Origin of the sequence: Adhaeribacter aquaticus DSM 16391 (genome assembly GCF_000473365.1) — a bacterium.
Classification (GTDB): Bacteria; Bacteroidota; Bacteroidia; order Cytophagales; family Hymenobacteraceae; genus Adhaeribacter; species Adhaeribacter aquaticus.
The window spans coordinates 1-57,671 of the sequence record NZ_AXBK01000002.1; the positions used below are offsets into that span (position 1 = coordinate 1).

Sequence of the window (57,671 nt, forward strand, 5' to 3'; positions counted from 1 at the left end):
CGCCTCTTCCAGCTTAAATAAAACTGGTTTAAGCTACTATTCAAAAGTTCTTAAGGCTTTAAATAAAAGATTTAAGTTGTAAAAGCAGATTTACGGCCCTTGTTAATCAGCATCCAACCTATCAAGAGCATAATCACAGAACCACCCAAAAAACCAAAATTCCAACTGGAAGGACTGGTGCTTATCTCCCTGACATTGTGGAGCACCAGTAAATGGTGGTCGATAACGCCTTCTACTAAATTAAATATAGCCCAGCCAAATAAAAAACCTCCTATCAATATTTTGTTAGATAAATTAACAGACCGGTTTTTAACGGCATTCCATAACAGCACAATCCCAATCATAGTGACTACCCAAACGCCAGCATGAAACATGCCATCCCAGAACATATTGGTTTTTGCATTCAGCAAAGTATCCGGTGGCAACTTAGCAGAAACCATATTATGCCACTGCAAAATCTGGTGTAAAATAATGCCATCGACAAAGCCGCCCATACCTACCCCAATTAAAGTAGTAGCGGCAATGATTGGACCGGACCGACTAACCGGCTGTTGCTGGTATTCTGAAGTGGGAGCCATAAATCATTAATTTTAGATGAAAATTATTTGAGTTTATAGATTCTGAAAATAATAGCGCCAATTAGCAGGAAAGGCAAAATCATATAAAAAGAATTCTTCCAGAAATTAGCATCAAAAACTGAAACCTGTAAGGGACGGTTACAGGAAAGACATGCCCAGGCAGGGCCATGCACCCCAAAAAACAAAAAGACAAATAGCAGGGACTTAAATATTTTTTTAAACATAAGCCGAACAAATTTGTTTAACGCAGATTATACTTAATCTTACTTAGTTAAGTTTAATCAGAGATAAGGACTAATTATGATTTAACATCACTCGGGGCTATTTTTTTAATGAAAGGGTGTAATTGCTGTTCCTTAAAAGTATTCGGGTAATTCTCTACTTCTTCAAAACCCAACTCAATATCCCGACCATCTTCCGGCAGATAAGCGGTGCGGAAAATATAATCCCAAATACTTAAACTAATGCCATAATTAGCGCCGTACCGGTGCGGCATGTGTTTGGCATGGTGCCAGATATGCATTTGCGGGTTGTTAAAAAGATACCGGAACGGACCCAGCGGAAACCTGAAATTAGAATGGTTAAAGTGTCCGATAGCGGTGGCAAAAATATGCACCAGGAAAAAATCCTGAATGCCGAAACCAATCATGGCTAAGGGTATGTATTCTAAGGTCCGGTAAACTACTGTTTCCATCCAGTGAAACCGCAGGTGCGCCGCAAAACCCATCTGCTGCACGGAATGATGGACTTTATGGAATTCCCACAGAAATTCTACCCGGTGTAAAAGCCGGTGTACATTCCATTGAATAAAATCGCGGACTATAAATAAGGTAAGCAATTGCGCCCAGACTGGCCACGATTGAATTTCGAATGCTACAATATTCTTTAAGCCGAACAGGGACAGGAAATCATTAAAAGCCTGATCCCCAATATTGGAAATGGCATTAAACCCTACCAGCGAAAACAGGAAAAAATTAAAGAACATGTAAAAGCCATCGAGCCAGAAATCCTGCCGGATTTTGGCCTGATGCTGCCGCCAGGGCATAAAAATTTCCAGCAGCCAAAAGAAAAGCGACAGACCTATTAACCAGTAAAAATAATTGCCCCAGCTGGGCTGTAAAATTTCCCGGCCTAAATACCCCCCGTAATCAGTAAATGACCGGACGAATAGCTGCCAATACTTATCCATTGCTCATTTTGCTTTTAATATTTTATATAACTCCAGCCCTGTTCCTGCTTCATGATTATTTCGCCCACGCCCATCTGCACGGTAATAACACCTGGTAAAAGGTCGGTAACCGACACTTTGCGGAACCGCATGGTATTTTCACAAGCGGCAAATACCACGCCTTTCTGTTGCAGTTCTTTTATTGCACCGGTTTTATAAGACTTTTGAGCCAGCACCAAATCCAATCCTTTCCCATGCACCACTACTTCAACCTGGGACGTTGGCCATACGCGTTTCAGGTTGTTTAACTGCCGGATAAGGGCCGCCTGGGTGGTCGTATCGGCATTAGTAACATCATATACCACCCGGTGCACCTGCGGTTTGACAGTTTGCACTTTTGTACCCGGAGCTTTTTTTGCCTGGGCATCAACTGAGAAATTAATGGCCCAAACAGACAGAAATAATAGAAAGAAGAATCGCATATAGAAAATCTGGTTAAACTGATAAATTAATTATTCGGTAGGTATGCCCGCTGCTTTTAAAGCGTTAAATCCCTGGCTGGCATCGTAAATATGGTTAAAGCCTTTTTGCTTTAATATATTCGTTGCCTGTTGACTACGCCCCCCGACGGCACAATAAACCAAGTAGGTTTTAGCAGGGTCTAACCGGCTGATTTGACTGGTGAAATCCGGCGCATATAAATTAAACAAACGCGCTTTTTTCAAATGGCCGGCCGCATATTCCTGGGGTGTCCGTACATCCAAAATGATGGTTCCCGGCTGTTGCTCTAAAATCTTTTTTGCTTCCTGGCTATTGATTTCTTTTACAGGAGAGCCCGCCGTAATCTGACCGGCTGGCGTTTGTTCAGATGTAGTTTGTTCAGCCTTCGTCTGACAGCTTAAGCAAATAGTTAAAGGCGAAAACAAGATAAACGCGAGGAAAAATAAAGGCTTCTTTTTTGGCTTCATATTTTAAAATGAGATTGGTTAAATAGATAATCCGGTAGGGTGTGGCACCGGTAGAACGTCGGGCGTTTGTTGCATCCGAAACTGGATAACTAAAGCAGAAAACACGGTAAAACCAGCAATGGCGAATATCGTTGCTGACACCCCCGAATAAGCTAATAAAACACCGGTGAGTAAGGCTCCAATTGCGTATCCTAAATCGCGCCATAACCGAAAAACGCCCAGACTTTCAGGCCGCTGCGCCGGATTCGTATTTTCTGAAATGGCAATCATAAAAGTAGGATAAACCAGGGCCGTACCTAAACCCAGAAAGAATGAAATCATTATAAATTGATTTAAGGAAGTGGCCCAAACCAATAACATCAGGGAAATTCCTTGCAACAACATCCCCCAGAAAAGTAAACTTTTGCGTGAAACGAAGTCCGCTAGACGCCCGGTAAACAATTGTCCGATTCCCCAGACACCCGGATAAATGGCGGTTACTAGCCCTATTTCTGTCAGATGCAATCCCCGGTTGGCCAGTAAAACCGGCAATAATCCCCAGGCCATCCCATCATTTAAGTTATTGACTAAACCCGCCTGGGTTACGGCGCTCAGATTACGATTAAAGAGAGTCGTGTCCCAAAATACCCGGCGTAATTGCAAGTTATCTGCTACTTTAGCTGCCGCCACATGGAATTGGGTATCTTTAATAATAAAAAGGCTAACCAGTAAACCCAATACCGAAAAGACTACGCCTATCATAAATGGGTAGGGGCGCAGGCCGAAACGGGAGGCCAAATAAGCAGTGAGTAAGGCAACCAGTCCAACAGCCAGGTAGCCGGCAAATTCATTCAGCCCCATAGCCATTCCCCGGTTTTTCTCCCCAACTAAATCCATTTTCATAACCACCGTACTCGACCAGGTTAAGCCCTGGTTTAATCCCAACAAAATATTAGCCAGGACAACCAGGTTCCAAGAGTGGGTATACATCAGTATCCAGGGAATAGGCAAACCAATTACCCAGCCGATAATTAATAAGTTACGCCGACCCAGCTTATTGGCCAGTGCGCCGGTAAAGTAATTAGTAATGGCTTTGGTGATACCAAATGCTACGATAAACGATAAAACCGCCGAGGTAGAAGCAATATGGAAAACCGATTCCGCTAATTGGGGCAGTAAGGTACGCTCCATGCCTACCATACCGCCTACAAACCCGGTAACCAATACTAACCAGGCAAATTGTTGCCAATTCTCCCGCAATCCCAGTTTTATTGATTTAGTTTCCACCTTTTGCTTCAACTCGTTTTGAAGTTTTTTACTTTTCTTAAAGTAACTTAAATCGCTTTAGTGGCCAGGTTAATTAGGAAGTTCCTAAATTCCTCGGTGTCATACTCCGCCATACCATCCTTTTGTACAACCACCTGACCCTCCGGAGAGATAACATAAGTAGTTGGTATTACATTACCAGCACCAAACTGAGCCGGCATGTAACCTTCCGGGGTGTAAACCGGAAAAGTAAAACCCATGCGCTGAATAAATTTCTGCGCCTTGGCCGGGTCCTGGTCCAATGAAACCATGACAAAGGCAATTTTATTTGATTTTACTTTTTCGTACAAGTTCTGAATACTGGGCATTTCAGCAATGCAGGGCGGGCACCAGGTTGCCCACATGTTCATAAAAATTACTTTACCTTTCAACGATTCCATACTAACCGTTTCTCCGCTTAACGTTTTTACCGTAAAATCTAAGTCGGCTGCCGGATAAGTGGGACTTGCTGCCGGTTTGGGAACGCTTTCGGTATTTTTTAGAGCGGTTTCGGGTGATGGCCCAGGTAACTTGGGTTTTATAAGGCCGGTAACCAAAATGACGCGCTGCATCTGCCCGATAACCTGGGTATGCAAACCCTTAGCGTACAGAATACCAACAATGAGCAACGTATATATCCATCCTGGTACTTTATTTATGATTTGCTTTATATTATTCATATAAAATAAAGAAATGAACTTATTAGAAGGACATTTGATGTGAGATTTTAACAAATATTCTATCCTGAAAGATGAACCTAGTGCGGAATTTTATCTTTCAGCAATCCATAAAAATAGGTACCCATCAGCGCGCCAAATATTACTACAAGCATGGCCCAATAGCCGTAACCAACATTCACAAACATAGGCCCGGGACAAGCCCCGGTTAAGGCCCAGCCTAATCCGAAAATAGTGCCGCCAATGATATACCGGGGCCAGGTACGGTCCTTATCCTGAAAGGCAATGACATTGCCTTGAATATCTCTTATTTTAAATTTTTTAATCAGATAAACGGCTACAACTCCCAGCACTACGGCGGCCCCAATGATACCGTACATGTGGAAGGATTGGAAACGAAACATTTCCTGAATCCGGTACCAGGATATGGCTTCTGATTTGGCCATAATAATCCCAAACAACAATCCGGCTATAATAAATTTTAATCCTTTCATAGCTTAAAAAATTAAGGGTAATATAAAATGCGTCATGATTAAGCCCCCGATGAAAAAGCCCACTACGGCCACCAGAGAAGGTATTTGTAAGTTAGATAACCCACTAATGGCATGGCCGGAAGTACAACCACCGGCATACCGAGCCCCAAAACCAACTAAAATGCCTCCAATTAATAAAATCAGGAAACCCTTGGGAGAAGTAATAAAATCCGGTCCGAAAAGCTGAGAAGGGTTTAAGCCGCCATCGAATGCAATTCCTAACTCTTTTAAGTCGCTAATTGTGGCCGCTGATAGTTGCAAGGGTTCATCACTTTTAAGCAAAGTAGAAGCTACAACGCCACCTAAAATAGAACCTAACAGAAACAGGAGATTCCATTTTTGGGTTTTCCAGTCAAAATCAAAGAATTTAACCTTTTTACCCGCCCCGGCGATGGTACACAGGGTACGCAGGTTAGCCGATACGCCGAATGATTTGCCATACACCAATAATAAAATCATAATAAAAGCAATGGCCGCTCCGGAAATATACCAGGGCCAGGGCTGTTTCAATAATTCAAGCATAATTTATTTATAAATGATACGTAAGTACCGGTTTAGAACAATGGTTGATGAGCCGCTCGGCAATACTGCCGTGTAACAAATGGTTTAAACCTTTGCGCGCGTGCGTACCCAGGCAAACCAAATCCATTTGATGGTCTTTATTAAATTGATAAACACCTTGGTCCACTTTATGCTCCTGATGTAAATGCAATTCCATATTTTCCAATTGATTTTGTTTGGCAAAAACCTGCATCTTCTCTATAATGGATTCGGCTTGGGAGAACTCATGCGGTTTTAAAATATGTAATAAGTGTATGGTTCCGCCCGGTGCAACCAGTGCTTTTATCAAAGCTAAAGGCAGTACCGGCATTGCTTCTTCAAAATCACTGACCAATAGGATATGCTGGAACCTGGCCGGTAAGTAAGACCCTTGCACCGTTAAAACCGGCATCGATGAATTCCGGGCAACATGCTGGGCTTCGGAACCGGAAATAAATTCGAGTAAACCGTCGGCCCCTTTGGTACCCATGATAACCAGGTCGGCCCCAATTTCAATTGTAAACTGATTAATGGTTTCGGTTACCGGCCCTACTTTTACAAAGCTCTTAAAGTTGAATTTGGCGGGTAAGGCGGCAAACCATTTATGAGCAGCTTCTATTTGTTTATATACCGCCTTCCCGGCATCTTCTAAATCTTCTGCATTGCCGGTTGCCGGAACCACATGCAATAAGTAGAGTTCAACCGGACGGCTATTCCGAATCAATTCGGCCATGGCTGCGGCATATTGAAAAGTAGGGGAAAAATCTACCGGAATTAATATTTTAAGCGTTTCCATATCATTTGCTTTTAGTCATTAATTGTAATGGCCCCGGTTAATTCCGGGGCCAGGCACTTATACCGCCTTCTAAATTATAGGCTTTTAATCCCTGCTCCGTTAGCTGAGCCACGGCACTACCACTGCGGTTGCCGCTTCGGCAGAACATAAAGTAAATTTTCTGGGAGCTTAGTTTTTTTAACCTATTTTTAAAATCAGCAGACATGACATCCATATTTTCCGCGGCCGGTAGGGTACCACCGGCAAATTCACCGGGGGTACGCACATCTAACAGCACTGCATTTTTAGTAGAAGTAAACAGCACTTTAAATGCAGATCCGCTTAAATCACTTTCTTTCCGCCCAAACATATTTCCAAACATCTTTTTAATACTTTAATAAATTTCTCTAATCCGTTTCGATTACTTCATGGTGCTGGGGCACACGTAAGCACTTACCGGCACTTTTTCAGATTCTTTTATAGCTTTAAATCCGCCTTGTACATCAATCAGGTTATCATAGCCCCGGGCCCGCATAATGGAATTAAAAATCATGGAGCGGTAACCTCCGGCACAATGCACGTAATAGGTTTTGTTTTTATCAACCTGACTTAAATTTTCGTTTATATAATCCAGCGCAATATTTTCGGCCCCGATTACGTGTTCGGCATAATGCTCGGTATCCTTGCGCACATCCAGAATATTTACTTCACCGCCTTGGTTAATTCTGGTTGCCAATTCTTCCGCGGTTACAGATTCAATCTGGTCTACTTCTTTACCAGCTGCTTTCCAGGCAGCAATTCCGCCCTGTAAATACCCAATGGCATAATCGTAGCCCACGCGCGCCAAACGGGTAACCACTTCTTCTTCCCGCCCTTCCTCGGCGATGATTAATATTTGCTGCTGAATATCCGGAATTAAGGCACCTACCCACGGAGCAAAGCTGCCATCGATGCCAATATTTATGGAATTAGGTACAAAGCCCTGGGCAAACGTTTGCGGGTCACGGGTATCCAGAATCAGGGCTCCAGTTTCATTGGCCGCTGCTTCAAATGCTTCAGGTGTTAAGGCCTGGGTACCCTGGCTTAAAACATTATCAAAACTTTCGTAGCCTTCCCGGTTCATCTTTACGTTGAGCGGAAAATAGGCTGGCGGCTGCGTTAAGCCATCAGTAACCTCTTTAATAAATTCTTCCCGTGTCATATCCGCCCGTAAGGCATAGTTCGTCTTTTTCTGATTTCCCAGCGTATCGGTGGTTTCTTTACTCATGTTTTTGCCACAAGCAGAGCCCGCCCCATGAGCCGGATACACAATTACATCATCCGGCAAAGACATAATTTTATTCCGCAAAGAATCGAACAAGGTACTAGCTAGGTCTTCCTGGGTAATATTGCCTGCTTTCTGGGCTAAATCCGGCCGGCCAACATCCCCGATAAACAAGGTGTCGCCGGAGAATAAAGCGGTTTCTTTGCCCTGCTCATCCAATAATAAATAAGAAGTTGATTCCATGGTATGGCCGGGGGTATGCAATACTTTTATTTGAATGTCACCTACTTTAAATACCTCGCCATCCTGGGCAATATGCGCCTCAAAGGTGGGGTTTGCATTCGGACCGTAAATAATGGGTGCCCCGGATTGTTTTGATAAATCAACGTGGCCCGAAACAAAGTCCGCGTGAAAGTGCGTTTCGAACACATATTTAATTGTAGCACCGTTAGCGGTTGCTTTCTCCAGGTAAGGGCCTACTTCCCGTAAAGGGTCGATGATAGCGGCTTCGTTACCTGATTGGATGTAATAAGCACCCTGGGCTAAACATCCGGTATAAATCTGTTCTATTTTCATGATTGCTTTATTTTTATTTTAAATTTTATGCTTCCTTATTAATTACCATACAAAATTCGGCACTATCGCTTTCTCTGTCAGTGACATTAGTCACGCACCGTTTTTTTTAAAGAAAAAGTTCTTTGATTAAGATGTAAATACCCATGGCCAGCACAAACCAGCCAAATCCCCGTTTTAATTTTTCGCTGTCTACTTTATCGGCAAAGGCCGAACCGATGAAAATACCTATAATAGAAAGCCCGGAAAATAAGAGGAGAAATTCCCAATCCATTTGGTAATGAAAAACATCTCCCACAAAACCAATTAAAGAGTTCGCCGCAATAATAAAGAGGGATGTACCTACGGCCATTTTCATATCCAGGCGCAGGAAAATTACCAGGACCGGTATAATTAAGAAGCCGCCCCCGGCACCTACCATGCCCGATATTAGTCCAACAATTATGGCCTCAAGTGTAATTAATCCATAGTTAATATTCTCCCGCTGAATAATTTTCCAATCCTGACAACATTTTTTAGTAATCATGCTGTAAGAGGCCAAGATCATCAGCAAAGCAAACAGCACCATCAGCAGCAACTCCTTTGTAACGATTAATTGACCCACAGTGAAAATTTGGGCTGGAATAGCGGGAATTAAATAACTCCGGGTTAGGTAAACTGCTATTAAGGAAGGTAAGCCAAACAGCAATACCGTTTTAAAATTTACCAGCCCCTGGCGGTAAAACTTAGCACCTCCTACTAAACTGGTGGTACCCACCACAAATAAGGAGTAAGAGGTAGCCATAACCGGGCTAAAACCCATTAAATAAACCAGGATAGGAACAGTTAATATAGAACCGCCGCTACCGGTAAGGCCTAGAGATAAACCAATTAATAAGGCGGCCAGATATCCTAATATTTCCATTGTTGACAGTATCGTTCGTGCTAATTTTATGCAAATGTCGGTATTGGAGTATGCCGGTACAGTGACAAGTATCACATAAGGAAATAAATTAAGAAAAAACCATCGGAAGGCCTGGAATACTAAAACAAGAATATTCCAATTGGTATAGGTGGGGCTGAAACTAAAACTTTAAAAGTGGCACTAAGTATAAATTAAATGTAAGCTACTTAAAATAGAGATTCGCCGTAACTAAAAAGAAAGATAATGAGCTACCATAACAGTAAAATCTTAAGCACTTCATTTGATGAAGCCATTGAAAAAGTGACAGGTGCTTTGCAGGCCGAAGGTTTCGGCATTATAACCGAAATTAACCTGAAAGATAAATTTAAGGAAAAGTTAGGGGTAGATTTTCGCAATTATAAAATACTGGGGGCCTGCAACCCGAAACTGGCTTTTGAAGCTATTCAAAAAGAAGCCAACATTGGAGTAATGCTGCCTTGTAATATTTTGGTGCAGGAACATGAAACCGGGCGCGTAGAGGTTACTGCTATCAATCCTATGGAAACCATGGCTGCGGTAGAAAATGACCAACTGCAACCACTGGCGCAAGAAGTAAGTCAAAAATTGCAAAAGGTAATAAGCGCTCTGTAAGTAGCGCAAACAAGAGGCGCATTAGGCAAACCCTATTCTCGAAAGGCAGGGCTTTAACTAATCTTTATAAATCTGTTCCGCCAAGTCCCAAAACCCGCATAAGTTCTGCCTGGTAGCCAACTTCCCGGAGAGCATTTAAAATTGCTTGCGGATTAATATCCTGGCCGGAAATGCTCAATATATTTTCTGCAACGGTCGTATCTACCTTCCAGGAGCTAATATTTTCTAACCGCTGCAAAGCCGGAGTTATTGCCGCCAAGGCAGATTCAGTAGCAATATTGGTTTTAAATTTAAGGATTTCCATCGTTTTCAATTTTTAATAGCAGTAACCTGGAGACTTATTAGTGTAGATAGAGAAATGCTATATTAGAAGTTCTTTACGGTCTTTAAATCAAAATGAGTCAAAAATCATCCAGATTAAGCACTTCAATATAGTTTCGGTGCAGCACAATAGCCTGGTGTTGCTCCAGCTTTTTTAGAAGACGTGAGATTACTTCCCGAGAAGTGTTTAATTCATCGGCAATTTGTTGGTGGGAGAGACGCACTTCCTTACCCTGCACGTTAACATGTCGTTTCAGGTAAAATACCAGCCGCTCGTCCAGGCCTTTAAAAGCCACACTATCGAGGGTTTGCAATAGTTCATCAAATCGTTCGCGATAGGAGGCAATTACAAAATTATACCAGGTTTTATACTTGGCTAGCCATTGCTCGGATAAATGAGCCGGTAAAAGTAGAATTTCCGCATCGGTTACGGCTTTCGCCAATACTTTGCTTTGTTCATTTTTAGCGGTACACATCATAGATAGGGCGCAGGCGCTTCCTTCTTCCAGGTAGTACATTAAAAACTCATTACCTTCATCATCTTCCCGGTAAACTTTCACCAGCCCATTTAACACCAATACCGTCGAACGGATATATTGTCCCGTGCGTAGGGCTTCCTCACCCGGCCCAAGTTGTTTAATCGTACCCTCCTGACCCATTTCCTGGAGCAATAAGGGTTCCAACTGTGGGAAACGGGCATGAATGATTTCGAGGCTTTCTTTTTCCATAAGGCAGGATTTATACCGGCAAATATAAGTACATATCGATTACTCTAGGCAAATGGGATAACTGGGGAAGTACTAAAAATGAAATAGAACAAGTATTTATAAATCCTTATACCAAGATTAAATATACCTCCAATGTTTTAGTTTATCATTTATAATTGGTACTTTTGATCCGATAGTAAGCTCCTCTTACTACTTTATCTGATCGAGGCTTTGCTTCAGCCTACAGATAAAGAAAACAGGTCAAAATCCTCAAATGTAAATTTAACCTGAATCAACAGTTGATTTATTTAGATTTTGAGAAAGCAGCGAGGTTAAAATCTTCCATATATGAGCTCATCAATTTATATAAAGGCTTATTTTAATGAATTATTGGTGGTTGAAACAAAATCCAATTCGTTTAAGAAGAATTAGATTGTCTGGATACTGCATACGATTATTGGCCTTCCGCGTCAAAAGCTAAAATAATGATTTACAATATTTCCGGATTAAATTAAGGTTAGAATAATTTTTAAATATTAGCTAAGGGGAAGGAAATATAAAAAGCAGTGCCTTTATTTTCTTCACTTTCTACCTGAATGTTACCTCCTTGTATCTCTACTAAATCTTTAATAATGGACAGACCGATGCCATTCGATTCTTCTCCATTTAAGCCCCGTCGTGAAGCCCTGTTATCATGCTTTTGAAACAGATAAGGCTGTAACTCCTGAGGAATACCAATTCCGGAATCGGCATGCTTTAGTAGTAAATTAGTCCCTTGCGTACTCAAAGTGATGGTTATCGTTCCTTCTGATGGCGTGAACTTAATAGAATTAGTAAGCAGGTTATTGAGAATTTGCGTAAACTTTATTTCATCTAGTTCAACCATGATTTTTTCTTCCGGACTATGAATATGTATGGCGGCTTTTACCACTTTAGACCGTACAAACGTTTCGGCAGTTTGTTTTACTTTTTCCAAAGCATCAAACCGTACCCTTTTTACAGGCGTTGAAACAGATTTGATATGTTCGTCCAGGAGGACTTCCTTAATGAGCTTCGTACAGTCAGTATAAGCCGTGTTAATTATATCCGTATAAGTAGAAAGTTCTCTATAATTGCTTATAGCATGGTCCATCTCCAGCAAATTAACTGCACTCTTCATAATAGATAACGGACCTTGTAAATCATGAGCCACAATTAATAGGACATTATCTTTCTTACGAGTAAATTCCAGGAGAAATTCCCGATATTTGGTTTGATCCGTAACATCTTCGGCCTGGCCCATGATTTGAGTAAAAGCACCGTTAGCATCTAAAAGCGGATGAGCATCTACTTTCACCTGCTTAAGGAGATTATCAGGAAACCGGAGGTTAAATTCAATTTTAGCAACTGCCCCGTGACGCACTTGCTTAAATCGTTGCATAATGGCTTCTTTATCTTGTTCCTCAATTCGAGTAAGGAGCCATTCAGGAGTCTGTAAAACTTGTTCTGATTCAATTTCCCACAGATATTTGATAGATGGGCTCAGATAATCAAACTGCCGGGTCAATATATTATAAAGGAAGAATACTTTTTTACTGGATTGACTATATTGATCTAATAGAGCAGATAACATCATAGATTATTAAGATAAATGTATTTACCATCCAAAAAAATTTATTTTATTCCAGTGTACCGGATTTGCTCTAACAAATGAAATTCAATATATATTAGTTCCAGGTTCTTTCTAATTCCCCGTTTATTTTATGTTCTCCCAACAGGATTATTAATAAAAACAATTCACAGAATTTATATTTAATCGTAAAACAATTATTAAACCAATAGAATCTGTTTTTGCAACTTTTAAAAATCAGACAGAAAGCAAATAACTTGTATAAAAGGTTTGTCAATTAATTGAAATGATTGATAATTAAAACTTATAGTGGATGTTTAATTTATTTCGAAAGAAGAAGCCCGAATTCGACGAACTTCAGTATGAAACTATAAAACGGTTAGTAGCTGAATTACCCAAACATTCTGGTTGGGCTGCCACTTATGAGAAAAAACTTTCCCAGGCTACCATTTATAAGTTGCAAGAAGAAGGCTATCGGGTGATAGCTAAGACTCATAATGGAGATAACTATTATTATAAAATTTCATTCACAAAGCATTAAGATTTTAACCGTTGTTAGACAATAATTTTAATAACCTTCATTTGTACATGGGAAATTATAAAGGCAGGGAAGCTGCAATTGAAGGAGGATAAACTGAATAAAACGGCTTATTAATTTATGTAAAACGAATTTTAATTATTTGACAACTTTTTAAATTTAAAATCTTCCGTAATTAGTGAATTAGAAAAAGCATGAAAGGATTTAAAGCTTTATATGAAGATCAGTTTACTCAGGTCTCGGCTGACCTAATGCCTTTAGTTTTAGATAAAACAGAAAAGCTAGCCGATATGAAGACCCGGCTTGCTTCCATTATATGAATTACCTAAACAATACCTCAAAGGTATATCTCTTATTAATTCTTTCTCGTCTGATTAAATCAGCAATGCCACCTTGCTAATGTTTAGGAAGGTCATATTGAGCTAAACTCGATTCTATCAAGTTTATATAACCTATATATTTTTTAATCCAATTGCTTCTTTTTTCTCTTAATAATAAATACCTAAGGTATAGAAGATTTTCTTCCAGTTTGGCTTTATCAAATGATAAGATTTCTTCCTCAGATAATTCCAATTCTGTCAATTAAGAGGCAATTAATAAAATAATAAAAATATAATTATACCATATACCTTTTTAATGAAAACTTTGTTATCACTTATATCAGGATATATTAGACAGACTTGCTGAAATCTACAAAGGCGTTGTCACTAATTATATTAGCGTTTGGGTTTGATGAGTATATACTTGTTATACTAAATCTATTATTTATTGCATCCTAAATATATTTAGTATATATGTAGTATGCTTATCCTACTTATATAATAATGATTTTGAATTAGTTTCATGCTAAATTATAACTATTGGTTATAATTTTTGTTCTTATTATATTTGGTTAAAGAATATAGTAGCATAAATAGGTAATAAATAGTTATTGAGCTAAACATATTATCTTCAGCAAGTACATAGCATTAAATATAGACAGAAAATAAAATAGGTCATAACATTAATGAAGCAGATAGAAAGAGTATTACTGGTAGATGATGACGAAATCACTAATCGTGCTAATAAAAGAAATATTCTGACATCTAATTGTTGCCTGGAAGTAGATGTTGTTTCAAATGGGCAAGAAGCCATAGAATACTTTAAGCGGATTCAAGAAAATAAACTAAAAGTTGACCTTATGCTTTTAGATTTGAAGATGCCGGTCATGGATGGATTTGATTTCTTGGAAAAATATAAAGATTTACCAACCGATCTGAAAGCGAGTAAGGTGTTTGGCCTAACATCATCGGCTAGTTTTTATGACCTGGAGAAATTAAAAGCCTACGTTGATATTACTGGCCATATCTATAAACCTTTTGCAACAACTGATTTTATCAACCTGTTAGATAAGCATTTTTAATTTTTATTTGAAATGGGTTGAACTTAAGTGCATCATTTTGAAAACAAATATCTAGACTCTGTAGTTAACTTTTAATTTTAAAGAAAACATTAGCCAAGTGATAAAGTTTTCAAGGGTTTTATACCTTTTTACAGGGGATTTTAAGTGCAATTATATCATAAACTTACGTTTCATATTCGGTTTTTAATCAACTTCGGGTAACAGCAATTTTGCGAGCCATGTATAATATTCCCTTTTCTAATATTACCCTTAACCATATTAATGGCGATTGGCTAGTAGAGTCTCGTCAGTTGAGTACTTCCGATCCAACAGCATCTATTGCCCACGCTATAAAGTTTATTTTTGCTGCTGATGATTATTTGGAGTTACTACCGGAAGGAGAGGGCAGTTGGGCCTTGAAAACAGAAGAGACCATGAATCGGCCTTACCTGCTGATTGAAGTATTTAATGAAAGCTGGAAGGCTTTAATAACCCGTTTATTTATAAACACCGATACCAGGTATACGTATTTAAATCTTTACTTTGATACAGGCATGGAATTAACTCTGGTAAAATTTAATAATAAATATACTGATTTTGGTTTAAACTAAATAAAACTAGAAATGAATGTAAATACACCTGTTGATCACGCTTTGCTTTCATTATTGGTACAACGCTCAAATGATTTTATTGGTGCCGCTAACACAAACGGAGAAGTATATTTTTTAAACCCGGCGGCTTTACACATGGTTGGCCTGCCTGATTTAGAAAAAGCCCAAGGACTGCAGGTAAAAGATTTCTTTATGCCGGCTTATCACGAGAAATTGGAAAATGAGGTTTTCCCGACGGTTCAAAAGCAAGGTTATTGGATTGGAGAATTAGCTTTCCGGCATTTCGAAACCGGCCAACCGATACCGGTTATGTACCAAATTTTTACCTTAAATGATCCTGTTACAAGTGAAATCACGGGCTATGCTACTGCTTCGCATAATTTAACCGCTTACAAACAATCAGAAGAAAAATACCGCTTTGTTACGGACGCTATGCCTCAATTAGTATGGACTACCGACGAAAAAGGGTATCATGATTTTTTTAATCAACAGTGGGTAGATTTTACCGGTTACACGGTGGCCGATAGCTTAGGTACGGAAATGTGGAATAATTTACTGCATCCCGATGACCAGGACCGGGCAGCCCAGGTATGGCAACATTCTTTAGCTACAGGAGAACCTTATGAAATTGAATACCGTTTTAAACGGGTCAGCGATGGTATGTGGCGTTGGTTTTTAGCAAGGGCTTTGCCCATGCGCGATGATCTGGGCCGTATTTACCGGTGGTTTGGCACCTGCACCGATATTAATGAATTATACAGTATGCGGGAGCAACTCAAAACGTCTTACGCTGATTTGGAGGCAAAAGTGCAGTTCCGGACACTTGCATTGGAAAAGGAGGTTAATGTCTTGAAAGAAAAGTTGGCTAATAAATAAGTATTACGTTCAATTTATACAAATAATAATGCCCTTGATTTGATTTTTACAATAACTTTTTATAAATGGTTTATACCAAATAGTTATCTCTTGAATCAAATCCTACAGATAGAAATTATCTGCAATATAGGAAGTTGATTCCGGCTTTATACGTATCAATTTATGTTTTTTACATTTACCATTTTACGTATTATTTTTTTGCTAAAGTCCGTATTCACTAGTTTAAAAGTTGCAATAATGATAACTAAGAAAGAATTTAAAAAAGCTTCTTTGCGATTAGAAGAAGTTAAAGATGCGATGCCGGGCACTAAAGAAGCCAAAGAATTAAGGTCAGTGACGTCCTTGATTGCCGAATATTATAAGCAAAGTACCGATCATAGGAATACCCATTCTAGTATTAGCACAATTAATAATGTAGAATCAAAAGTAGAGTAAAAAGTAAAAAAGGTCTATCATCACAATTCACTTTAAATGGTATTTTAATTATTGATTCTTATAAAAGAATCGGGTTAGTGGCAATTAATTTTATTAATAAGCTAAAATTCTATTTAACATAATGAAAGTTATAAGCCTTTTAAAAACCTACAAATTTAACTCATTTTAGCATATTTTTCAGATTTTAAGTTTTGTTATTTAACATAATATTTTAAAAATTTAAATTACATATATTAGCTAAAATTTGAAATTTTAATTTCATAACAAAATAGAAAGCTTTAACCAATACTATAAAGACACTATTAGCGTACTTCTATTTGAATCGGGAGGTTTGATAATAAATACCTGTACATGAAGATAAATGAGTATAAAAAATACTTCTTTCTATTCTATATCTTATTAACTTCTAACGGCTTTTGGTCCTGCCAAAGTAATTCAGATAATCACTTTAGAAGAGACCAGAAAGTAGGTAAGGAAAACAATTATTCAGGAAATAAATCTGATAAAAACTCCAATTATACAAGGTTAGATACTGCCATTACCGCTAACCACCCCGACCATGATTTTGTGCATTTTATGATTTCTCAACACAATATGGCTATCAATTTAGCCAATGAAGAAATAAAAAATGGTCAGAATAAGGCCTTAAAAGAAGTAGCTAATCATATTATCAATCACCATTCAGAAGAAAAAACGTTTTTAGATAAAGCGGCTGCCCGGATTGATAAGGAAAAAGAAGATGAGCGGGTAGCCTCTGTTTTGCATCAAAAGTTAAAAATGGGCATTGATGCCATGAGCAAGCAATTAAAGGCGGTAGAGCAAATAGAAAGTCTGGATGCAAAGTTTAAAGCCCAAATTATCATTAATCACCAAACCTCCATTGATGTTGCCGAAGCGTACCTGCGTTTTGGATTGGACCCTGAATTGAAAAACTACGCCGGAAGGTTAATAAAAGACCATTCGGCGGAAATTATGCAATTACAAAAGTAAACTGATTCAAATAATATGCTTTCCTAAATTTAAAACGGAATGATAACCTTAACACTCATATTCCGCCCCATATTATAAATACCTAAGCGGCCATTCGGCGAATGCTGATAATATTCAAAATATCGTAGCCGGTTTAAATGCGATTGATAGGCTTTATCAAAAACATTATTTACCTGAAAAAAAAGTTGTGCCAACGTTCTGCCCGATGATTGTTTAATATTGCTGCCAAAGCCTACGTTTATTAAGTTGTATGCTTTAGAAGGCTTTTCGGTATTGTCTACCGCGTAAATATTTTCTTGTTTGGAGTAAGCATTTAATTCCGCACGGGCATATAAGCCAGTGAAGGAACCAAGGGTTTTGCGTAAAGTGGCTCTGACTTCGGACCGGACCTGTAAAGGCAAAATAAAGGGCAAATACCTGGCGGCATCACCATATTGCTCAATTAATTTATCATTCTTATTTAACCCTTTCACGTAGGAAATACTATTGTTAAAAGTAAGCCATTTTATTACTTCCGGATGTAGGTTTACTGTTGCTTCCCCGCCATATAGCTGGGCTTTAGATTGCTGATATTTATAAAATAAGTTACCTTCACTATCTAACACCGGCTGCCCTTGCTCATTTGTTTCGCGGGCTTGAAAAATATAATTGGTAATCCTGTTATCGAATAACTCCAGACTAACATCCATATTTTTCAGATAACCCAGGAAGCTGATATCCTTCTGGAAATTGAATTCAGGCACGAAATCCCGGTTTCCCTGGTAGCGAATGTGTGCGCCGGGGTCCAGGCCGTTGGCTCCTACTTCATTTATATTCGGCGACCGGTAACCACGGGCAAAATTTGCCTTTACTAATACCCGTTCGCTCAGGCTATAAGTTCCCCCAATACTCCCGGAAATGCCGTGGTACCGATGGCTAAATTCCGCAAACTGGTTGTAAGCGCCTGGGGTAGCTGCTTCTACCCTACGACCTAAATTACTGGAATTAGTACTGGTGAAAAAATCATTCCAGGCTAACTTCCGGGTATCGTAACGGATTCCACCGGAAATATCAACTTTTCCAAAATTCTTCTTTGTAAAAATAAAGGCTCCCACATCAAACAGGTTGTAGTCCGGAATAGGAAAGTTGAGTGCATCTTTATTTTTATTCTCTTGGTACATACCGTTAACGCCCACTGATGTTTCAAAGGCATTCCAGGCTGGTAAATTGTACCGGAAATCGTAGTTCACAGTATTTAACACCAGGAACAAAGCGGCCTGCCCGGTGTTAACCGGCGATAAAAATTCCCGGCGGTTACTTTGCTGAAAACCTAACGTAGCATTAATATTTCCTTCCCCGATAATATACTGGTTATGGGAATAAAACCGGTAATGCTTGATAGATTGATGTAAATCATCGATTTGATAAGATTTTAACCGGCTTTCCGGTACTATTGGCCGGTTTTTAATATCATCGCGGGCATCATCAAAAATGGGGTAAGTAAACTTGCGGCTTAACGAATCGCGGCTGCCGTCCGGAATCTCCTGTTGGTTGTTGTAATAAGTAGTAGACAGTTGCGAAAAACCCCAAGACTTATCTACCCGAACCGTACCGGATAAATTGTATTCGCGGAAACCAGAGCCATACACATACCCATCTATTTTATTCCGGTAATCGTGGGCTCTTTTCTGCGAACCCCGGACGGAATACCGCCAGCCATTTTTAGAATAAGAGGTACCCAGAGAACTAGCAAACAGCCCGTTATTACTTTGATAATCCAGTAGTAAATCACCTTTAGGCACGCCATCAACGCCTTTGGGTACTGCCGGAATCATATTGATAACGCCGGCTAATGCATCGGAGCCATAAGTTAAACTAGCAGGCCCCTTTACTACTTCTGCCTTTTCAATTCCGTACTGGTCAACTTCAGTGCCGTGTTCATCTCCCCATTGCTGCCCCTCCTGCCGAACACCGTCGTACATATTTAAAACCCGGTTATAGCCTAAACCCCGGATAAAGGGTTTTGAAATATTGGGTCCAGTACTGGTAGCACTTACGCCGGGTACCCCTTTCACAATGGCATCAATTATATTGCTGTTAATATTAATATCTATTTCTTTCTTGGAAATAGTAGCAATGGGAATAGGACTTCTTTTTACTTCGGTCGCGCGTGTTACCCCGGTTACTACCACTTCATTCAGTTTAGAAGTAGTTTCGGAAAGCGTAATATTTAAGGTAACAGTTGCCCCGGCAGAAATGGTAACGGGAATTTTTAAATTCTGAAAACCTACACTGGAGGCTCCTAATTCATAGGTGCCCGGAGGAACATTCTTAATTTCAAATAAACCTATATCGCTGGAAGTACCCCCCAGTTGAGTACCGATAATTCCAATGGAGGCATAAGGCAGCGGTTCGCCATTAGCAGAAATCTTCCCTTTTACAGAGCCGCTTTGAGCAAAACACGAAAACAAAGGAAATATAAGTAAGGATAAAGTAAATATTTTATTCATACACAGGAGGTTAAACCACCTCTTTTAATTATTAAGCAAACCTAAACAATTTAAACATATTACTTGAAATTATTTTTTAGGTTACTCTAAATTTGTAATAATATTAATTTGTTTAACCCATTTTTAAACAAAAAAGCCCTTCACAATATGTAAAAGGCTTTATTATTAAATTAAAATAAACTGATTAAAATTTCATGCGCTGAATTCGGACCGCATTTAATATCGCTAAAAACGCTACTCCTACATCGGCAAAAACAGCCTCCCACATAGAAGCAACTCCAAAAGCTCCGAAAGCCAGCACTAACGCTTTTACTCCGAAAGCCAAGCCAATATTCTGCCATACTACCCGATTCGTACTTTTACCGATGTTAATGGCCGTAGCAATTTTAGAAGGCTGGTCGTTTTGAATCACCACATCGGCAGTTTCAATAGCGGCATCCGAACCCAAGCCTCCCATGGCAATGCCTACGTCAGCCAGCGCAATAACCGGGGCATCATTGATACCATCGCCCACGAAAGCAATATTTTTACCTACCTTTTTCAAGGCTTCTACCTTGCTTACTTTATCTTCCGGAAGTAACCCGCCAAAAGCCTGGTCGATGTTTAAGGATTGGGCCACCTTCTGCACAATAGAATCTTTATCCCCGGAAAGCATAACAATGGTCTTAATACCCAAAGACCGTAATTGCTCGATGGAGGCTTTAGCATCTTCTTTAATTTTATCGGCAATGGTGATGTAACCGGTATATTGGTTATTGATGGCCACGAGCACAATACTTTCCACAATGGCATCTATTTCAGCCGGATAGGCTACGTTGAATTTCTTTAATAATTTCCCGTTGCCGACTAACAGCATTTTATCATCTACTTTACCTTTTAAGCCGTGGCCGGATATTTCTTCTACCTCCGAAATGTTTTTCTTTTGGTAGCTGTTACCAGCATGCGCTACAACCGCTAAGGCAATCGGGTGGGTAGATTTACTTTCCAGGGCTGCGGTAAGATTCAGGAACTCGGTTTTATCTAAGCCATTAACCTGAACTTCCTGCACTTGGAAAACGCCTTCGGTTAGGGTGCCTGTTTTATCCATTACCACAGTATCTATCTTAGTCATTAAATCCAGGTAATTGGAGCCTTTAAACAAGATGCCGTTTTTAGATGCAGCGCCAATTCCGCCAAAATATCCCAACGGAATCGAGATTACCAAGGCGCAGGGGCAGGAAATTACCAGGAAGATTAAGGCCCGGTAAAGCCAGTCATTAAAAACATAATCAGAAACAAAGAAATAAGGTATAATAGTGAGACCAATGGCCAGAAATACTACCACCGGGGTATAAACTTTAGCAAAGCGGGTAATAAATTGCTGGGTTTTAGCTTTTTGGCTACTGGCTTTTTCTACTAACTCCAAAATCTTGGATAGAGCGCTGTTCTCGTAAGTTGAGGTAACTTTTAACTGAATTACCTGGTCCAGGTTAATCATCCCGGCCAAAACTTTTTCACCTTTACTTTTAGTATCTGGTTTTGATTCGCCGGTGAGCGCTGCGGTGTTAAACGAGGACTGTTCGGTAAGTAATTCGCCGTCTAAGGCAACTTTCTCGCCGGGTTTAATTTCAATGATATCGTCTAGTTTTACTTCTTTCGGATTTACCGGCGTAACTTGACCTCCCTGCACCAAGCCGACAATTTCCGGCCGGTTATCAATCAAGGCTTTTATTGATTTACGCGACCGGGCGACCGCTGCTTCCTGGAAATGCTCGCCAATTACATAAAACAACATCACCGCTACTCCCTCGGCATATTCGCCAATATAAAACGCGCCGATGGTGGCCAAACCCATTAAAAAGAACTCATTAAAGATTTCGCCCTTCGCTATGTTTTTAACCGCATGGAGTAATACTTTGCCCCCTACTAATAAATATGCTACGCCAAAAACAGCTATCCTGATATACCCGGTAAACCAGTCAACTTTAAAATAGTCCAATCCAATGCCCGTAAGCAGCAAAACCAGACTTATAATAGTCGGAATATAAGAGCTGCTGCCGTGGTCTTCGTGTTCCGGCTCCGGTGAAAGGGAAATGGCTTTGGTAGGCCCTGGCTGCTCCGCCGTCCGGGGAGAAGTTATTTCCATGGGTTGTAAAGGCGCACTTGGCGTTTTATCGTTAGTTGGGGTCATTATTTTTAATTTAATTACTAGAAGCTTGTCTGATTATTTGTTGCAAATCATTCGGGATTGGCATGGGTTTCCAAGGCCTTACATTGGCTCCACCGGTGTTCCCGACAGGTATGGTTCCGGCCCAGGATTTTACGCCTCCAACGAGCAACCGGGGTATTTGCCCGAATATTTCTTTTATATTCCGGGTTTTAATACCAAATAGAAGCATTTCAAAATGGACTGCAGAATGTTCCCTAGGATAGGGCTGGCCTAAAATATGAGCCCGCTCCAAATACGGCCAGGCCTGCATAAAATCACCTTTTAATAAATTTTCCTGGTATTTACTCAATTCATGCTGGTAGAAGGGTACCAACTTTTCCGGCATTTCCCAATTGAATTTCATAGTATCTATTTTATTCTAAGACAAAGATAAATCCGGATAACCTGCAACTGCATTGCATATTACCTGGTGCATTTACTGCAAATCCCTTTCACCATCAGATTGACTTCCTCTGTTTTAAAGTTTTCCGGTAAAGCAATTTCCGGAATGTGGGACTTGGGAAGGCAAAAGGTTTCGCGGCACTGGTTACAAAAGAAATGGACGTGTAAATCGTGGTGTTCTTCAGTTGAACAATCATCCGGACACAGGGCATATTTTACCGAACCACTGCCGTCATCTATACTATGAACTAATCCTTTTTCCTCAAAGGTTTTCAAAGTCCGGTAAAGTGTAATCCGGTCCGAACGCATAAAATAGGTTTCCAGATTATTCAGTGAAACGGCAGCGGTTTGGTTAAGTAAATAATCCAATACCAATAACCGCATGGCCGTGGGCCGGATATTTTTCTGGGTTAGGGTTGTATCTAAATCTGGTCGCATTTTTATATAATTAATGACCGTGGCCCTCACCTTCTTCTTCGGTATTCTTCATCTTGGCCAGTAAGGAATAAGCACCTTTCACCGCAATTTGCTCCTGAATATTAGCCGGTTCAATTATTTCCGTGTAACCGCTTTCGGTTACCCCTTTGCGTACCTCCATCATTTCAAAATCGCGCATTTTTTCGCCGGCTTCGGTACGCTCTCCTTTGTAAACAAAGATGTAATCCTTCCCCTCGGATTGTACGATTGCTTCCTGCGGTAAAGCCGGTACTGTATTCAGATTCAGCTCAATAAATGCCTTCACGTACATACCAGGGATTAGCTGTTCTTCTTCCCGGTCTAAATGGGCATGAACCCGCACGGTACGCTCGGCACTAATTTCCCGACCGATTAAATGCAGCGTGGCCATCCGCTCCCGGCCAGATTCATTGGGCAAGGTGAAGCGCACTTTCTGGCCAACTTTTAACTTGGTTATATCTTTTTCAAATACCGTCAGCTCCACGTGTAAGTGGTCCGTATCGACTATTTTAAACATCACATCCGTGGGCGTTACATAACTACCCCGGTTGGTATTTACTTCGGTTACATACCCATTTATAGGCGAATACACCGGCAACGTCCGGGTTATTCTATTCGCCTGCACCCGGCTAGGTGAAAGCCCAATATGCGCCAGTTGTTGTTTCAGGCCATTTACCCGGCTTTGCATCGCTTTGTATTGCGCCGTTACCTGCTGTAAGTTTTTGAGCGGCCCTACCTGCTCCCTGGCTAATTCCTTCTGGCGTTCATATTCCAACGCCAGAAACTCTAACTGGCTTTTGCTTTCCAGGTAGTCCTGCTGAATGGATATAAATTCCGGGTTTTCAACCATAGCGACCAATTGACCCTTTTTAACCCGCATCCCCTGGAGTAAATCCGTGCTTTTCACAAACCCGCCTAAAGGGGCACTCACCGATACCAGGTTTTGCGGCGGTACATCGAGTAAGCCATTTACTGCAATAACACTGCTTAGATTTTTAGAAGTAATATTACCCAGCTCCACTTTGCCAATGACAAATTGCTCCGAAGTCAGTTCTACCGCGGTTTCGCTTTCTTCGTGTGCTTCTTCCTGGCCTTCTTTATGTTCACCTTCTTTTTCAGAATGCTCCCCGGCTTCCGGTTTTTCTTTTTTACTTTCTGTGTTTTTATCGTTGCAGGCAACCGCTAGAAAAACACTAATAAGTAGGATATATATTTTAGATTTCATTTTCTTAATGATTGATGTATAAACTTATTGACCGGAAATAAACTCCAGGTTAATGGCCGCTTCATTGTATTGCTGCAACGCTTCTAAATGATTTTCTTTAATGGCCAATGCCCGGTTCAGGCTTTGTACATATTCCTGGTAATCAATCACCCCGTTTTTAAAGCCTTTCTCGGCGTGGTCAATAATTAAATTGGCCAGAGGCAAACCGGTTTGTTCGTAATAAGCCAAGTTCAATTCCTGTTTATTTAACCGTTGTGCTGCTAATTTTAGCTGCGTACTAAACTGCGTTTGCTGAAACCGGTAATTGGCATCTGCTAATTTCTCCTGGTATTGCGCGGCCTTGATGCGGGCCGAACTGGCCTTATACCAAATGGGAATAGCAACTCCCACCTGCACCCCGGTAAAGCGGTCGCCGCCGGTAAAATTCTGCTCCACACCGTTTACATTCTGCAAGCCAATAATAGACTGGTTAAAATAGCCCAGGTTAAAATCCGGGAGCAACCTGGATTTTTCTAACCTGGTTTGCCATTGTGCTACTTCTTTTTGTTGCTGAAAAATAGCTAGCTGCGGCTGGCCGGCCAGTACCGCAGTATCCGGCACATTTACTGGCATCCGGTATAATGGGGTATTTGCAATTGTAACCGGCGTTGTGCTTTGTAAAAGGCTTTGCAATTGGGTCGTATAAATTTGCCTCTCGGCCTGGGTTTGCGCGATGGCGTTTCTTACTTCCACCTGCTGCGCCTGCGCGGTGGCTTTTTCCAGTAAACCGGTTTCCCCGGTGCGTAACCGGATAGTGCTGGCTCGAAGGAAACTGCTGTATAAGCTATCCTGGTACTGCAAAAGCCGCAATTTTGCCTGGAGGTAAATTAATTCCTGGTAAGCATTTTTCACTTCCCGAACTAACTCACGCTGCCGGATGGATAAATTTAATTCACTTCCCCGGATAGTTGCTTTTGCTAACCGGGCCTGGTTCGTATAAACCGAAGGGAAAGCAAATGACTGGCTGATTGTAAAATTATTATCCCGGTTTACCGAGTTAATTTGCCCGTAGACAAGCTCAATATTGGTTTTACTTAAATCAAGAGCTGCGCCCTGCAAACTTTTATTCGCAGAAATCTGGTAATTGGCCGCCTGGATGCTGCTGTTTTGATTTAAAGCTTGCTCGATGGCCTGCGGCAACGTCAGCGGAGATCCGGAGGATTGCGCTTTAACTTTATCCGGCACTAATAATCCTATTCCGATTAATAAGCATATAACAGAAGCTGCTCCCAGACCAGAAATATTATCAGGATGGTTATTAGCCTTTTTTTCTAAAAATCGCTCTAATAAAATATACAGAATGGGCAAAACCACTAAGGTTAATAAGGTAGCGGAAACCAGTCCTCCGATTACTACGGTGGCTAATGGCTTTTGAACCTCTGCCCCCGCGGTATTGGAAAGAGCCATTGGTAAAAATCCTAAAGAAGCTACCAACGCCGTCATAATTACCGGGCGCAAACGAACTTCGGTACCCACCAGCACCCGCTGTTTTAAATCTGTCATACCTTCGCTTTTAAGTTGATTAAAATAACTAATGAGTACAATGCCGTTTAACACGGCTACACCAAATAAGGCAATAAATCCTACTCCAGCCGAGATACTAAACGGCATCCCGCGTAGCCACAAAGCCAGAATGCCACCAATTGCAGAAAGCGGAATGGCCGTAAAAATCAGAATACTCTGGGCTATGGATTTGAAGGTAAAAAACAGCAATAAAAAGATAAGCAGTAACGCCACCGGTACTGCAACCGAAAGGCGCTCTTTTGCTTTTTGTAAATTTTCAAATTGGCCACCGTACGTTACATAGTAGCCAGTAGGCAACTTTATCTTACCTTCTACTTTTTCCTGCAGTTCCGCTACAATGCTTTCTACATCCCGGCCCCTAACGTTAAAACCTATAGTAATTCGGCGTTTGGCATCGTCTCTTTGAATTTGGCTCGGACCGGTTTTAAAGGCTACCTGAGCTACTTGCTCTAACGGCACCTGGTCGCCGTGGGGCGTGGTTACGTATAAACCTTGCACATCTTCCAGGCTTTGGCGGTTCGCAGATGCCAGGCGTACTACTACCTCAAATCGGCGCTCGCCTTCGTAAATTACCCCAGCCGATTGCCCGGCAAAACCGGTTTGAATAGCCCGGTTTACGTCTTCAATGTTTAAACCAAACTGGGCAATTTTATCCCGGTCAAACGTGATAACGATTTGCGGCAAGCCGGTAATCTGCTCTACATACAAATCCGCAGCTCCTTCCACTGTTGAAACTATTTTACCAATTTTACCCGCCTGTTCGCTTAAAATATCTAAATCTTCGCCGTATATTTTTAAAACCACATCCTGCCGGGCGCCGCTCATTAATTCGTTAAAGCGCATCTGAATAGGTTGCTGAAAACCAAAAGTAACGCCCGGAATTGCTTCCAAAGCTTCCGCCATTTTATCCGCTAGTTCTTCGGAATCATCAGCTTTTGTCCATTCGTCTTTATCTGTTAGAATAATCATTAAGTCGCAGGCTTCCACCGGCATGGGGTCGGTAGGTATTTCCCCCGAACCGATTTTGGCCACTACCTGGCTTACTTCATCCGGAAATTTCCTTAAGAGAATTTCGGAGGCCTGACCGGCAGCTTCGATGGTTTGCGTAATCGAACTACCGCTCATTACCCTGGTTTCCACCGCAAAATCACCTTCGGATAGAGAAGGTATAAATTCGCCGCCCATACGCGTAAAAAGTAACAGGCTGCCTAAAAACAACAATAAGGAAGAAATTAAAACCACTGCTTTACGCCGGATGGCAAACGCAATCATCGGTACATATACCCGGTGAAAGAATCCCATTATCCGGTCGGCAATGGTTTTCCGATGGTCTATTTTTTTACTAAGAAAGAGTGCCGAAACCATGGGTACATAGGTAAGGGAAAGAATGAATGCCCCCAGAATTGCAAAGGCTACTGTTTGCGCCATGGGCCGGAACATTTTACCTTCCACCCCTACTAAAGCTAGTATCGGTAAGTACACTATCAGAATAATGATTTCTCCAAAAGCAGCTGAACTCCGGATTTTAGAAGCCGATTCATACACTTCTTCGTTCATTTCGGCCTGGGTAAGTGGCCGTAACAGTTTCCGCGCTCCTAAATGGTGCAAGGTTGCTTCCACAATAATTACAGCACCGTCTACTATCAGTCCGAAGTCAATAGCTCCTAAACTCATAAGGTTGCCCGATACGCCGAACAAATTCATCAGGGAAATGGCGAACAACATCGCCAGGGGAATTACTGAGGCTACAATTAAGCCGGCTCGCCAGTTACCTAAAAGTAAAACCAGTACAAAAATAACAATGAGCGCTCCTTCGGCCAGGTTTTTGGTTACCGTACCGATGGCGTTATTTACCAGTTTGGACCGGTCCAGAAACGGCTCTATTACTACACCTTCCGGCAAGGTCTTTTCTATCGTAGTTACTTTTGCTTTTACGGCTTTAATTACCTGGGAAGCATTAGCTCCTTTCAGCATTAATACCAGGCCCCCTACCACCTCGCCTTCGGTATTACGGGTCATAGCTCCGTACCGGACGGCGCTGCCAAACTGTACCGTAGCTACATCTCGGATAAGTACCGGCACCCCGTCTTCGTGGGATTTAACGACAATCTTCTGGATATCTTCAATGCTCCCGGCTAAGCCTTCACTGCGGATAAAATAAGCATTAGGTTTGCGGTCGATGTAAGCGCCACCGGTATTCTGGTTGTTTTTCTCCAGGGCGGTAAAAATATCGCTGATACTTATATTCAGGCTGCGTAGCTTTTCCGGTTCAATGGCAATTTCGTACTGCTTCACGTGACCGCCGAAACTGCTGACATCGGCTACACCAGGAGTTCCCAACAATTGCCGGCGTACAATCCAATCCTGGAGGGTGCGCAATTCCATATCGGAATATTTCTTGGCTGCTCCTTCTTTGGAATGGAGTACATATTGATAAATCTCCCCTAGCCCGGTAGAAACCGGCGCTAATTCCGGAGAGCCCACCCCTTCTGGTATTTGGCCTTCTGCTTCTTTTAATCGTTCGGATACCTGCTGCCGGGCCCAGTAAATATCTACCTCGTCTTTAAATACAATAGTTACTACCGATAAACCAAAGCGCGAAAAAGAGCGGATTTCTTCAATATCCGGAATGGTAGACATCGTTACTTCCACCGGGAAAGAAATAAGGCGCTCTACTTCCTGGGCTGCTAAAGATGGGCTTTGCGTGATTACCTGTACCTGGTTATTGGTAATATCCGGTACGGCATCAATCGTTAATTGCGTTACCGAATAACCTCCCCAGATAATCAGGGCCAGGGTAAACAGCCCCACAATTAATTTATTGTGAATAGAAAAATGAATAATGCGGTCAAGCATATGGATTTACTTTAAATCAAACTTTTAAGAAATATCCTGCCTTAAAACCAATAGGTATAGCCAGCCGGTTAGCTGAAAATAAGAATAGCCATAAGTGCAAAGATTCCTTTCGGGAACTTCACATAGCAGGTAGAAAAAAGTAGATTTAAAGTTTAGGCGGTTGCCAGATAGAAAAAGAAGGGTATAAAACGGCATCCGGCTGGTGAACCGGAGCTATGGTAATAACTTTAAAAACCGGAAGGCTGGTTTTATGAAAAGCAGTTTGCAAAGCAAAACCGGCACAGCAATTACAAATACAGAGCGGAGAACATAAATCTGCTGCCGGGGCATGATTGTCTGAATCCGGATTAGTTTGAATACTGGTTTGCACAGACGTATCAACCTCTGGTGCGGCATCGGCACAGGGAATACATGATATGACTATCATGAAAATACTCAGAAGAATAGCAAACCATTTCATCTGCTGCAATATTAATAAAAATTCAATGCAATTGGATTGCATTATTAAAAAAGGTAAACGGATGAAAATATATTTTGATATAAAAAGCTTTAATTCTGTCTTTTATAATCCAGTGCCTTATCTCCGAATAGGGGTTTTACAATTGCAAACGCTATAATAATACTCACTAATTAAGTGTTGAAACAGCAAGAAAAATAATATTCTTAGCAATATTTTGCGTTTATGATTAGCAAAAAACTATTTTTGTTCGTAAATGCTAAATATATTAGCTTTAAATATATGATTCTTACTGATAAGCAGGCTCCTTTAAAAAACACTTCTGATTTTATATTGCTTGGCTACGAAGAAGAAACAATGTTGCCTTTATTTGGCTCTCATGTGAAAGCCGGGTTTCCGTCGCCAGCCGAAGATTATGCGGAAGAGCGCATCAGCCTCCTGAAATTCCTCTCCGGTAACCCCACGGCCACCTTTTATGTGATACTAGAAGGCGATTCCATGATTGATTTTAATTTATTTGAAGGCGATTTATTAGTAATCGACCGGTCGCTGGAAGTACGTTCCGGCGATATCATACTGGCTAACCTGGATAATGAATATACGGTGAAGAAATTGGAAATACTTGAAGATGGGGCACGCCTGGTACCGGGTAATAAAAAGTACGCTCCCATTACAATTTCCAAGGATTTAGAAGTACTGGTTTGGGGGGTGGTACGGGGTATAGCAAGGAGATTTCGAAAATGACCGGTTTAAAATTACATGCAGATATTAACAACTGCTATGCTTCTATATTTCGGATATTTATGCCGGAACTAAATGGTGAGCCGTTGGCTGTTCTTTCTAATAATGACGGCTCTATAATTGCCCGCTCCCAGGAAGCCAAAGACTTAGGTATTATTATGGGCCAGCCCCTTTTTGAGGCGAAACCCATAATTGACAGATACGGGGTTAAAGTTCTCTCCAGTAATTATCCGTTGTTTCATGATATGAGTACCCGCTTCCATCATACGCTGGGCACCTTTTCCCCCAGTCAGGAAATTTACAGTATTGATGAAGGATTCTTAGACCTAAGCAATTTCTATAAAACTGACTTAAAGGAATACGGCTGCACTATCAAAAAAACAGTTTGGAAATGGCTGGGCTTGCCCATCTGCGTAGGCATTGCGCCAACAAAAACACTGGCTAAACTGGCCAATCGCATTGCTAAAAAATCAACCAAAGCAAAAGGGGTACTGGTTTTAAATACAGAAGCGCATATTAAAGCGGCCCTGAATATTGTTGATGTGGGAGATGTGTGGGGCATTGGACGCCAATATGCCACTAAGCTCCGGAAGTTTGGGGTGCTTTCTGCGTGGGATTTAGCGAACGTAACTGATAGTTTTGCCAAAAAGGAATTAACCATTGTGGGGTTACGCATTGTAAAAGAGCTGCGCGGCGAAGCCTGCGCGGATCTGGAAATTGAACCACCGGCGAAAAAAGGCATTTGTACCAGCCGGTCTTTTGGTCACCCGGTTACAACTCTGGATTTAATGCAGGAAGCCGTGGCCACTTACATGACGCGCAGCGCCTATAAATTGAGAAGGCAAAAGAGCTTCTGTGCCCAACTTAGTGTTTTCTTTGAAACGAACCCGTTTAACCCGAACGAACCCCAATATAACAATTGCAAAACCATAAAGCTGCCGGTACCCACCAACTCTACCCTGGAATTGGTGAGTTATGCACTTCTGGCTTTAAAAGCCATTTTCCGCAATGGGTATAAATATAAAAAAGCCGGTGTTTACCTAGATGATATTCGTCCAGCTACCGCCATGCAGGGAAATATATTTGATTCCATCGACCGGGGCAAACACCTGGACTTGATGCGTGCTATGGATGTACTAACCAGTAAAATGGGCAGTGGGGTAGTAAAATTAGCTAGCGAAGGCACGGAAAAATCGTGGAAAATGAAGCAGGATTATGGTACAAAGTGTTTTACTACCCGGATGGAAGATATTTTGGTGGTTAGGTAAAATATAAACAAATTAGTATAATTTCTTTTTGAGCTATTTTTTCTTCCTTCTCCGTTTCCTAGAACTTTGATATTCTTCAAATTCTCTTTCTACAATTTGTTCAAGCTGAACTACTCCACTTGAAAAGGCATCACTTGGCGATTCAAATAATTTATTTACCAATAAGTCAGTCTCGCTTTTAGCTGGGTCTGTTTGGGTAAAACAATTAAGTAAAAGATAACCCCGCTCATCGTTTTTTCTGTCAATACCTGGAACAATGTTTATATAATATTCTCGCTCCTCTTCTTCAAATAACACTTTAATCTTGGGATTGAACTTAACTTCTGATTTATCTAAAGATTTTATCTTCGTTTTTTTAACTAAATATATAGTCTCATTTATTAATTCTTCTAACGGTCTACCCCAGCCATCCCTAGAAAATGGAGATTGGATTCTTGAAATTTCGATTCTAATGCTTTTCCTCCCTTTGCCTATTTCCTTGGTGAATTCATAATCAGGCAAATTCTTAATTATTTCACTATTTATTTCAAAGTGCTCATATTCATTTGTAAACCTTATTTGGATAATTTCTTCAAATTCAAATAAGAACACTGGTGCTTGAATGCCTATTGATTTTAAAATCTCAACAATACTATCAGTATCTTCCTTTTTGTATAAGACAATATTAATGTTAGTATAAATCATTAGGCTACTTCTCAAAAATTAAACTGATAATGTATCTATCCGGCAAAATTTTAAATATTTAAGAAGTCTTAATCAGAATATAAGCTAAAAATCAATAAAGGGCACTTAAGGCAAAATAGCTTCATCATCTTCATCAGGAAAAAGAGAAGAGAAATAATCTAAATTTAAATTATTAGTAAAAAACTCTTTTGCTGTAAGATTATTCACCGTGATATTATCACTATTAATTTTTAATAAATTACTTAACTTTTCAATATATGCTTGCTCGTCGAAATTTTCTCCCTCATATACATTTACTAAAAGTCTTTTATTAGTGTCTAATTGAAAAGCACTTTCTAAATTATCATTTATATGCTTATCATAAAATCCATAGCCACTAATAACAATTATTTCTGACCTGATACAGGCTTCCCGGAAAGAATAGAAATAAAATAAATAAGGGTCATAAGATTGTAACTTATTCTGAATTCCAAATATGATTTCCATATTTAATGGGTCAATAGATGAAATTGAATCTGAATAAGTTAATCGGGTTTGCGGGTTCCTTTTCCAATCAAGCGAACCGTGTAGTTTATAAAGAAAGTAACTAATGGCTTGTTCTTGCGATGGCTCGTATCTTCTATAATCCCAAATTTTATCTTCACCAAAGCCGCGTTCAATATTTTCAATCCCTAAGTTTTCTTCAATACACATGTCATAATTAAGGGAAAATATCCTTAATGGCATGGTATATCCAGTTTCCTTCATCTTTCTGTAGTAAGAACTTCTTTTTTTTAAATCATCTGGGCTCAGCCAAATGTTCTTTAGCTTAGTTAATATTTCTTCTTTAAATTTAATAGCCAATTCAAGTTTTGGGCCTGCTACAACCAATAGTTCCTTTTCCCAACTGCCAATGAATGGATATACATCAATGTTTTTATCAGCAATGTTTATAATCACATTTAAAAGCCCTACTAAATTCTCAATGTTAAAATTTAATGATTTAGTATCGATTCCTTTTATTCGCTCTAAATGATAATAAGAACTCTGGATGTAATTGTACAAATCTTTATATTTGGCCCATTCTCCTTTAAGCAAGTTTTCTATAGCTGCTATCATTTGGATTGAATTAAGCATCCCAGCGTCGCAACTTGCCCCGGCTCCTAATAAGATAATAATTTTATCTTCTCCGAATTGCTTTCTCATACTATAAAAACCAAGGCTTTAAGTTATTAATATCAATGTGGCTTAATTCATATTTCCTGAATTTTCCAATAAATTCAGAAATTCGCTGGCAATAAAAAACCGATACAGGTAATTGCTTCGCTTTAAAACCACGCCAATTAGCTCCGGACAAATTAATACAGTCTTGCAAAAGCGCTTCTTTATAATCTATATCTTCAAAAAGCTGTTTTTTATTAGTAAACCAGAATTGAATATGAAGCGGGTTACCATACCGCTTTGTTATTTTAGGATTGGAAGGTTGAATTCCTTCAAACCAAATTAAGTATTCTTGGGCTGAAAATTTAACAAAGGTACTTTCAAAAGGCACTAAACCATTATTGGAGGCATCGAACCCGAAGTAGTCTGTTTTATCATTAATGACAAGTACAGATAATTCAATATTTGGGTCGATTAATTTTACAACACGGTCAAGAATTTTTTCTTTACTTAACCTCATGGGGGTATGGATAGATATTTTTTTATACTTACCCTTATTAATAATCGCGACTAAATTATTAGTTAATTGGCTATAATAGGAATCATCTGTTAATACTCCTTCACTTAAAACTTGTAAATCTTTGAATATCCCGCTTGAATCCGTAAGTACGGAGTAAGCAATATTTTTTTCTATTTTATTGCCTTCTGGCGTACTTTCAACATTGTAGGACTGACCGATGCCAATAATAAGATATTCATTGGTAGCTGGTTTCATTTTCCAGGGTTTGCCCCCAGCTTTGGCAAACATTTGTAAGGCTATATTGCCCAATGAAAATTTAAGCGCATTATCATTAATAATTAAGTCTTTCGTTACAACCTGGCAGGGAATGCCGGCATTAGTGAAAGAATGTTTTAGGTTAAAATATAACTTATCATCGCTTTCATCTTTTTTAGAATTAGTAATTATAATAGGAAGCACATTGCTAGATTCAGCTTTTATTTGTTCAATTATTCCGGCAATGGTTTCTGCGCCATAATCATCAAATGCTAAACCTTTAATATGGTCATTTGTGAATGGAATTTTAAAAAACTTCTCTATCCCGCTAAAAGTATTTGGATGCGATTCGCCTCTTAACCCTTTTAAAAGGTTAACGGCAATATTTCTATCTTCCTTTTTATAGATAAAATAAAATTGTGTATCGGCTGGAATGGTTTCTAATGGACTAAACTTGGAAAGGCCATAATAAGAACTATTATCTTGTTTATTATCTTTAAAAATATACTGCTTAGGATTTAATAAATGGGCTTCAATTGAAAATAATGAGCTATTAATTTTAACCTCTAATTTTTCATTTATTTTAGGTAGAAAATTTTTAATAAAGCCTGTTATATGATTATATTTAAATAAATAAAAATCAAGATTACTTAAGCCTCTATTGTTTAAAGAGCCACTTGCAATTTGGATATCTCTATCTTGTTTAAAGCCTCCCCTATTTAGTTCTTCATTAATTATAAATTGAAAGCCAATTAATACACCCCAAACCTGTTTGCTTTTTAAGTAGTAAGGCTCAATCCAAACTGATTTTTTTCCTTTTGGATGCGATTCAATTTTAAAATGGATTCGTCTATTATAGTTTTCTTCTTTTAATATAAATCGCTCACTAATGTTAGCAGAAGCATTAATAATATTCTGATAAATAGTTTTCGAAACTAATCCGGAATTTATATAAGAAGGTAATTTAAAAAGTGTAAACCCATCTGCTGGGACATCGGAAACTTCATATTTGATATTTTCACCGGTATCATTAAAATCATAATAGCTGAACTCTTCCCTAAATACCTCTGGCTCTGCTTTACGTCTGAACTTTGTAACCCCAAAATCTTGGTCCTCAAACTCCAAGAAATTTAATAATATATCTCTCATTAAATATTTTAGTTAGGTTAACTATTAACCTTAAGGCAAATAGCAAATTATTAAATTTCTGTGTTCTTTATACTTTCTAAAACTCCACCTTTGGCAATTCCTCCACAATATCTACGGTTTGCATACTTACATTAATAACACTCAATAGCAATTCTAAAATATAGCGTGGGTTGCCAACTTCTTCGGACCAATCGTTGGGGTCGTTTTTAATGCCGCTGTCTTTATGGGTGGTTATTTGGTAGCGTTCCATTACCCATTCAATGGCACTTTTACCGTTTATTACATAGTCGTAGGCTTTGGCCGGAATATTCTCGATGCAAATTTTACTGTTGTAGATAATGCAATCCTTTTGGCCTTTTTTAGGGAACCGCATTTTTTCTACTTTATAGAAACTGCTATCTGCTCCGGTTACGGTAACCCCATCATACGCCGGTACACTTTCGTAATTAATATGTAAGTCAGCCAGGGCGCGGCCTGCTTTGCTGAATTTCCAGAAATCGCGCACATCTTCTACCAAAGGCAAACGTGGCAGCATTTTCGTTAAGTCGTTGGCAAACTGGGTGCGGTATGTGGGGCTGTGCAGGAAACCATAAACGTAATAGAAAATATCTTCTTTGCTTACGTTTTTCCCGTATTGCTTTTTGGCTCGCTCCAAGATAAAATCACTTAAACCATCACGGCGGATATACTCATTCCCACCGGTGCTATCAAATAAACCAGGACTTTGCTTTTGCCGCTCTTCGTAATAATATAATGGGAAAACTTGACCATTAAATTGAAGTTGGACATCTGGGATAGTATCAGTTATTAAAACTGAGAAGTTTTTAGTATCACCTACACCCGAAATACATAAGACATAATTTTTATGTTTTGGGGATGGAAAAAATTGTTGCGACTTACCAACCCTGTGAATAAGTTTATCGCCATTGTAAAGTATTTGCTTTACAAATGGCCGATATAACCCATAAACAAGTTTATGTGGTTCAAAACTTGCCTCTCGGAATTTTTCTAGGTGGAATATTAAACTTGAAGTCCACTTTATTCTCTTCTCATCTTTTCCTATTGAAGAACTTAAATTATTGGCTATATTTTTTCCATTAATTGATTTAAAAAAAACAACTTGCTCATTATAATAATCAACCATTGATTTTACATTCCCCAAAAGCTTTTGTTTTGAGAAATTATAAACCCAAGTATCTCTATTTGATTGAAGACCTGGCGAGTTTAATATAAAAAAAGATTGCGAAGTTGATGTAAACTGCTTAATTGCTTCAATCGAAATAAATGTTTCAAATGCATCATTTCGCTCATTTACCCAATCACCGTGTTCATTTGGCTTAAGTTGTTTCCAAGGCATATCATTGCCTACTGACTTAAACTTCTTTACTATGGCAAGCTTTTCCTCACGATTTAAATAATCACCAATATCGTGGTAATATATTGTAGCTTTTTTACCTATGTTGGTTGGATTTTTAACTAATAAAGTAATGGAGATTGGAGTGCGTGAGCCACCGCCAAAAACGTTACCTGCCTCTTTTTGCCTTAATTCCCCACTGGTTCTAGCATTTCCTCTTAAATTAAACACGTAAATAGCTGAAAACTCATTTTCTAAAGACTTTCGGAACCCATCGGCACTGTTGCCGGCCAGCCAAGCCCCATTAGAAACAAAACACACTATACCCCCATTTTTATCTAACCGGTCGGTGCTCCATCGGAAAGCTTTTATGTAAGAATCGTAAAGAGAGTTTTTATTGGTAGCATCGGTACCCCTGGCATAAGTAGCCGCAATACGAGCATCTAATGTAGGATAACTTTGGTTCTGCGCATTATCATTGGCTGATTTCTGTCCTACAGAATACGGTGGGTTGCCAATGATTACCTGCAAAGGCGCGTTCTTTTGCGACATAATCCGCTCAAAGTTCCTAGAAAAAGAAGCTTCTGTACCGTATTGCGTTGTTTTTGCTTCATCTAACTGAAATGTATCAGTCAATACTATTCCTTCAAAAGATTGATATTCCTGGTCTGCATCTAATTGGTCGTGGTATGCGTTTTCGATATTTACAGCGGCTATATAATAGGCCAGTAGTACAATTTCATTGGCGTGGAGTTCAAACTTAAACTTGCGCTCTAAGTCTTTTTTATCAATTAAGCCGCTCTGCAATAACCGGGTAATAAAGGTGCCGGTACCGGTAAATGGGTCGAGCACATGCACGTTTTCATCCGATATATTCCGGCCAAATTCCTTTTTCAGTACATCGTTTACCGAATGTATAATAAAATCCACAACCTCTACCGGTGTATAAACAATGCCCAGCCGTTCCACCATTTTTGGGAAGGCGGTTTTAAAGAACTTATCGTAGAGCTCAATAATAATGCGCTGCTTGCCTTCGGCGTTGTCAATATTACTGGCCCGCATTTTCACCGATTCGTAGAATTTCTGGAGCGTTTCGGTATCTTTTTCCAGGGCCCCGCCTTCCAGTAAATTGAGCATGGTTTGCATACTCACTGAAATCGGGTTATTACTGACAAAAGAATAACCTTCAAATAATGCCTCAAAAACCGGTTTGGTAATAATATGCTGGCTCAGCATTTCCACGGCTTCGTGCTGAGTAATGCTAGGATTTATATTTTTCTTCAACCCATTCAAAAAATCCGTAAAAATTTCTTTGTGGGTTATATCTTCATTTATAAGCTTATTTATTCGTTCGGCTTGGCGCTCGGCAATTTCGGCTACGTTTTTCGCCCATTGTTCCCAATAGCGCCTATCCCCTACTTTATGCACCATCCGGGCAAAAACCACGTTTTGCAATTGCTCAAATTGCAACGCTAACTGATTGGCCAGATTCTGATTGGTAGTATAACTTTCCTGGTCATCGGCGGCCATGGGTGAGCCATCCGAATGAAAAGCATATTCCGGACGCCCAACAATAATTTGTTCCGGTCGGTGTTTATTCAGTTCAATTTTATTTACCGTAGCGTTAAACCGGTCATCGTGGGCACGTAAGGCGTTTAATACCGTCCAGACTACTTTATAACGGTCATTATCGTCCAGGGCTTTGTCGGCTTCTACATTGCTGGGCACTACTACCGGAATAATAATATAGCCGTATTTTTTACCCGGCGCTTTGCGCATTACCCGTCCCACCGATTGCACAACATCTACTTGGGAGTTCCGGGCCGAAAGAAACATTACCGCATCCAAAGAAGGTACGTCTACCCCTTCGCTTAAACAGCGCACATTGGTCAGTACCCGGCATTCGTTATCCTCGGATTCAGCTTTTAACCAGCCTAATAATTCATCCCGTTGGGGTGCGGTCATAGTACCATCGATGTGCTTGGATGCAACCGATACCATTTGTTCTTTTTTCTCCTCGGGTAGTGAATCTATATAAGAATCGGTAGCCGTCATGAAATTGGCTGTAATCTTTTTCGATTCGTCTATATTCCGGCAAAAAGCTAATGCACGGCGCATTGGCTCCGGGTCGCTCTCTTTCATAATACCGGCATCACCCAACATTTTTTTTGAAAGCGCATTTACGCAGCCAATCAGTTTAGAAGCATCATCGGTATTTATTTCACTTTCTTCGCCGGCAATCATTTTCTGTACTGCCGGGGGTACATCCTGGTCGCTTAAGGTCAGAATAAGCACTTTATAATCGGTAAGTAAATCCCTGGAAACCGCTTCACCAAAACCAATCCGGTACATTTCATCGCCGTACAATTTTGCGTCGTCCATGGAGCACAAAACAGCATCGGCCTGGGCTGCTTTACTTTTAGTATCGTCGCTGTAAAGCCGGGGGGTGGCCGTCATGTACAACCGCTTTTTGGCTTGCAGAAAAGAATTATCATGTACCTTGGTAAAAGCTGATTCATCTTCCCCGGCCAATGCTACGCCGGTAGTCCGGTGGGCTTCGTCGCAAATAATCAAATCAAATACCCCAAAACCAATATCGCTCTGGAGCAACTGCTTTTGCGCCTGGGCAATAACTTCAATAGACTGGTAGGTAGAGAAAACCACAGTCATACCGGGTTTCTGGTTTTCTTTTATATGCCGGAACTGCTTTAGAATATCTTTAACATTCGTAGAAGCAGGTAAGGCTAAATCAACTACGCTAAAACTATCGGTATCCTCGTTCTTGGTTTTCTTCCGGGATATTTCCGGGTCCGAGCAAATACATATTGGGTTAATCGGCTCCAGCGCATCCGCAGACCACTCCCGCAGCGTTTGCCCTAACAAGGAAATAGAAGGAACCAAGAATAATATTAAACCCTGGCCATTGGTTTCATTTTCAGCAATGCGCAGCGCCGTAAAAGTCTTGCCTGTTCCGCAGGCCATGATAATCTTACCCCGTTCATCTGTTTTAAAATGCTCATGGGTTTTGGTTAAGGCTTCTTTCTGGTGCCCGCGTAAGTTCTTTTTTGGAGTTCTGGCTGATTCTCCGTGAATGCCTTGTTCTAATTTTTCCCAATCTACCGGGGCCTCGCGTAATTCATACAGGTTTAATCGGGTAACCGGTGGGTGCTGGTTCCGGATAGCTTCTTCCGCATTACTTCCCCATTTTTTACCGGTTGTATCAATCCAGAGCCGCTGCGTAAACCGGGTAGTTTGTAAATTCTCATTCTTGAACTCCCGGCTGGAAGTGGAAAGAAAAGAATCTACCGCAGGTTTATCTATAATGGTATTCTCCTGGTAGCATTTACATTGTACGGCCCAATAATCCCCGTCTATAGTTAGAGCCACTAAATCAATACCGGTATCACTACCGCCCAAATCACTCTTTCCTGGAAATTCATTCCAAAGCCAGACTTTTTTAAAGAGGTAAGCATATTTGGGGTCTGTTTTAAGGTAAGCCTGCATCAGGCGCTCAAAGCGCTCACCTTTATCACGTTCAGAAAAGGCTGTTTTTCGGTACTTATCTAATATTTTCTGAAAACTCATTCGGGGTTTTAAATAATTTGCCTTGCCAGTAACTTTCTTGGCTATATCTGGGCAGTAGGGAATAAATTCTTTTGCAATTGGTAAATATAATATTTTACAACAATATGAATTTGAATAGAAGATTATTTTGGCTTGAATATTTTTACAATAGCAGGTACGGCTTTGCTACAGGTAAGTAAACCCGCCATGGTTATGAAATCAGGAAAATACAATGTTATAATTATACCTGCCGCAATACTTACAACCCACCACAACCATGAAAGGTATTCCCCATAAATTTTATTTATTTTTTCCTTACGGGCATTTACCTTCTCTACCTCCTTCGTAAAGCTACATTCAATAAAAGCATCCATGCTCCGAACAATCCAACTGTCGTTCCCAGCTGGTGTAGTGTTCAAGCTCGTTGCTTTGGTTTTAATATGTTGCTTTTGTTTCGGCATTTATAAATTCCACAGAAATAATCCGGGTAATACTTTCTCTTATTAAAATCTTCGTTAAAGGTCAATACTTCTACCCTTTCCAGAAAGGACACAAAAATCACACTTCCAAAAAGGCTATTTAAATCAATTCAAGGCACTTATTTATAATTCTCCCTGTAAAACCTAAAGGTCAAGCCTTTTTGCTTTATGGATTAGGACAAAAAATTTGCACCTTTAAAATCAATTTTATAAAGTTCGATTAAGCCGCTTTACAAAAAAAGGACAGGGTATATTGCCCTATATTGTTAGCCGGATATCTTAGCACTAATTAAAATAAAAGAAGCTTTTTAGGGTAGGACGGGAAATGAAATAGTACTGACTGTTAGCTAATTATGCTATTATTTAATAATATTGGCTTATAGTACTGATATGCGGAGCAATAATTTAAAGGATTAGCCAGTACTAATGTCCGCTTTGCTGAATGTGTAGTTTTATGTTTTTTTCTCTGGCCATACTATAATCAAACTAGATAAATGTCTAAAAGAAGAATTATCCGGATTACAGGTAATAACTTTTACCTAACCGATAGTGCGTTCTTTCCTTTAGAAAAAACCAACCTACCCCCTGGTAAATTATCGTTTCGCTCTCATGGCAATATTTTCTGGGAAGTAGAGATTACCACCTTTGACCAGGCAAATAAAAATTTAAAAATCCGGGTGGTAGATTATTACCCAAAAGAAACTTCCGGTTTTAATAGCCAACAAATCAAAAAGGAAATTCATCGGTTAGAGTTCGAGCCATTAAAGTGGGGAGCCTTGGAACCCTTCCTTAGCCATTATAAGAAAATGGCATTAGAAGATGTTGTTATAGATAGTGAAAAAATTTACCCGCCGGAACCTACTAGAGAAATTATTGCCCCGGTGGTTCAATTCCCAGCTCCTTTTACCTACGTGGTTCATAGCCCGGAAACCATTACCGAGGAATTTGAATTTTACTTTAAAAACATTGAAGTATGCAATGGTTATATTTCATTTGAGCGGACAAATCCGATTATCCAGCGAAAACTAACTTATAAAATTCAAAATAGCTTTCTGATACCAGAATTTGAACATATCCGGAATTATTTTGCCAAGGCATTTAACCGGAAAAAATTTGAGGTTAGTGCCTCTATTACTTATACGGGCCATACCATTACAAATTTTACCGCCAGTTCACCACAAATTTCGGCTATAAATGCAGAATTAATTGATTCTATCCGGACCGATTCTATTATTCGCTTGCTTTCTACACCTATTTCGCCGGTAGAAAATACCTCTTTATTTGATGCCGATTCCATTTTTAATAATTTCGAGCAGGAAGAAGACTTACGAACTTTATTTCCCCGAACGGACAAAGATATATTAACTACTATTCTGGCTTATAAAAAAGTCCGGAACGAAAAGCAATTGCAATATTTAGCGGGCGCTAAACAAGCTCAACATCACCGGATTAAATATACCTTAAAACCTCTTTTCGGATTTCTGTTTTTAATCGAAGGTTCTAACAAAAATCATTTTTGCTGGGAACTATTAAACTCTCATGCTACCTATATATGGTCTTTTGAGAAAATAGAAAATGCCGTTTCTTCTCAATATGCCCGAATGGATAGCATAATGCAAAATATAAAACTTTCTGGCCGGGGAAACTATAAAGAAGCTTATAAGTCTGGAACGGTAGACATTGATTTAAGCTTTTGCACAATCAATCATAGCCTGGAGAAAACGGAGGCAAATGATGGTTTTATTTCCTGGAAAGAAAAACTTAATGAGTTACTTATTTAATTTAATGGGAATTTAATTCCTTCTCCTAAATTTTACTACTTCTTACACTTTCGATTTTTTCGCATTACCTTCCTAGACTATCTACTAAAATTGACAGGTACGGCACCTTTAATCGATTTAAATTATTTATTTAGAATATTTTAACAGAATTATAAAAAATATTATCTTTTGGCATGGAAGAGGAAAAGGACGAAGGTAATGTATATGCCTATAATATTGAGGGCAAAATTATTCATATATCAGAAGCTGGCAGCGGAAAGCTTGGATATTTTTGCTTAGGTTGTGAAAGAGAAATGCAAGCTGTACAGTATAAGATTGTAAATCATCAGTCATACTTCCGGCATGACCCTAAAGGTGTTGAGCCAAATAAAAAATGTACTTTTTCTGATGAAACCCATCGGCATAATCTAGCCAAAGCAATTCTCCAGCAAATAAAAAAAATTAAGGTTCCCCCGGTTTATAAATATCCTCCTAGGGGCCAAGATGGGTTAGCTACTTTACTTATTGAGGATAGATACATTGAAGCCCATACAGTTGAGAATGAAACATGCTTTTTTGAGGATGAAAACGGAGAATTAAAGTGGGGCAAGCAAAAAGATGTTGGAGATAGATTTTTACTAATTCAGCCTGATGTTACTTTCTTCGATAAAGATTATAAACCCATTCTATTTATCGAATTAGTTGCTACACACAAAGTTTCGCTGGAAAAACAAGTAAAAATTCGCCGGTTAGGCATTGATACCATATTCGTTAACATACCGAAAGATTCTCCGGAACAAATAGAAAAAACTTTTTATAAATCAGAAAAAACTAAATGGGTTTTTAATAATGAGCAAGAACGCGCTGACTACTTACCAGTTTCCTACCCAGATGCAATGGGAGTACCACCAATTGATGAACTCCAAAGAAAGCTTTTTGAAGAATCTTTCGAGTGTAGAGCAGCGCAAATTAGAAGCTTTATACGCGGAATTAACAAGTGCCTGGCATCGCAACCATACCGAGATATTGAATCAGGATTTAGAGATGCAATATCAAGAGTTGAGGGAAATACAGCAGATAATCGAGAGCGACTGCTCAGACTTCAAGAAAAACACAGAGCAGAAATTAGCAGCAAGTATTCAGAAAAAGGAGCAGAAATTGCAAATGAAAAAGAGCAAATTCGCTTTGAAAAAGAAGAATTTCGAGCAAACGCAATTGCAACAGAATCTGATTTTAGAGAAAAAACAGCAAGACTTGATAAAGAAACAACAGACCTTGAAGGAGAAACAAGAATTCTTGGGCTTAGAATCGAGGAAGAAATTACAGCTCTTGGACGAAGCAACGGAGAAAGTGAACGAGAAGCAGCAATTGTTGACCGAGACATTGAGAGAGCAAGATATAAAATCATACAATTACAAGCAGACACAGACGAGTTACCAGAACGATTTGAAGAACTTACAAAATCTGCTAGACAGCGATTTGAAGAAGATTCAAACGGAGAAAGAGCAGAAATTAGCGGAATACAAGAAGCTGGAGAGCAATTACCAGCAAGATTTGAACAAGAAAGAGGAGAGCTTGAAGAAAGATTTATTAACTTACGAGAACAATCTGATTCTGCAGTTAAAGCAAGAATTACTATTGGAGATACCGAATTGTCCCGAAGAATTAAAAAAATACTTGATTCAGGAAGAACACTTAGAAATTTCGAAACGGGAATCATTTCTTTTAAAAGAAACAAACGAGCGCTTGAATGCTTTAACCAAGGGACTTTCAAAAATTGGATTAGATAAAAGAGGGATTGATGCGGCCAAATTCATGGAATTAATGGAGAATCATTCTTCTGTAGTAAATAGTTAAATATCAATGAAAAAAAATGATTAAAGTAAAACACCCGGACGAAAAGTGCAATATCCAGCAGGAAGCATTTTTGGCAAACTGCCCGGAAAACGAACGCCGGTTTCATGAGCTTTTATTTACCAATGGCAATATTTCTTACCGGTACCATATGGAAGCCAAAGAATTTTCTCCGACGGAAAAAGATTTTGTAGAATGGCTGGAAGGACTACCAGAAAATATTCGCAAGGCTATGGAGGAAAAGGGATTTCAGGAATGTAAAAGCATTCTTTCTTTTACCCGGTATGTAAACGAAAAGAATGATATTGGTATGGATGAATATATCCGGCAACACATGGACCCGGAAGATTTTGCTGAATACCAACAAATTTTAACAAAATAAATCTAGCTATTTATAAGTTTTTTAGTTTTCTTTTTTTGTTTAATATATTCCCGAATAGCCAGTACATACATTTTATATTGGGTTGCCTCTTTTGTACCTAGTTCGGCTCCCCTAAGCAACTCTATGCTTTCAGCAATTTTTTTATATTGCTCCTTTGTTTCAATTAGTATGTGCTGCATAAGTTAATAAGAAAGAAACTCCTTATACGAATACAACTCAGGGAATAAATACTTAAAATTGTCCGTATAAATAGATAAAATTGAGTAAGTACTTGACTTACACTTGGGCTATAACTAATTGTTATATACCAAAATTAAAATATTATATTTGTAGAAGTTAAGATATTAAATAAATAATGCAGGATAGAATAAAAATTCCGGGTGATGCTACGGAAAAAAATTATAATCTAATCTTGCTAAAATTAGATAGGACTTTTCAAAAATTTAAAGAAAAATTTCCCGAGCTAGTTGACTTAGAGTTCAAAATAAATACTATATTATTAGATTCCTCCCAAATCAACCCCTTCTATTACCGTTTACAAAATATATGTCATTTGCTGCATATAGAGGCTCAGCACTCGTATGTTATTAGGCACATTCATCATAATCTTTGTAAAGACGTAGAAAATTTAGCCAATAAACTCCATGATTTAGAAGAAACTGAACTATATTTAGATATTGCCTAAATCGGCATGTACATATCGTTCAGTAACATTTTGTATGATGTTTTCCTCACCTAAAAGTAAAGCTACTTTATAGCCATTTATGTTAACCCTAATTGGCTTATCTGCCTGCAATGCTGTTTCTAAACTTTGCCGGGTTAATGGCAAATCCAGCTTATAATCTTTTTCATTAAAAAAATTGGTGAGCCATAAGTACAAATCATCTATGCCATCACAAAGCACCGGATTTATAAGTACTTCGGGAGCATCGGTTTTAATAAATCCTACTAAATACATGGGGTTTGGGCTTGAAGGTCTGAATGTAATAAAAAATAATCATTTAAAGCTCCTGCCCCTGTTGGCTTCGGCTAACGGATCGGCCGCTTTGAATGGCTTTATTCTTTTCCGGAATTTCCAATATTTTATTAGCACTCTTTAAATCATCTAATGCCTGGCCTGCCTTAAAACCGGAAATAGAACTCGCATTATTTAGAGCTTCCTCTACTAATAGCTTATTTTTACCGCCTACATACGGCACCTTTTCTACAAACCTGGCTACTTCCTGCAACCCCTCCCCTACCGCTGGTTTTCCATGAGTTTTCAATTCCCTACTTACAGCGGTTGCCGCCTGTATAAATAGCGCTTTCGCCTCTGTATGATTTTTAGGTTGCTGCGCCTGGGAAGAATTCGTATTGGATATTATTTTGGAAATTGGAATTTCCTTTCCGGCCGCTATAAATTTTACCTGGTCTAAGGCTTTGGTTAACCGCTCGGCATCTTTATAAAGATAATGCTCCGGTTGGGTTCCTTCTAAAATAGAAGTACTGATAGCGCGTAAACTCTTATCGTGATTTTTGTATTTTTGCGGCTCTTCTACAATATGTTTTACCTGCTGTTTCACTACACTGTCCCAGCGGTCGGCTATCCGGGTACCGGTTACCTCCAGCTCACGCAAAGCTTCTATCCTGCACAACGCCGGCGAAGGTTCCGGGGTTTTTAAATTCACCTGCTGCCCTTTTTCCGTTTCAACTCCGGGCAATGGTATGGTAATCTGGCTTAGAAATACTTTTAGAGGCTCTATATTTTTACTCCCTTCCTGGGGTGGATGTGGTTTTACAATTGCAAAATTACGGGCTTCATTATATTTAGCCGGGTCGGCCTGGTTAAAGTCAATATTATAACCGGCTTCTTTACCTAACTGAGTAAAAGCGGCTTGTAAGGTCCTACCGTTACCTTCTCTAAAAGCATGCACATGATTATATTGGTCTAAATAATACGCTGCCCGTTCCACAAACTTTTCCGTCGCTAACCCTTTCAGGTTATTTTCTTTTTGCAATTGCAAACTAATAGCATCTAATCGGACATCTATTTCTTTAAAGGGAGCAAATTTCATTTCCTGCAACACCCCATCCACCTGGGTATCTTTCACCCCCTGGAACCCTCCCCTATTGGCACGGGTTTCCCCAGCCCAGGGATATACTTCCTGAAATAGAAATTTATGAAACTGCTTAACGTGTTCTGCATTAAAAATTCCGGGTATACCTTCCCCAATTTTTAAAATAGTAGCTTTAACTTGAACAACGTCGTTTTCAAATTTAGCTAGCTCAGTTTTATTATGGGTATTTTTATGATTTATTAAAACCTCGCTATTTGTGTAGCAAAATCCATCCTGTTCCATTTTTACAATTGCAAAAATTATATCTTTCCCGTCTGATCAAATAGGTCTGGTAAATCCCGTTTATTAATTTCGCGGTTCAAAGTGTCTTGATTAGTTGCTGGCCGCATTTGAATTTTTTGCATCCAGTAAAGCTCATCATTATCCGGTTCTTCTGTTACCGAAATGCCACCTTCCCGATTTTTACTTACCACCTGATTAGGCACAGGGGATTCATCAGATTTATTAATTCCGTGAAGTTTTAGAGTTTCAGCAAGAACTTCTTCCAATGTACATTCACCATCCACATATTTCTGCATGATGGCTATAGCTTCCTCACTAGGTTTGGGTCCATTGCTCATTACCAAAGCAATTCCATGATTGGCGGAGCTTTCTCTCCGCGCCCTTTCTTCTAATTCCTCGATGCTTAATCCTAAAGGTGCTGGTTTAAAAAAGGTGCCACCGGGTATCCAATTGCGGTTTTCCATTCTATTTTTGATCTTTCTATGTTATTCAATATACGAAAAAAAGGCCAGAGTAACTAGCCCAAAATAGCCGAATTAGCTTGTCACTCTTCGGTTACAGCAAACATATTGGGATACATTTCTACCGTTTCCTTTACTTGGTCGCGTACCTTTTGAAAATTTGCCTGGATTATCTGCTTTTGAACCTCCTCATTAATATCTTCTTCCTCGCCCGAAAAAACCGCAAATGGCTCCAAAGTGTGTACCTCGGTCGGGGCATCGCTCCGGTCAATCGTACCCTGAAAAAAAACGAGGTCCGTTTCAACGGTTTGCCCGATAAATTCGCCTTGTTCTAAACTGACAGCATCCTGTATCCGGACCAAATTACGTTCCTGGTAACTAATACTTTCGTTCTGGCTCCGGTTCCGGTGGCCGGTACCGCCGGTGCTACTGCCGCTGCTGGTAGAAATCATTTGTTTATCTTCCCGCCCTACAATTTTAGAAATCAGTTCTGCTGTTTCCATATTATTTACTTTCCCGATAAACCAGTTATTTAAGTTACTTATCATAACCTGCATTTTATCACGACCATACGCATCTACCATCTGGCTTAAATCCTGGCTCATGTAAATCGTGGCAATTTTATTGCTCCGGGCGGTTGCCGGAATGACTTCCAATCCCGGCACATAAATCGTTGCTGCCTCATCCAAGAAAACATAGCTGGGGTGCTTACGCTGCTGGTTCATAAGTTTTAAGGCCACTGTAATAATGCAACTGATTACCGGAGAAAAGGTATCTTTCAGGGTGGGGTCATTGCCGATGCACAGTAATTTAGGCTGCTTCGGGTCGTTTAGATTTAACGAAAAACCCTCCCCTTTACTTTCATCAGGCGTTAATACCCAAACAATTTCCGGGCTGTTAATACGGCTCAGGATAATTTGTAATGTAGCTACTACCCCGGCAATCTGTTTTTCGGCTTTCTGCTCTACAGCGGTTATCAGGCTCCGCACCATATCGCCACACTCGATATCAGTATCTAGCATAGAAAGAACGTGCCTGAAATCTTTATGCAAGGCGGTGGCCACTACATGCGGAATGGTGCAATGCACAGGATAGTTTTTGCGGTAAAACCAGATAATAGCCGTTAAATAAGCAATAGCCGAGGTACTGAAAAATTCGCCGGAATTCTTAATGGTATTGGTATTAAGATTATTGATTATTGCCCGGCTATATTCTTCGGCAAAGGCCACTACCGGCATTTCCTCCGGACGTAACGGATTCAGGCGCTGGGTTCGGGTTAAATCCCGGAAATTAATAATATGTAATTCCACCGCTGGTTCATTGTCTCCATTTTGAGAAGCCAAGGTTAAGGCTCTTTGGGCTACCTCTGCCAGAACCGGAAACTTAAAATCATAAATCAGTCCAGCCCAATTTTTAGCGGCTAGTTGTTCAATTACTGGTTCCCCGATACTAAAGGTCTTACCAGCTCCGGCTCCCCCTAATACCAACGTTCCCCGAAAGGCATTTGGCACATTAATAAAACCTCCTTCCTGGGTTGGCAAGCTAAACCCGCTTTCAGAATCAATTTTTTTCCGCTGGGTAGTCAAACCGAATTCAGGTTGTTTATTTCTTGCCTGGACTAAACCTGCCACTAGCGGGCAGGCAATGCCCAGGAATATTGCTGCGGGATACCCGTACAGAATAAAATCAGGGGTAAATTTTGCAATTGTTAAAAGAAAATACCCCCCTAATAAATAAAAGCCCCCACAAATTAGAAAAATTAGATTTTTACTTTTCCCAGAAATTCGTTTTGGTTTGGCCATACCTGCTTTCCTGGCTGGCGCTTTTGGCACAAAAAATAGAAAAAGAGCCGCTGTCAAAATAATAAGCCGAAGGCAGGTACCAGCTTTACGGTAAAAACCATCTGCTTTTAAAAGTAATTTTTGCTTAACTCCCAATTTAGTTTGGACCGGCATCGGCTTGGAATGCTTTGATTTATCAGCTACCGGTAAGCTTGCCTTGCCCTGATGTATTTGTTTCCGTTTAGCTAATTGTTGTTTTAGTTGCAATTGGCGTGCTACCGCCTTCTGCTTTGGTGTTAATTCAGGATTTGTATTCCGCCAGGCCCGAAGTTCAATAATTTCATTTTGGTGGGTCAAAACATAAAAATCACCATACAAAATCACCAGCAATATTAATCCTATAATTAAAAAAAGACTTTGGGTTTGGGATGCTGATTTTGATGTAAGCATAACAGAAGCATACTATTAAAATTGAATACCTAGGCCAGATTTAAATTATTGCGGATCTGCGGCACCTGGTAAATCTTTCTAATCACGAATACTTTTAATTTGGGTTACTCCTACTATTAAATTTTATGCTTTATAATTTAACATTTGCAAAATGGAAGTCCTTAATACCCGGCTAATCAATTTCGATTTCTCCTTTTTTGGGTCGTTTCCCCTCCCCTATCTCCTCGGTTTTAGTGTTCGAATTAGTACCAGAATGAAGAGCCTGCTGTAACGCATATATCAGATTCCGGGTAGGTGCACTGGTAGATTTATTTTGCTCCCGTCCAGTTTCCAGCAAGTGGTAAGCATTATCAATCGGTTTACCTTGTTGAGCTTTCAGTTCTACCCTGTTTAAAGAACGATAAAATGTTTTATCGTAATTACGACCATTAGCTATATTATTCACTCGTTCCGCATCAAGTCGCTGCGCTGGTGGCACAATTGTATTAATTATGTTAACTCGCTCCCGAATACGGAGAGCCCGGACCGCATCCCGGCTGGGGTCGCGCTGCTTAACCTTAATCTTTTCTTTCTCCTGGGCAGTGTATCTAAAATGTTTTTCAAAGAGTTGTCCGGATTTACGTTGCCAGTCTATTAAATTAAACCGCTCCTTTCTTGCATTCGGATTTAACGTAATTTTTTGTTCCCGGTCCCGGGCACTCACAATAACATGAACATGGGTTTGCAATCCCGGCCGTTTTTCTCCAACTTTTGCCGTACCGGCCAATACCTCTTTATCTGTTCCCCGGTAACTCCGGTAATGGTGAATAGCTGCACCCCAAACTAAATTCTGAGAAGTAAGTTGCCGGTCCTCCTTTAACTTATAATTTTGAGCATACAGCTCCATCACCTGGCGCGTGTAAAATTTTAGGAGTTGTTCATCATTTTTGATATGCGAAAGTTCATCCGCGCTGGGACTGATGATAAGGGAATAAAACTTTGCATCCTTTCCCGACAGCCCTTTTACATTGGTATCGATGTCCTGCCTTACCTGTTCAGATGTTAATTTATCTTCTTCCTGATTAAAGAAAATGTCCGAATTCTCCTGCTCTCGTTTGGCTTCCTGCACTAAATAGTTCAAAGTTTGCAGGCTACTTCCATTATTATTGTAAGCTGCTAAACCATGGGTTTTTGGATTAATGAGCTTGATGTACATACCTTATAGATTGCTTAAAACCTAATGTACTTATTCTTTCTTCTTTAACTTTCCGGGGGCAATTTCTTTGGCAGAATCAAAAATAATTTTCAACTGCCCATTAATGGCTTCGTCGTTTTGCGCCCGTAACGTTTTAATTTTATCTTTATTTTTGCGCAAATCATCGTCCTGAAAGGTGCTCAAAATAACTTCCTGCAAACGCAATACCCGGTCAGTGGTTACCCGGGAACGAATCATTTCTTCCAACATAATGACAAACAAACCTCGCTCCTGCTCTTGCATATACCCAAAAATCCGGTCTCCCAGGCGTTTGATATCCTGCATGATTAACGCTCCTTCCCTGGCTTCAATTTCCACTGGATTTAAACCTCGTACCCCAAAATAACTAACCGCGGCATCTACATATTCGACCGCAGTTAATCCCAAACGTTTCGATTCTTTGATTAATAAATGATGCGTATCGGCGTGAATTCGGGCGGTGGTCGTACTTCCTTCGTGCTTCGTCATATCCTTTAAATCAAGACAGATTACTTTACCTTTTCTACAATAGAATACTGATTTTTAACATCTTAGTTTTTAATTTCTACAATTTTAAGCTCTGCTTAAATACAAGCAATTATAAATCAATTCGTTAGAATTGCATTTGCAATGCTCTTCTTGCTAAGAAAAAGAAATTATCCTTGCTAAGAAAAAGAAATTATCCTTGAATGCTCTGTACAGGCCTCTATAGCCCCAAATGGAAGATGTAATATCTTATAAGATTATATTTTAACATTTTTATAAAGTTATAACACCAGGAATAATTCAAAACTTTTTCCATTTTTATAATGTTATACAATTATAAGATTATAATACTCCATCATACGCAAAATTTAATTTAAATTCCAGCACTCTTATAGAATTATAATAGCATAATTTAACATTCCTATAACACGGCATAATTATAACCATATTATCTTATAATTTTATAAACTTATTACATTATACTATTATAAATATGCATAATTATAATTGTATAATATTAAAGTTTTATAATAATTCATTGTTATAAAATTATTGTTTTATAAAAGCATAATTAGCTATAACTATAAGGGTATAGAATAATAATAGTGTTATTGTATAATTTTATAATTATATAGCTAGTCATTTTTATAAAGTTATAAAATAACATATATATAAAATTATAACACTATACAATTATCATTATTCATATTTATCCTTCTATAAGATTATAATATTATTTGATTATATTTCTATAGAACCGAACTCTTATATTGCTATAAACTTATAATTTTATAGATTTGTGAACTGAAATATAAATTTCAGGATTTAAAAAGGTTGGATATAGGGATTTAAATTCAGTTATGAAAATAGTAAGTTTTGCCACCCAGAAGGGTGGTTCAGGAAAATCAACATTAACATTGATTCTGGCGGCAGCGCTGGCCATTGACTATAAACTAAAAATTGCTGTCCTGGATTGTGATTACCAGCAAAGTATTGTAAAAACCCGAAATCAAATTGATGAAGAGAGTTTACAATTGCTAAAAGAATCCAATCCGGAGGCAGCATATCCTTTTGATATATTTTCCATTGCCTTGGGTGGGATATTTGATTTTATTGATAACCCGGAAAATGATTACGATTTGGTATTTATTGATGTACCAGGCCGGGCCGATGGTGACGATGTATTTAATGCCTTGACGGCCTGTGATGCGGTGATTGTTCCCTTAGTTGCTGATTACCTCGACCGGGCCAGTACCGCCGAATTTATGAATATCTTACACACCATTAAGGTAGAAGCGGATAAAGCTGAAATTCCATTTGAATATTTTGGTATTTCTACGAAGCGGTCAAATAACAAAGAAGAGCAGGAAATGGATGAATATGTGGATGCGCTGGGGTTAACCCGTCTTAAATCATCGCTTAGCTATCGGGCTGCATACAAAAGAGCCTCAACCTTATATAGCCTCACTACTCCGGCATATCTGCGGTACGTGGGCGGGGATAAGCATGTGGCGGAAGAAATACATGCCATTTGTAATGAATTAATTGAACGCATGGAATTACCGGTTAAAACAATAACAGAATAAGAAAATGGCTGAGCAAGATAAAAACCTTTCCGATTCACCGGAAAAAAATCAGGTTAAGAAACCAGGTACTCCAAAATTCGGGAAAGCCCGCATCATCGTGCCGCAAGCTTCCAGGGATGCAGCCCGCTCCACGATGGCAGGGGAGGCCATGACCAAAAGTGCAGCCGTTGCCCCAGTCGAACCTAGTATTATGGAACCGGAAAAAGTTATTCCACCAGCGGAACCTGAACCTGAAAATAATAGTAGGGGAGGGGAGGAGCTTACAAATTCTCCGGAAGCGACCGCATTAACGGCTGATGTACCGGCTACGGTAACGAACAGTACGAAAAGTAAAGCGTCTAACCGACAACACCCGCCCGTGGTAGAAAATATCCCGGAAGAAACGAAGAATGTACGTTTATTAAATTCTTTATGGCTGGATGCGAAATTTAACCTGGTTCAATTAAATGGCACCGACGGACCGAAAAATTTAACGGATTATGCCCAGGAAGCTTTTAAATTATACGAAAAGCACTTAGTCAAAACCGGAAAAATTAGCCGGACCCGGTCTGATAGATAATCCCTGGATGACAAAAGCTAGTTTTTATCTCAGTAATTTACAAATTAATAGTAAATTATATGATTTTTTAGAGTTAAAGCTAGTTTTCATCAGCCAAAAGCTAGGTTTTATCAGTCACAGAGACACTTTCAAACGTCTGTTACTAAATAATTTAGCAATCTCCGGCACAAGCACCGGATCAACTGATGAAAACTAGCTTTTAAACATAATACTTATATTTTTTATTTAAATAATGCAATTTGCGCGCGCAATTCCTTTACTTTATCTGATCATTTGTTGCTTTTCTCTTTTTTTTATTAATTTCGGTCGAACCAAATCCTTAAAAGCCTTTTCCTTTTAACTACAAACTTGTAGTATTTTAAATATTTGTATAGTATTTGCAGGGGCTGTAGTTATTTAATTATCAATGGGTTACAAGCGATTTAAGCTAGGTTTCATCAGTGAAAAGCAAGGTTTCATCAGTCTAGAACTAGGTTTAATCCTTCAAAAGCTAGGTTTAATAAGCATAAAAGCAAGGTTTTATCAGTGAAAAGCTAGTGTATTTTTTTATACTTGTTTTATCTGGTTTCTTTACTATATTTGTTGCAATGTTGTACAATTTAGGGTAGTAATCCCATGTCTAAAGAATTAACAAGGGAACAGGAGCCGCACAAGCTGGAAATCCGGCAACATAACGCCATAACTACCGCGCGTTATGAAATGTCTGCCATTGAAATGGATATTTCCTTTTTCCTGCTTTCCAAATTACGGGCGGATGATAAACCGGGCACTAAATACCAAATTTCGGTAAAAGAACTACAGGAAGCAACCGGCCGGCAATGGCACCACGGCCAGTTCCTGGAAGCAACTTCAGCCCTCCGCAGCCGAGAATACGTATTTGAGGATAACAAAACCGTCTTGCAGGTAGGTTTACTGGCTTCAGCGCTGCACCGGAAGGGAGAAGGCATGATTGAACTGGAGATATCCGAAAACATCCGGCCTTATTTAATCGATTTAAAAAACAATTTCACCAGCTTCCAGCTCCAGGCCGCGTTTATGCTACCCAGTAAATGGGCTAAACGCATTTACCAGATTGCCAGCCAGTGGAAGGACATTGGGGAAACGAAAATCTATTCTATTGATGATTTAAAGGTTATTCTCCACTTAAAAGACCCAAAAAACAAAGAAAAAGAGCAATACTCGTCTATTTCTTTATTTAAGAAAAATGTCCTGGACATTGCCGTAGAACAAATTAATAAATTTACGGATTTGCGCATCAGTTACGTCATGACCAAGAAAGGACGTAATTTTACCCACATCCGGTTTTATGTAAATAAGCAGACTGTTCAGCAGTTACCGCTCCCCTTTGAGCTGCCGACAGATGATGTGCGTAAGCAAAATGCCCGCACTATCCTGGATAGCTTGAATATCATTGAAGAAAAATTGGTAAATAAAATATTATACGATGAAGATTTACTGAACAAATTATTTCAGTACAGTTATAAATTGAAAACCGATAAAATTAAAGCAACCAAAAACGCAGGAGGTTTATTCCTGAAAATTGCCGGTTTAGTTTAAAAGCTAGGTTTCATCAGTGAAAAGCTAGGTTTCATCAGTGAAAAACATAAAACAAGATAATAATCTTAGCTTCAATTAGTACAGACTATTTGAATGTATTTATAAAATTGCAATTGAAAAATTAGTCTAAGAATTTCAAGCCAAATAAATTTTAAATTTTACAATTGCAAAATCAATTCCTTCGCTTGCTCATACCCAATATCTCTTTCTAATTTTTACCCTATAATAAGTTAAAATAGATAATATTTATTGTATCTTTTTTGATACTTTTTCGTATTATATTATATACATAATTTAACAATTGTTAAATACTCAAATTATAAAAATTAGAAATCATGTCAACTCAAAGCACGAATCTGGAGAAAGCAAATAACTGGGATGCCATCTGTTTTCCGGTAAAAGAGGAAAAGTTGCAAACTTTATTACCAGGCAATTATAATTTATTGCCATCAGATCGCCAACGGGCAATTGTAGGTTCTATGCCGGACGGTACTCAACACATTTTTGCCTTACAGAGTGATGAATATACCTTAATTTCAAATGATTTACTCCGCTCCGTCGTGGATAGCGTAGCAGTAGATTATAAAATTGATGCCCGGTACTCCTCCCGTGGTGACTTTAGTATTAATATAATTTTGCCGGATAGTTTAAAAGTGGGAGAGGAGCGGATTTATAAAAATTTAATCATTAATAATTCTTACACCGGCAAAAGCCCTTTTAATATTCAAGGTTCTTCTATTGAATCTACCAATGAAGAAAAAGTAAAAGTATCTTATTACCGTCAGATTTGTTCCAATGGCTTAATGGGCTGGGCCGATGAATTTATGACCTATGAAGAATATTTTAATTGGCTGGCAAATGGGCAACCGAAAAAATACCTGGATGCGTTGAAAGAGAAAGTGGAACACGTAAACATTGAACGCATTAAAAAAGAAGAAAAAATCCTGGCCGAAACCTTCCACCATAAAGGGCTAAACCTGGAATTCTTTCAGGAACATTTAACTAATATCTTGCGAAATTTTGTATCTCAAAAAGATTCTGTTACCGGCTCGGTTTATAACAAATTAGTTCAGGTAGCGATGCCTACGGATGCCGCTATCCAGCAAGTTATAGGTGAATCCGGATTACCTAAAAAATTGGCTACGCTGGCCGTAGAGCGGTTACGGGAGGAAGAAAAACTATTGGAAACCGAAGCCAACTTATGGCTCGTGTACAATGCCGCCAACTATGCTCTATTTAATGGCAAATCAGCGCTGACCATCAATGAACGGTTCAAAGCCGACCAGAAAGCCTTTAACAATATTGCTGCCCTGGCTTTATAAGAATTGGCTTAAAAGAAAGAAATAGGTGGGTGGATTGGCTCACCTATTTTTTTGCCTTCCCCGTTCCAAACTCCAGATTTCTAATTTTTAAACATTTTTCCCCGGCCGCCCCTTTTCCTGGCAAATGGTGAATTCGTCATTTTTGCGAGCGCTCCATTTGCTTTTTCTTTTTTAAATAGGGTAGGAGCAGGGTAATGCTGTCCGGGAGGGTCCATAAAGGTAAACTAGAATGGTTGCCTCCCGGATAGGTTTATCCTGCCCTCTGATGGCTGATCCGGCTAATGCCGGTAAAACAACAGGCCGGGCGGGTTTGCCTTTTTGCAAATCGGCCTGGCACCGAATTAAAATTTCTCTCATCAGGAAGGGGAGGGCGGTGTAGAAATGGGGCTGCAGGTGAAGGGTAACGGAACCAACATCCCCATTTCTACATGGCGCTACCCGACTTTCAGTTAAGGCCTCGCGTTAGGGATACCGGCCACTTGTCTGCATATAACCGGTTTTTGCTCCGGTTTTATAGGTGGCCGCCGCAGGGGAGTAGCCCGGCTGTAGGCAACGCCCACGTAAAAATGAAAAGGGCAGTAGGGGAAAAAGTCCCTTACTACCTAGAATTAGAGGAAATCATACTTATACTTATAATAAAGCCCTATTTTTAATTAAGACTTTCTAAACTATTAACGACTTATTTCTTGCTGACTTGGGCGCGACAGCTCTACCTTTTGAGCGGCATCTTTTCTTTTAGCCCGGTCCGTTGTATGCTCGATAACAGTATTACCCTTTTGACTCCCTACGGCCTCTATTGCTTGGGAAATCTTGCCTATTTTCGGGTCATTCAGATGATAAGAAACTTTCATTTCTGAATTTTTAAGGCCACTTTCAACCTGACTTTTTATGTCTCCCACGTTGGCCCCACTTCGCTCCAACGTATCTTTTACCGCCTCAGCCTGGCCTTTTACGCCTGAACCTTTATCAACTTCCTGTATTTTCACAATTACTTGCTTTTCACTACCAGGGTCATTACCTGCCAATGCTGCTGGAGCATTTAACAGTTCCATTTCCTTCTCCTGCCTTCTATTATCCGGAGCTAATGGTTGTACGCGGATCTGCGCTTGTTCCTGGTTAAGTAAAGTGGCTCGTTGTTGCTCTTTCACTATACGCTGCGTTTCGCGCTCCTGCTCGTCTTTGCGGACCTGCTCCCGGATTTGTTCAGTTGTTAATCCTTGTCGGGTTAATTCTAAGTCCCGGTTAAAATCTTTTGCCAACGGATATGCTACACGAACAAAATTGCTTGGGTGCCTTTCTACCTCCGGCCGCAGCTGTTCCCTTTGCCGATATAATTCCTGGCTAATTATTTCCAACTGAGCTGTATCAGCTTTAGCTACGCTCAATTTTATAACCGTATCTTTTTCCGTTGTTCGCTGAACTTTCATTTCAATGCTTGGTTCATCTTGCCCTGCATTTATACGGCCTACCTGATGAACCATATTTTTAATGCGCTCCTGACCTTCTTCGCTATTCTGATGCTGATACTCCACCCTCAAATTAGTATGGTATCTACCGGCAGTTGCATGCCATTGTATAGGGCGGCTGCTTTCCGAATAAGCTGCCTGGTCAGCAACCTCTTTAAAAGCTCTTGCCGGCTGTAAATCATTCAGATAATTAATGTTAAATTTCCTACCTCCGGCGTCTCTATCATTGGCTAAAATCAATTCCGTTGGATTTTGCTTATCAATTACACGCTGTATCAATTCAATTTGTCTTTCTGTAACGGT

At 39.5% G+C, this 57,671-nt stretch carries 54 protein-coding genes (1 of these 54 running past the window's edge); 18 read left to right on the top strand and 36 right to left on the bottom strand.

The window, feature by feature from the left end:
* Window positions 1-71: 71 nt before the first annotated feature.
* The 12 genes from ADHAQ_RS0100650 to ADHAQ_RS0100710 all read right to left on the bottom strand — a co-directional run bounded on the left by ADHAQ_RS0100650 (window position 72) and on the right by ADHAQ_RS0100710 (window position 9,264).
* The gene (locus ADHAQ_RS0100650) at window positions 72-578 is read right to left on the bottom strand and encodes a DUF2243 domain-containing protein (protein WP_026461288.1); all 507 of its coding nucleotides are present in this window, start codon (window positions 576-578) and stop codon (window positions 72-74) included.
* Window positions 579-876: 298 nt separating this feature from the next.
* Complete coding sequence (locus ADHAQ_RS0100660; protein ID WP_026461290.1) at window positions 877-1,767, bottom strand: sterol desaturase family protein; 891 nt, start codon at window positions 1,765-1,767, stop codon at window positions 877-879.
* A 14-nt stretch (window positions 1,768-1,781) separates the two neighbouring features.
* Window positions 1,782-2,228 carry a DsrE family protein gene (locus ADHAQ_RS0100665; RefSeq protein ID WP_051359615.1) on the bottom strand — a complete coding sequence of 149 codons (447 nt, stop codon included), beginning with the start codon at window positions 2,226-2,228 and terminating at the stop codon, window positions 1,782-1,784.
* 30 nt (window positions 2,229-2,258) lie between these two features.
* Window positions 2,259-2,714, bottom strand: coding sequence for a rhodanese-like domain-containing protein (locus tag ADHAQ_RS24055; RefSeq protein ID WP_051359616.1), 456 nt, complete (start codon window positions 2,712-2,714; stop codon window positions 2,259-2,261).
* Window positions 2,715-2,732: 18 nt separating this feature from the next.
* A complete protein-coding gene (locus tag ADHAQ_RS24060; protein ID WP_245590557.1) occupies window positions 2,733-3,992 on the bottom strand; it encodes an MFS transporter in 1,260 nt (419 codons plus the stop codon).
* Between the two features lie 35 nt (window positions 3,993-4,027).
* Entirely contained in the window at window positions 4,028-4,678 is a 651-nt protein-coding gene (locus ADHAQ_RS0100680; RefSeq protein ID WP_051359617.1) for a TlpA family protein disulfide reductase, read from the bottom strand.
* Between the two features lie 77 nt (window positions 4,679-4,755).
* Window positions 4,756-5,169: a DUF6691 family protein gene (locus tag ADHAQ_RS0100685; protein WP_026461293.1), complete on the bottom strand. Its 414-nt coding sequence runs from the start codon at window positions 5,167-5,169 to the stop codon at window positions 4,756-4,758.
* Between the two features lie 3 nt (window positions 5,170-5,172).
* Window positions 5,173-5,730: a YeeE/YedE family protein gene (locus tag ADHAQ_RS0100690; RefSeq protein ID WP_026461294.1), complete on the bottom strand. Its 558-nt coding sequence runs from the start codon at window positions 5,728-5,730 to the stop codon at window positions 5,173-5,175.
* Between the two features lie 7 nt (window positions 5,731-5,737).
* Window positions 5,738-6,544 (bottom strand): universal stress protein, encoded by an 807-nt coding sequence (locus ADHAQ_RS0100695; RefSeq protein ID WP_026461295.1) that lies wholly within the window; start codon window positions 6,542-6,544, stop codon window positions 5,738-5,740.
* A gap of 37 nt (window positions 6,545-6,581) precedes the next feature.
* Window positions 6,582-6,905, bottom strand: a complete 324-nt coding sequence (locus tag ADHAQ_RS0100700) for a rhodanese-like domain-containing protein (protein ID WP_026461296.1) — start codon at window positions 6,903-6,905, stop codon at window positions 6,582-6,584.
* 39 nt (window positions 6,906-6,944) lie between these two features.
* Window positions 6,945-8,363: an MBL fold metallo-hydrolase gene (locus ADHAQ_RS0100705; RefSeq protein WP_026461297.1), complete on the bottom strand. Its 1,419-nt coding sequence runs from the start codon at window positions 8,361-8,363 to the stop codon at window positions 6,945-6,947.
* A 106-nt stretch (window positions 8,364-8,469) separates the two neighbouring features.
* The gene (locus tag ADHAQ_RS0100710; RefSeq protein ID WP_026461298.1) at window positions 8,470-9,264 is read right to left on the bottom strand and encodes a sulfite exporter TauE/SafE family protein; all 795 of its coding nucleotides are present in this window, start codon (window positions 9,262-9,264) and stop codon (window positions 8,470-8,472) included.
* 243 nt (window positions 9,265-9,507) lie between these two features.
* Between ADHAQ_RS0100710 and ADHAQ_RS0100715 the strand changes: the two genes are divergently transcribed.
* On the top strand, window positions 9,508-9,894 hold the full coding sequence (locus ADHAQ_RS0100715) for a DUF302 domain-containing protein (protein ID WP_026461299.1): 387 nt from the start codon (window positions 9,508-9,510) through the stop codon (window positions 9,892-9,894).
* 64 nt (window positions 9,895-9,958) lie between these two features.
* Here ADHAQ_RS0100715 and ADHAQ_RS0100720 read toward each other — a convergent pair whose 3' ends face one another.
* The 3 genes from ADHAQ_RS0100720 to ADHAQ_RS0100730 all read right to left on the bottom strand — a co-directional run bounded on the left by ADHAQ_RS0100720 (window position 9,959) and on the right by ADHAQ_RS0100730 (window position 12,537).
* Complete coding sequence (locus ADHAQ_RS0100720; protein WP_026461300.1) at window positions 9,959-10,198, bottom strand: heavy-metal-associated domain-containing protein; 240 nt, start codon at window positions 10,196-10,198, stop codon at window positions 9,959-9,961.
* A 97-nt stretch (window positions 10,199-10,295) separates the two neighbouring features.
* Entirely contained in the window at window positions 10,296-10,943 is a 648-nt protein-coding gene (locus tag ADHAQ_RS0100725) for a Crp/Fnr family transcriptional regulator (protein WP_026461301.1), read from the bottom strand.
* A 508-nt stretch (window positions 10,944-11,451) separates the two neighbouring features.
* Complete coding sequence (locus ADHAQ_RS0100730; RefSeq protein ID WP_084523680.1) at window positions 11,452-12,537, bottom strand: PAS domain-containing sensor histidine kinase; 1,086 nt, start codon at window positions 12,535-12,537, stop codon at window positions 11,452-11,454.
* A 307-nt stretch (window positions 12,538-12,844) separates the two neighbouring features.
* Between ADHAQ_RS0100730 and ADHAQ_RS0100735 the strand changes: the two genes are divergently transcribed.
* The 7 genes from ADHAQ_RS0100735 to ADHAQ_RS0100765 all read left to right on the top strand — a co-directional run bounded on the left by ADHAQ_RS0100735 (window position 12,845) and on the right by ADHAQ_RS0100765 (window position 17,362).
* Window positions 12,845-13,072 carry a hypothetical protein gene (locus ADHAQ_RS0100735; RefSeq protein ID WP_026461303.1) on the top strand — a complete coding sequence of 76 codons (228 nt, stop codon included), beginning with the start codon at window positions 12,845-12,847 and terminating at the stop codon, window positions 13,070-13,072.
* A 191-nt stretch (window positions 13,073-13,263) separates the two neighbouring features.
* Complete coding sequence (locus ADHAQ_RS28780) at window positions 13,264-13,389, top strand: hypothetical protein (protein ID WP_281172302.1); 126 nt, start codon at window positions 13,264-13,266, stop codon at window positions 13,387-13,389.
* A gap of 686 nt (window positions 13,390-14,075) precedes the next feature.
* Window positions 14,076-14,471, top strand: coding sequence for a response regulator (locus ADHAQ_RS24065; protein WP_034256419.1), 396 nt, complete (start codon window positions 14,076-14,078; stop codon window positions 14,469-14,471).
* A gap of 218 nt (window positions 14,472-14,689) precedes the next feature.
* Window positions 14,690-15,061: a hypothetical protein gene (locus tag ADHAQ_RS0100750; protein ID WP_026461304.1), complete on the top strand. Its 372-nt coding sequence runs from the start codon at window positions 14,690-14,692 to the stop codon at window positions 15,059-15,061.
* A 12-nt stretch (window positions 15,062-15,073) separates the two neighbouring features.
* The gene (locus tag ADHAQ_RS0100755; protein ID WP_026461305.1) at window positions 15,074-15,937 is read left to right on the top strand and encodes a PAS domain-containing protein; all 864 of its coding nucleotides are present in this window, start codon (window positions 15,074-15,076) and stop codon (window positions 15,935-15,937) included.
* Window positions 15,938-16,174: 237 nt separating this feature from the next.
* Window positions 16,175-16,372 (top strand): hypothetical protein, encoded by a 198-nt coding sequence (locus ADHAQ_RS0100760; RefSeq protein ID WP_157433304.1) that lies wholly within the window; start codon window positions 16,175-16,177, stop codon window positions 16,370-16,372.
* 351 nt (window positions 16,373-16,723) lie between these two features.
* Window positions 16,724-17,362: a DUF305 domain-containing protein gene (locus ADHAQ_RS0100765; protein ID WP_026461307.1), complete on the top strand. Its 639-nt coding sequence runs from the start codon at window positions 16,724-16,726 to the stop codon at window positions 17,360-17,362.
* A 29-nt stretch (window positions 17,363-17,391) separates the two neighbouring features.
* On the opposite strand, the gene ADHAQ_RS0100770 is transcribed toward ADHAQ_RS0100765, so the two are convergent.
* From ADHAQ_RS0100770 to ADHAQ_RS0100800, 7 genes are all read right to left on the bottom strand, one after another.
* Entirely contained in the window at window positions 17,392-19,851 is a 2,460-nt protein-coding gene (locus ADHAQ_RS0100770) for a TonB-dependent receptor (protein ID WP_026461308.1), read from the bottom strand.
* Between the two features lie 184 nt (window positions 19,852-20,035).
* Window positions 20,036-22,021 carry a heavy metal translocating P-type ATPase gene (locus ADHAQ_RS0100775; RefSeq protein WP_026461309.1) on the bottom strand — a complete coding sequence of 662 codons (1,986 nt, stop codon included), beginning with the start codon at window positions 22,019-22,021 and terminating at the stop codon, window positions 20,036-20,038.
* A 10-nt stretch (window positions 22,022-22,031) separates the two neighbouring features.
* Window positions 22,032-22,403, bottom strand: coding sequence for a DUF3703 domain-containing protein (locus ADHAQ_RS0100780; protein ID WP_026461310.1), 372 nt, complete (start codon window positions 22,401-22,403; stop codon window positions 22,032-22,034).
* 59 nt (window positions 22,404-22,462) lie between these two features.
* On the bottom strand, window positions 22,463-22,879 hold the full coding sequence (locus ADHAQ_RS0100785; protein ID WP_026461311.1) for a Fur family transcriptional regulator: 417 nt from the start codon (window positions 22,877-22,879) through the stop codon (window positions 22,463-22,465).
* A 10-nt stretch (window positions 22,880-22,889) separates the two neighbouring features.
* Entirely contained in the window at window positions 22,890-24,122 is a 1,233-nt protein-coding gene (locus ADHAQ_RS0100790; RefSeq protein ID WP_026461312.1) for an efflux RND transporter periplasmic adaptor subunit, read from the bottom strand.
* A 24-nt stretch (window positions 24,123-24,146) separates the two neighbouring features.
* Complete coding sequence (locus ADHAQ_RS0100795) at window positions 24,147-28,541, bottom strand: CusA/CzcA family heavy metal efflux RND transporter (RefSeq protein ID WP_026461313.1); 4,395 nt, start codon at window positions 28,539-28,541, stop codon at window positions 24,147-24,149.
* Between the two features lie 145 nt (window positions 28,542-28,686).
* On the bottom strand, window positions 28,687-29,043 hold the full coding sequence (locus ADHAQ_RS0100800; protein WP_026461314.1) for a DUF6660 family protein: 357 nt from the start codon (window positions 29,041-29,043) through the stop codon (window positions 28,687-28,689).
* Between the two features lie 237 nt (window positions 29,044-29,280).
* On the opposite strand from ADHAQ_RS0100800, the gene ADHAQ_RS0100805 reads away from it, so the two are divergent.
* Together ADHAQ_RS0100805 and ADHAQ_RS0100810 are read left to right on the top strand one after the other, a co-directional pair.
* Window positions 29,281-29,742, top strand: a complete 462-nt coding sequence (locus tag ADHAQ_RS0100805) for a LexA family protein (protein ID WP_051359637.1) — start codon at window positions 29,281-29,283, stop codon at window positions 29,740-29,742.
* Window positions 29,739-31,007 (top strand): Y-family DNA polymerase, encoded by a 1,269-nt coding sequence (locus ADHAQ_RS0100810; RefSeq protein WP_026461316.1) that lies wholly within the window; start codon window positions 29,739-29,741, stop codon window positions 31,005-31,007. The genes ADHAQ_RS0100805 and ADHAQ_RS0100810 overlap by 4 nt, the downstream gene beginning before the upstream one ends.
* A gap of 33 nt (window positions 31,008-31,040) precedes the next feature.
* Here ADHAQ_RS0100810 and ADHAQ_RS0100815 read toward each other — a convergent pair whose 3' ends face one another.
* From ADHAQ_RS0100815 to ADHAQ_RS0100835, 5 genes are all read right to left on the bottom strand, one after another.
* Window positions 31,041-31,691, bottom strand: a complete 651-nt coding sequence (locus tag ADHAQ_RS0100815) for a hypothetical protein (protein ID WP_026461317.1) — start codon at window positions 31,689-31,691, stop codon at window positions 31,041-31,043.
* Window positions 31,692-31,796: 105 nt separating this feature from the next.
* Window positions 31,797-32,876: an SIR2 family protein gene (locus ADHAQ_RS0100820; RefSeq protein ID WP_026461318.1), complete on the bottom strand. Its 1,080-nt coding sequence runs from the start codon at window positions 32,874-32,876 to the stop codon at window positions 31,797-31,799.
* A 1-nt stretch (window position 32,877) separates the two neighbouring features.
* Complete coding sequence (locus tag ADHAQ_RS0100825) at window positions 32,878-34,755, bottom strand: Piwi domain-containing protein (protein ID WP_026461319.1); 1,878 nt, start codon at window positions 34,753-34,755, stop codon at window positions 32,878-32,880.
* Window positions 34,756-34,831: 76 nt separating this feature from the next.
* Entirely contained in the window at window positions 34,832-39,694 is a 4,863-nt protein-coding gene (locus ADHAQ_RS0100830; RefSeq protein ID WP_026461320.1) for a DEAD/DEAH box helicase, read from the bottom strand.
* Window positions 39,695-39,816: 122 nt separating this feature from the next.
* Window positions 39,817-40,134: a hypothetical protein gene (locus ADHAQ_RS0100835; RefSeq protein ID WP_026461321.1), complete on the bottom strand. Its 318-nt coding sequence runs from the start codon at window positions 40,132-40,134 to the stop codon at window positions 39,817-39,819.
* 512 nt (window positions 40,135-40,646) lie between these two features.
* Between ADHAQ_RS0100835 and ADHAQ_RS0100840 the strand changes: the two genes are divergently transcribed.
* The 3 genes from ADHAQ_RS0100840 to ADHAQ_RS0100850 all read left to right on the top strand — a co-directional run bounded on the left by ADHAQ_RS0100840 (window position 40,647) and on the right by ADHAQ_RS0100850 (window position 44,148).
* The gene (locus ADHAQ_RS0100840; protein WP_026461322.1) at window positions 40,647-41,933 is read left to right on the top strand and encodes a hypothetical protein; all 1,287 of its coding nucleotides are present in this window, start codon (window positions 40,647-40,649) and stop codon (window positions 41,931-41,933) included.
* 173 nt (window positions 41,934-42,106) lie between these two features.
* Window positions 42,107-43,702, top strand: a complete 1,596-nt coding sequence (locus ADHAQ_RS0100845) for a coiled-coil domain-containing protein (protein WP_026461323.1) — start codon at window positions 42,107-42,109, stop codon at window positions 43,700-43,702.
* A gap of 83 nt (window positions 43,703-43,785) precedes the next feature.
* Window positions 43,786-44,148, top strand: coding sequence for a hypothetical protein (locus ADHAQ_RS0100850; RefSeq protein ID WP_026461324.1), 363 nt, complete (start codon window positions 43,786-43,788; stop codon window positions 44,146-44,148).
* A gap of 2 nt (window positions 44,149-44,150) precedes the next feature.
* Here the strand turns inward: ADHAQ_RS0100850 and ADHAQ_RS27925 are convergent, their stop codons facing one another.
* On the bottom strand, window positions 44,151-44,327 hold the full coding sequence (locus ADHAQ_RS27925) for a hypothetical protein (protein ID WP_157433306.1): 177 nt from the start codon (window positions 44,325-44,327) through the stop codon (window positions 44,151-44,153).
* A gap of 176 nt (window positions 44,328-44,503) precedes the next feature.
* Here ADHAQ_RS27925 and ADHAQ_RS0100860 point away from each other — a divergent pair, with 176 nt between their 5' ends.
* Window positions 44,504-44,833, top strand: a complete 330-nt coding sequence (locus ADHAQ_RS0100860) for a hypothetical protein (RefSeq protein ID WP_026461325.1) — start codon at window positions 44,504-44,506, stop codon at window positions 44,831-44,833.
* Here ADHAQ_RS0100860 and ADHAQ_RS0100865 read toward each other — a convergent pair.
* The 6 genes from ADHAQ_RS0100865 to ADHAQ_RS0100890 all read right to left on the bottom strand — a co-directional run bounded on the left by ADHAQ_RS0100865 (window position 44,819) and on the right by ADHAQ_RS0100890 (window position 50,881).
* Window positions 44,819-45,106, bottom strand: a complete 288-nt coding sequence (locus ADHAQ_RS0100865; protein WP_026461326.1) for a hypothetical protein — start codon at window positions 45,104-45,106, stop codon at window positions 44,819-44,821. The two genes, ADHAQ_RS0100860 and ADHAQ_RS0100865, sit on opposite strands and share 15 nt — an antisense overlap.
* A 43-nt stretch (window positions 45,107-45,149) precedes the next feature.
* Window positions 45,150-46,487 (bottom strand): Fic/DOC family protein, encoded by a 1,338-nt coding sequence (locus tag ADHAQ_RS26985; protein WP_051359618.1) that lies wholly within the window; start codon window positions 46,485-46,487, stop codon window positions 45,150-45,152.
* A 17-nt stretch (window positions 46,488-46,504) separates the two neighbouring features.
* Window positions 46,505-46,951 carry an antitoxin VbhA family protein gene (locus tag ADHAQ_RS0100875; protein WP_026461327.1) on the bottom strand — a complete coding sequence of 149 codons (447 nt, stop codon included), beginning with the start codon at window positions 46,949-46,951 and terminating at the stop codon, window positions 46,505-46,507.
* Between the two features lie 80 nt (window positions 46,952-47,031).
* The gene (locus ADHAQ_RS24075; RefSeq protein ID WP_051359619.1) at window positions 47,032-49,179 is read right to left on the bottom strand and encodes a TraM recognition domain-containing protein; all 2,148 of its coding nucleotides are present in this window, start codon (window positions 49,177-49,179) and stop codon (window positions 47,032-47,034) included.
* 172 nt (window positions 49,180-49,351) lie between these two features.
* A complete protein-coding gene (locus tag ADHAQ_RS24080) occupies window positions 49,352-50,374 on the bottom strand; it encodes a DUF5712 family protein (RefSeq protein WP_051359620.1) in 1,023 nt (340 codons plus the stop codon).
* 30 nt (window positions 50,375-50,404) lie between these two features.
* Entirely contained in the window at window positions 50,405-50,881 is a 477-nt protein-coding gene (locus tag ADHAQ_RS0100890) for a BfmA/BtgA family mobilization protein (RefSeq protein WP_026461328.1), read from the bottom strand.
* Window positions 50,882-51,738: 857 nt separating this feature from the next.
* Between ADHAQ_RS0100890 and ADHAQ_RS0100895 the strand changes: the two genes are divergently transcribed.
* The 4 genes from ADHAQ_RS0100895 to ADHAQ_RS0100910 all read left to right on the top strand — a co-directional run bounded on the left by ADHAQ_RS0100895 (window position 51,739) and on the right by ADHAQ_RS0100910 (window position 55,902).
* Complete coding sequence (locus ADHAQ_RS0100895; protein ID WP_026461329.1) at window positions 51,739-52,464, top strand: ParA family protein; 726 nt, start codon at window positions 51,739-51,741, stop codon at window positions 52,462-52,464.
* Between the two features lie 4 nt (window positions 52,465-52,468).
* A complete protein-coding gene (locus ADHAQ_RS0100900) occupies window positions 52,469-53,023 on the top strand; it encodes a hypothetical protein (RefSeq protein ID WP_026461330.1) in 555 nt (184 codons plus the stop codon).
* A 615-nt stretch (window positions 53,024-53,638) separates the two neighbouring features.
* Window positions 53,639-54,580 carry a replication initiation protein gene (locus tag ADHAQ_RS24085; RefSeq protein WP_051359621.1) on the top strand — a complete coding sequence of 314 codons (942 nt, stop codon included), beginning with the start codon at window positions 53,639-53,641 and terminating at the stop codon, window positions 54,578-54,580.
* 335 nt (window positions 54,581-54,915) lie between these two features.
* A complete protein-coding gene (locus ADHAQ_RS0100910) occupies window positions 54,916-55,902 on the top strand; it encodes a hypothetical protein (RefSeq protein WP_026461331.1) in 987 nt (328 codons plus the stop codon).
* A gap of 171 nt (window positions 55,903-56,073) precedes the next feature.
* On the opposite strand, the gene ADHAQ_RS0100915 is transcribed toward ADHAQ_RS0100910, so the two are convergent.
* Together ADHAQ_RS0100915 and ADHAQ_RS0100920 are read right to left on the bottom strand one after the other, a co-directional pair.
* Entirely contained in the window at window positions 56,074-56,259 is a 186-nt protein-coding gene (locus ADHAQ_RS0100915) for a hypothetical protein (RefSeq protein WP_026461332.1), read from the bottom strand.
* A gap of 314 nt (window positions 56,260-56,573) precedes the next feature.
* Window positions 56,574-57,671, bottom strand: partial view of a toprim domain-containing protein gene (locus tag ADHAQ_RS0100920; RefSeq protein WP_157433307.1) — the 3' portion only. 798 nt of this gene lie beyond the right edge of the window; the window shows 1,098 of its 1,896 coding nt (coding positions 799-1,896); its start codon lies off the right edge, out of view; it ends in the stop codon at window positions 56,574-56,576.

Excerpts from the sequence above, each read along its gene's own strand:
- ADHAQ_RS0100875 (WP_026461327.1), bottom strand. The coding sequence starts at position 46,951 with ATGGAAAACCGCAATTGGATACCCGGTGGCACCTTTTTTAAACCAGCA.
- ADHAQ_RS0100910 (WP_026461331.1), top strand. The coding sequence starts at position 54,916 with ATGTCAACTCAAAGCACGAATCTGGAGAAAGCAAATAACTGGGATGCC.
- ADHAQ_RS0100710 (WP_026461298.1), bottom strand. The coding sequence starts at position 9,264 with ATGGAAATATTAGGATATCTGGCCGCCTTATTAATTGGTTTATCTCTA.
- ADHAQ_RS0100790 (WP_026461312.1), bottom strand. The coding sequence starts at position 24,122 with ATGAAATCTAAAATATATATCCTACTTATTAGTGTTTTTCTAGCGGTT.
- ADHAQ_RS0100755 (WP_026461305.1), top strand. The coding sequence starts at position 15,074 with ATGAATGTAAATACACCTGTTGATCACGCTTTGCTTTCATTATTGGTA.
- ADHAQ_RS28780 (WP_281172302.1), top strand. The coding sequence starts at position 13,264 with ATGAAAGGATTTAAAGCTTTATATGAAGATCAGTTTACTCAGGTCTCG.
- ADHAQ_RS24075 (WP_051359619.1), bottom strand. The coding sequence starts at position 49,179 with ATGCTTACATCAAAATCAGCATCCCAAACCCAAAGTCTTTTTTTAATT.
- ADHAQ_RS0100915 (WP_026461332.1), bottom strand. The coding sequence starts at position 56,259 with ATGAGAGAAATTTTAATTCGGTGCCAGGCCGATTTGCAAAAAGGCAAA.
- ADHAQ_RS24085 (WP_051359621.1), top strand. The coding sequence starts at position 53,639 with ATGTCTAAAGAATTAACAAGGGAACAGGAGCCGCACAAGCTGGAAATC.
- ADHAQ_RS0100680 (WP_051359617.1), bottom strand. The coding sequence starts at position 4,678 with ATGAATAATATAAAGCAAATCATAAATAAAGTACCAGGATGGATATAT.
- ADHAQ_RS0100850 (WP_026461324.1), top strand. The coding sequence starts at position 43,786 with ATGATTAAAGTAAAACACCCGGACGAAAAGTGCAATATCCAGCAGGAA.
- ADHAQ_RS0100815 (WP_026461317.1), bottom strand. The coding sequence starts at position 31,691 with ATGATTTATACTAACATTAATATTGTCTTATACAAAAAGGAAGATACT.
- ADHAQ_RS27925 (WP_157433306.1), bottom strand. The coding sequence starts at position 44,327 with ATGCAGCACATACTAATTGAAACAAAGGAGCAATATAAAAAAATTGCT.
- ADHAQ_RS0100820 (WP_026461318.1), bottom strand. The coding sequence starts at position 32,876 with ATGAGAAAGCAATTCGGAGAAGATAAAATTATTATCTTATTAGGAGCC.
- ADHAQ_RS24080 (WP_051359620.1), bottom strand. The coding sequence starts at position 50,374 with ATGTACATCAAGCTCATTAATCCAAAAACCCATGGTTTAGCAGCTTAC.
- ADHAQ_RS0100735 (WP_026461303.1), top strand. The coding sequence starts at position 12,845 with ATGTTTAATTTATTTCGAAAGAAGAAGCCCGAATTCGACGAACTTCAG.
- ADHAQ_RS0100890 (WP_026461328.1), bottom strand. The coding sequence starts at position 50,881 with ATGACGAAGCACGAAGGAAGTACGACCACCGCCCGAATTCACGCCGAT.
- ADHAQ_RS0100800 (WP_026461314.1), bottom strand. The coding sequence starts at position 29,043 with ATGCAATCCAATTGCATTGAATTTTTATTAATATTGCAGCAGATGAAA.
- ADHAQ_RS0100785 (WP_026461311.1), bottom strand. The coding sequence starts at position 22,879 with ATGCGACCAGATTTAGATACAACCCTAACCCAGAAAAATATCCGGCCC.
- ADHAQ_RS0100895 (WP_026461329.1), top strand. The coding sequence starts at position 51,739 with ATGAAAATAGTAAGTTTTGCCACCCAGAAGGGTGGTTCAGGAAAATCA.
- ADHAQ_RS24055 (WP_051359616.1), bottom strand. The coding sequence starts at position 2,714 with ATGAAGCCAAAAAAGAAGCCTTTATTTTTCCTCGCGTTTATCTTGTTT.
- ADHAQ_RS0100725 (WP_026461301.1), bottom strand. The coding sequence starts at position 10,943 with ATGGAAAAAGAAAGCCTCGAAATCATTCATGCCCGTTTCCCACAGTTG.
- ADHAQ_RS26985 (WP_051359618.1), bottom strand. The coding sequence starts at position 46,487 with ATGGAACAGGATGGATTTTGCTACACAAATAGCGAGGTTTTAATAAAT.
- ADHAQ_RS0100730 (WP_084523680.1), bottom strand. The coding sequence starts at position 12,537 with ATGATGTTATCTGCTCTATTAGATCAATATAGTCAATCCAGTAAAAAA.
- ADHAQ_RS0100780 (WP_026461310.1), bottom strand. The coding sequence starts at position 22,403 with ATGAAATTCAATTGGGAAATGCCGGAAAAGTTGGTACCCTTCTACCAG.
- ADHAQ_RS0100665 (WP_051359615.1), bottom strand. The coding sequence starts at position 2,228 with ATGCGATTCTTCTTTCTATTATTTCTGTCTGTTTGGGCCATTAATTTC.
- ADHAQ_RS0100700 (WP_026461296.1), bottom strand. The coding sequence starts at position 6,905 with ATGTTTGGAAATATGTTTGGGCGGAAAGAAAGTGATTTAAGCGGATCT.
- ADHAQ_RS0100765 (WP_026461307.1), top strand. The coding sequence starts at position 16,724 with ATGAAGATAAATGAGTATAAAAAATACTTCTTTCTATTCTATATCTTA.
- ADHAQ_RS0100770 (WP_026461308.1), bottom strand. The coding sequence starts at position 19,851 with ATGAATAAAATATTTACTTTATCCTTACTTATATTTCCTTTGTTTTCG.
- ADHAQ_RS0100810 (WP_026461316.1), top strand. The coding sequence starts at position 29,739 with ATGACCGGTTTAAAATTACATGCAGATATTAACAACTGCTATGCTTCT.
- ADHAQ_RS0100795 (WP_026461313.1), bottom strand. The coding sequence starts at position 28,541 with ATGCTTGACCGCATTATTCATTTTTCTATTCACAATAAATTAATTGTG.
- ADHAQ_RS0100695 (WP_026461295.1), bottom strand. The coding sequence starts at position 6,544 with ATGGAAACGCTTAAAATATTAATTCCGGTAGATTTTTCCCCTACTTTT.
- ADHAQ_RS0100900 (WP_026461330.1), top strand. The coding sequence starts at position 52,469 with ATGGCTGAGCAAGATAAAAACCTTTCCGATTCACCGGAAAAAAATCAG.
- ADHAQ_RS0100650 (WP_026461288.1), bottom strand. The coding sequence starts at position 578 with ATGGCTCCCACTTCAGAATACCAGCAACAGCCGGTTAGTCGGTCCGGT.
- ADHAQ_RS0100760 (WP_157433304.1), top strand. The coding sequence starts at position 16,175 with ATGATAACTAAGAAAGAATTTAAAAAAGCTTCTTTGCGATTAGAAGAA.
- ADHAQ_RS0100685 (WP_026461293.1), bottom strand. The coding sequence starts at position 5,169 with ATGAAAGGATTAAAATTTATTATAGCCGGATTGTTGTTTGGGATTATT.
- ADHAQ_RS0100825 (WP_026461319.1), bottom strand. The coding sequence starts at position 34,755 with ATGAGAGATATATTATTAAATTTCTTGGAGTTTGAGGACCAAGATTTT.
- ADHAQ_RS0100840 (WP_026461322.1), top strand. The coding sequence starts at position 40,647 with ATGTCTAAAAGAAGAATTATCCGGATTACAGGTAATAACTTTTACCTA.
- ADHAQ_RS0100660 (WP_026461290.1), bottom strand. The coding sequence starts at position 1,767 with ATGGATAAGTATTGGCAGCTATTCGTCCGGTCATTTACTGATTACGGG.
- ADHAQ_RS0100705 (WP_026461297.1), bottom strand. The coding sequence starts at position 8,363 with ATGAAAATAGAACAGATTTATACCGGATGTTTAGCCCAGGGTGCTTAT.
- ADHAQ_RS0100845 (WP_026461323.1), top strand. The coding sequence starts at position 42,107 with ATGGAAGAGGAAAAGGACGAAGGTAATGTATATGCCTATAATATTGAG.
- ADHAQ_RS0100805 (WP_051359637.1), top strand. The coding sequence starts at position 29,281 with ATGATTCTTACTGATAAGCAGGCTCCTTTAAAAAACACTTCTGATTTT.
- ADHAQ_RS0100750 (WP_026461304.1), top strand. The coding sequence starts at position 14,690 with ATGTATAATATTCCCTTTTCTAATATTACCCTTAACCATATTAATGGC.
- ADHAQ_RS0100865 (WP_026461326.1), bottom strand. The coding sequence starts at position 45,106 with ATGTATTTAGTAGGATTTATTAAAACCGATGCTCCCGAAGTACTTATA.
- ADHAQ_RS0100830 (WP_026461320.1), bottom strand. The coding sequence starts at position 39,694 with ATGAGTTTTCAGAAAATATTAGATAAGTACCGAAAAACAGCCTTTTCT.
- ADHAQ_RS0100835 (WP_026461321.1), bottom strand. The coding sequence starts at position 40,134 with ATGCCGAAACAAAAGCAACATATTAAAACCAAAGCAACGAGCTTGAAC.
- ADHAQ_RS0100860 (WP_026461325.1), top strand. The coding sequence starts at position 44,504 with ATGCAGGATAGAATAAAAATTCCGGGTGATGCTACGGAAAAAAATTAT.
- ADHAQ_RS0100690 (WP_026461294.1), bottom strand. The coding sequence starts at position 5,730 with ATGCTTGAATTATTGAAACAGCCCTGGCCCTGGTATATTTCCGGAGCG.
- ADHAQ_RS24065 (WP_034256419.1), top strand. The coding sequence starts at position 14,076 with ATGAAGCAGATAGAAAGAGTATTACTGGTAGATGATGACGAAATCACT.
- ADHAQ_RS0100715 (WP_026461299.1), top strand. The coding sequence starts at position 9,508 with ATGAGCTACCATAACAGTAAAATCTTAAGCACTTCATTTGATGAAGCC.
- ADHAQ_RS0100775 (WP_026461309.1), bottom strand. The coding sequence starts at position 22,021 with ATGACCCCAACTAACGATAAAACGCCAAGTGCGCCTTTACAACCCATG.
- ADHAQ_RS0100720 (WP_026461300.1), bottom strand. The coding sequence starts at position 10,198 with ATGGAAATCCTTAAATTTAAAACCAATATTGCTACTGAATCTGCCTTG.